The 57,671-nt window shown below is 56.6% G+C and carries 48 protein-coding genes, 1 tRNA gene and 5 pseudogenes (1 of these 54 running past the window's edge); 38 read left to right on the forward strand and 16 right to left on the reverse strand.

The genetic code is table 11. The features are described 5' to 3' along the window. On the reverse strand, positions 1 to 354 hold the 5' portion of the coding sequence (locus ACZ1GM_RS05835; RefSeq protein WP_472678193.1) for an SspB family protein. It extends 147 nt beyond the left edge of the window; the window shows 354 of its 501 coding nt (coding positions 1-354); it begins with the start codon at positions 352 to 354; its stop codon lies off the left edge, out of view. Between the two features lie 98 nt (positions 355 to 452). Here ACZ1GM_RS05835 and hisB point away from each other — a divergent pair, with 98 nt between their 5' ends. The 12 genes and pseudogenes from hisB to pal all read left to right on the forward strand — a co-directional run bounded on the left by hisB (position 453) and on the right by pal (position 8,750). Continuing rightward, complete coding sequence (hisB, locus tag ACZ1GM_RS05840) at positions 453 to 1,046, forward strand: imidazoleglycerol-phosphate dehydratase HisB (protein WP_472678194.1); 594 nt, start codon at positions 453 to 455, stop codon at positions 1,044 to 1,046. Continuing rightward, a complete protein-coding gene (gene hisH / locus ACZ1GM_RS05845; RefSeq protein ID WP_472678195.1) occupies positions 1,039 to 1,665 on the forward strand; it encodes an imidazole glycerol phosphate synthase subunit HisH in 627 nt (208 codons plus the stop codon). Before hisB ends, hisH begins: the two co-directional genes overlap by 8 nt. Continuing rightward, entirely contained in the window at positions 1,662 to 2,393 is a 732-nt protein-coding gene (gene hisA, locus ACZ1GM_RS05850; RefSeq protein ID WP_472678196.1) for a 1-(5-phosphoribosyl)-5-[(5-phosphoribosylamino)methylideneamino]imidazole-4-carboxamide isomerase, read from the forward strand. The genes hisH and hisA overlap by 4 nt, the downstream gene beginning before the upstream one ends. Positions 2,394 to 2,502: 109 nt before the next feature. Further along, a pseudogene (gene hisF / locus ACZ1GM_RS05855) lies at positions 2,503 to 3,286 on the forward strand (imidazole glycerol phosphate synthase subunit HisF). 14 nt (positions 3,287 to 3,300) lie between these two features. Further along, the gene (locus ACZ1GM_RS05860) at positions 3,301 to 3,615 is read left to right on the forward strand and encodes a phosphoribosyl-ATP diphosphatase (protein WP_472678197.1); all 315 of its coding nucleotides are present in this window, start codon (positions 3,301 to 3,303) and stop codon (positions 3,613 to 3,615) included. Then, positions 3,616 to 3,990 carry a histidine triad nucleotide-binding protein gene (locus ACZ1GM_RS05865; protein WP_472678198.1) on the forward strand — a complete coding sequence of 125 codons (375 nt, stop codon included), beginning with the start codon at positions 3,616 to 3,618 and terminating at the stop codon, positions 3,988 to 3,990. A gap of 237 nt (positions 3,991 to 4,227) precedes the next feature. Continuing rightward, a pseudogene (locus tag ACZ1GM_RS05870) lies at positions 4,228 to 4,697 on the forward strand (YbgC/FadM family acyl-CoA thioesterase). Next, positions 4,694 to 5,395, forward strand: a complete 702-nt coding sequence (gene tolQ / locus ACZ1GM_RS05875; protein WP_472678199.1) for a protein TolQ — start codon at positions 4,694 to 4,696, stop codon at positions 5,393 to 5,395. The pseudogene ACZ1GM_RS05870 and the gene tolQ overlap by 4 nt, the downstream one beginning before the upstream one ends. Positions 5,396 to 5,513: 118 nt before the next feature. Further along, positions 5,514 to 5,963 carry an ExbD/TolR family protein gene (locus tag ACZ1GM_RS05880; protein WP_472678200.1) on the forward strand — a complete coding sequence of 150 codons (450 nt, stop codon included), beginning with the start codon at positions 5,514 to 5,516 and terminating at the stop codon, positions 5,961 to 5,963. Positions 5,964 to 5,984: 21 nt separating this feature from the next. Then, entirely contained in the window at positions 5,985 to 6,755 is a 771-nt protein-coding gene (locus tag ACZ1GM_RS05885) for an energy transducer TonB (RefSeq protein WP_472678201.1), read from the forward strand. Next, positions 6,752 to 8,146 (forward strand): Tol-Pal system beta propeller repeat protein TolB, encoded by a 1,395-nt coding sequence (gene tolB / locus ACZ1GM_RS05890; protein WP_472678202.1) that lies wholly within the window; start codon positions 6,752 to 6,754, stop codon positions 8,144 to 8,146. The genes ACZ1GM_RS05885 and tolB overlap by 4 nt, the downstream gene beginning before the upstream one ends. Positions 8,147 to 8,228: 82 nt before the next feature. Beyond that, positions 8,229 to 8,750: a peptidoglycan-associated lipoprotein Pal gene (gene pal, locus ACZ1GM_RS05895; RefSeq protein WP_472678203.1), complete on the forward strand. Its 522-nt coding sequence runs from the start codon at positions 8,229 to 8,231 to the stop codon at positions 8,748 to 8,750. Positions 8,751 to 8,810: 60 nt separating this feature from the next. On the opposite strand, the gene ACZ1GM_RS05900 is transcribed toward pal, so the two are convergent. Next, on the reverse strand, positions 8,811 to 8,954 hold the full coding sequence (locus tag ACZ1GM_RS05900; protein ID WP_472678204.1) for a hypothetical protein: 144 nt from the start codon (positions 8,952 to 8,954) through the stop codon (positions 8,811 to 8,813). A 191-nt stretch (positions 8,955 to 9,145) separates the two neighbouring features. Between ACZ1GM_RS05900 and ACZ1GM_RS05905 the strand changes: the two genes are divergently transcribed. Beyond that, positions 9,146 to 9,679, forward strand: a complete 534-nt coding sequence (locus ACZ1GM_RS05905; RefSeq protein ID WP_472678205.1) for a J domain-containing protein — start codon at positions 9,146 to 9,148, stop codon at positions 9,677 to 9,679. A gap of 226 nt (positions 9,680 to 9,905) precedes the next feature. Here the strand turns inward: ACZ1GM_RS05905 and ACZ1GM_RS05910 are convergent, their stop codons facing one another. The 4 genes from ACZ1GM_RS05910 to ACZ1GM_RS05925 form a co-directional block, all read right to left on the reverse strand. Beyond that, positions 9,906 to 10,361 carry a hypothetical protein gene (locus ACZ1GM_RS05910; RefSeq protein WP_472678206.1) on the reverse strand — a complete coding sequence of 152 codons (456 nt, stop codon included), beginning with the start codon at positions 10,359 to 10,361 and terminating at the stop codon, positions 9,906 to 9,908. Between the two features lie 330 nt (positions 10,362 to 10,691). Then, positions 10,692 to 11,342 (reverse strand): SDR family NAD(P)-dependent oxidoreductase, encoded by a 651-nt coding sequence (locus ACZ1GM_RS05915; protein ID WP_472678207.1) that lies wholly within the window; start codon positions 11,340 to 11,342, stop codon positions 10,692 to 10,694. A 15-nt stretch (positions 11,343 to 11,357) separates the two neighbouring features. Continuing rightward, positions 11,358 to 12,263: an ATP-grasp domain-containing protein gene (locus ACZ1GM_RS05920; RefSeq protein WP_472678208.1), complete on the reverse strand. Its 906-nt coding sequence runs from the start codon at positions 12,261 to 12,263 to the stop codon at positions 11,358 to 11,360. Positions 12,264 to 12,272: 9 nt separating this feature from the next. After that, positions 12,273 to 13,592, reverse strand: a complete 1,320-nt coding sequence (locus ACZ1GM_RS05925) for a cystathionine gamma-synthase family protein (protein ID WP_472678209.1) — start codon at positions 13,590 to 13,592, stop codon at positions 12,273 to 12,275. A 177-nt stretch (positions 13,593 to 13,769) separates the two neighbouring features. Here ACZ1GM_RS05925 and ACZ1GM_RS05930 point away from each other — a divergent pair, with 177 nt between their 5' ends. Next, positions 13,770 to 14,606 (forward strand): DNA/RNA non-specific endonuclease, encoded by an 837-nt coding sequence (locus tag ACZ1GM_RS05930; protein ID WP_472678210.1) that lies wholly within the window; start codon positions 13,770 to 13,772, stop codon positions 14,604 to 14,606. A 25-nt stretch (positions 14,607 to 14,631) separates the two neighbouring features. Here ACZ1GM_RS05930 and ACZ1GM_RS05935 read toward each other — a convergent pair whose 3' ends face one another. From ACZ1GM_RS05935 to pdeM, 4 genes and pseudogenes are all read right to left on the reverse strand, one after another. After that, positions 14,632 to 16,089, reverse strand: a complete 1,458-nt coding sequence (locus tag ACZ1GM_RS05935) for an SLC13 family permease (RefSeq protein ID WP_472678211.1) — start codon at positions 16,087 to 16,089, stop codon at positions 14,632 to 14,634. A 48-nt stretch (positions 16,090 to 16,137) separates the two neighbouring features. Beyond that, positions 16,138 to 17,301: a DUF547 domain-containing protein gene (locus ACZ1GM_RS05940; RefSeq protein WP_472678212.1), complete on the reverse strand. Its 1,164-nt coding sequence runs from the start codon at positions 17,299 to 17,301 to the stop codon at positions 16,138 to 16,140. A gap of 123 nt (positions 17,302 to 17,424) precedes the next feature. Continuing rightward, positions 17,425 to 17,943, reverse strand: coding sequence for a translation initiation factor IF-3 (infC, locus tag ACZ1GM_RS05945; RefSeq protein WP_472678213.1), 519 nt, complete (start codon positions 17,941 to 17,943; stop codon positions 17,425 to 17,427). 134 nt (positions 17,944 to 18,077) lie between these two features. Then, positions 18,078 to 18,771 (reverse strand): annotated as a pseudogene (gene pdeM, locus ACZ1GM_RS05950) (ligase-associated DNA damage response endonuclease PdeM). A gap of 44 nt (positions 18,772 to 18,815) precedes the next feature. On the opposite strand from pdeM, the gene hemF reads away from it, so the two are divergent. Both hemF and ACZ1GM_RS05960 read left to right on the forward strand, forming a co-directional pair. Next, the gene (gene hemF, locus ACZ1GM_RS05955) at positions 18,816 to 19,673 is read left to right on the forward strand and encodes an oxygen-dependent coproporphyrinogen oxidase (RefSeq protein ID WP_472678214.1); all 858 of its coding nucleotides are present in this window, start codon (positions 18,816 to 18,818) and stop codon (positions 19,671 to 19,673) included. Beyond that, positions 19,664 to 20,533: a Rieske (2Fe-2S) protein gene (locus ACZ1GM_RS05960; RefSeq protein ID WP_472678215.1), complete on the forward strand. Its 870-nt coding sequence runs from the start codon at positions 19,664 to 19,666 to the stop codon at positions 20,531 to 20,533. Before hemF ends, ACZ1GM_RS05960 begins: the two co-directional genes overlap by 10 nt. On the opposite strand, the gene ACZ1GM_RS05965 is transcribed toward ACZ1GM_RS05960, so the two are convergent. Together ACZ1GM_RS05965 and ACZ1GM_RS05970 are read right to left on the reverse strand one after the other, a co-directional pair. Then, entirely contained in the window at positions 20,530 to 21,252 is a 723-nt protein-coding gene (locus tag ACZ1GM_RS05965; protein ID WP_472678216.1) for a hypothetical protein, read from the reverse strand. The two genes, ACZ1GM_RS05960 and ACZ1GM_RS05965, sit on opposite strands and share 4 nt — an antisense overlap. Continuing rightward, a complete protein-coding gene (locus tag ACZ1GM_RS05970; protein ID WP_472678217.1) occupies positions 21,201 to 21,920 on the reverse strand; it encodes a patatin-like phospholipase family protein in 720 nt (239 codons plus the stop codon). Before ACZ1GM_RS05970 ends, ACZ1GM_RS05965 begins: the two co-directional genes overlap by 52 nt. A gap of 123 nt (positions 21,921 to 22,043) precedes the next feature. On the opposite strand from ACZ1GM_RS05970, the gene ACZ1GM_RS05975 reads away from it, so the two are divergent. Together ACZ1GM_RS05975 and ACZ1GM_RS05980 are read left to right on the forward strand one after the other, a co-directional pair. After that, positions 22,044 to 24,134 (forward strand): RelA/SpoT family protein, encoded by a 2,091-nt coding sequence (locus ACZ1GM_RS05975; protein ID WP_472678218.1) that lies wholly within the window; start codon positions 22,044 to 22,046, stop codon positions 24,132 to 24,134. 8 nt (positions 24,135 to 24,142) lie between these two features. Then, the gene (locus ACZ1GM_RS05980) at positions 24,143 to 24,499 is read left to right on the forward strand and encodes a VOC family protein (protein ID WP_472678219.1); all 357 of its coding nucleotides are present in this window, start codon (positions 24,143 to 24,145) and stop codon (positions 24,497 to 24,499) included. Here the strand turns inward: ACZ1GM_RS05980 and ACZ1GM_RS05985 are convergent. After that, entirely contained in the window at positions 24,496 to 24,924 is a 429-nt protein-coding gene (locus tag ACZ1GM_RS05985) for a DUF1905 domain-containing protein (protein WP_472678220.1), read from the reverse strand. The two genes, ACZ1GM_RS05980 and ACZ1GM_RS05985, sit on opposite strands and share 4 nt — an antisense overlap. Positions 24,925 to 25,012: 88 nt before the next feature. Further along, a complete protein-coding gene (locus tag ACZ1GM_RS05990) occupies positions 25,013 to 26,062 on the reverse strand; it encodes a peptidylprolyl isomerase (protein ID WP_472678221.1) in 1,050 nt (349 codons plus the stop codon). A gap of 336 nt (positions 26,063 to 26,398) precedes the next feature. Here ACZ1GM_RS05990 and ACZ1GM_RS05995 point away from each other — a divergent pair. The 6 genes from ACZ1GM_RS05995 (at position 26,399) to ACZ1GM_RS06020 (ending at position 32,486) form a co-directional block, all read left to right on the forward strand. Next, a tRNA-Ser gene (locus tag ACZ1GM_RS05995) sits at positions 26,399 to 26,489 on the forward strand. A 161-nt stretch (positions 26,490 to 26,650) separates the two neighbouring features. After that, positions 26,651 to 27,820 (forward strand): isovaleryl-CoA dehydrogenase, encoded by a 1,170-nt coding sequence (locus ACZ1GM_RS06000; RefSeq protein ID WP_472678222.1) that lies wholly within the window; start codon positions 26,651 to 26,653, stop codon positions 27,818 to 27,820. Positions 27,821 to 27,849: 29 nt separating this feature from the next. Further along, positions 27,850 to 28,353, forward strand: a complete 504-nt coding sequence (locus tag ACZ1GM_RS06005) for a hypothetical protein (protein WP_472678223.1) — start codon at positions 27,850 to 27,852, stop codon at positions 28,351 to 28,353. Continuing rightward, on the forward strand, positions 28,350 to 30,002 hold the full coding sequence (locus ACZ1GM_RS06010) for a carboxyl transferase domain-containing protein (RefSeq protein ID WP_472678224.1): 1,653 nt from the start codon (positions 28,350 to 28,352) through the stop codon (positions 30,000 to 30,002). The genes ACZ1GM_RS06005 and ACZ1GM_RS06010 overlap by 4 nt, the downstream gene beginning before the upstream one ends. Positions 30,003 to 30,006: 4 nt before the next feature. Then, positions 30,007 to 30,546, forward strand: coding sequence for a hypothetical protein (locus ACZ1GM_RS06015; protein ID WP_472678225.1), 540 nt, complete (start codon positions 30,007 to 30,009; stop codon positions 30,544 to 30,546). After that, positions 30,543 to 32,486: an acetyl/propionyl/methylcrotonyl-CoA carboxylase subunit alpha gene (locus ACZ1GM_RS06020; protein ID WP_472678226.1), complete on the forward strand. Its 1,944-nt coding sequence runs from the start codon at positions 30,543 to 30,545 to the stop codon at positions 32,484 to 32,486. Before ACZ1GM_RS06015 ends, ACZ1GM_RS06020 begins: the two co-directional genes overlap by 4 nt. A 124-nt stretch (positions 32,487 to 32,610) precedes the next feature. On the opposite strand, the gene ACZ1GM_RS06025 is transcribed toward ACZ1GM_RS06020, so the two are convergent. Beyond that, a complete protein-coding gene (locus ACZ1GM_RS06025) occupies positions 32,611 to 35,127 on the reverse strand; it encodes a TonB-dependent receptor (RefSeq protein ID WP_472678227.1) in 2,517 nt (838 codons plus the stop codon). 130 nt (positions 35,128 to 35,257) lie between these two features. On the opposite strand from ACZ1GM_RS06025, the gene ACZ1GM_RS06030 reads away from it, so the two are divergent. The 14 genes and pseudogenes from ACZ1GM_RS06030 (at position 35,258) to ACZ1GM_RS06095 (ending at position 56,906) form a co-directional block, all read left to right on the forward strand. Beyond that, positions 35,258 to 35,938: a GntR family transcriptional regulator gene (locus tag ACZ1GM_RS06030; RefSeq protein WP_472678228.1), complete on the forward strand. Its 681-nt coding sequence runs from the start codon at positions 35,258 to 35,260 to the stop codon at positions 35,936 to 35,938. After that, positions 35,938 to 36,879 (forward strand): hydroxymethylglutaryl-CoA lyase, encoded by a 942-nt coding sequence (locus ACZ1GM_RS06035; protein WP_472678229.1) that lies wholly within the window; start codon positions 35,938 to 35,940, stop codon positions 36,877 to 36,879. The genes ACZ1GM_RS06030 and ACZ1GM_RS06035 overlap by 1 nt, the downstream gene beginning before the upstream one ends. Further along, positions 36,879 to 38,937 (forward strand): annotated as a pseudogene (locus tag ACZ1GM_RS06040) (hydantoinase/oxoprolinase family protein). Before ACZ1GM_RS06035 ends, ACZ1GM_RS06040 begins: the two are co-directional and overlap by 1 nt. 3 nt (positions 38,938 to 38,940) lie before the next feature. Continuing rightward, positions 38,941 to 40,851, forward strand: a pseudogene (locus ACZ1GM_RS06045) (hydantoinase B/oxoprolinase family protein). Next, positions 40,848 to 42,047: a CaiB/BaiF CoA transferase family protein gene (locus ACZ1GM_RS06050; protein ID WP_472678230.1), complete on the forward strand. Its 1,200-nt coding sequence runs from the start codon at positions 40,848 to 40,850 to the stop codon at positions 42,045 to 42,047. Before ACZ1GM_RS06045 ends, ACZ1GM_RS06050 begins: the two are co-directional and overlap by 4 nt. After that, positions 42,047 to 42,670 carry an isochorismatase family protein gene (locus ACZ1GM_RS06055; protein ID WP_472678231.1) on the forward strand — a complete coding sequence of 208 codons (624 nt, stop codon included), beginning with the start codon at positions 42,047 to 42,049 and terminating at the stop codon, positions 42,668 to 42,670. Before ACZ1GM_RS06050 ends, ACZ1GM_RS06055 begins: the two co-directional genes overlap by 1 nt. Positions 42,671 to 42,778: 108 nt before the next feature. Beyond that, entirely contained in the window at positions 42,779 to 43,288 is a 510-nt protein-coding gene (locus tag ACZ1GM_RS06060; protein WP_472678232.1) for a c-type cytochrome, read from the forward strand. Positions 43,289 to 43,436: 148 nt separating this feature from the next. After that, entirely contained in the window at positions 43,437 to 44,864 is a 1,428-nt protein-coding gene (gene xylB / locus ACZ1GM_RS06065; protein ID WP_472678233.1) for a xylulokinase, read from the forward strand. Continuing rightward, complete coding sequence (gene xylA / locus ACZ1GM_RS06070) at positions 44,858 to 46,177, forward strand: xylose isomerase (protein WP_472678510.1); 1,320 nt, start codon at positions 44,858 to 44,860, stop codon at positions 46,175 to 46,177. The genes xylB and xylA overlap by 7 nt, the downstream gene beginning before the upstream one ends. Before the next feature lie 156 nt (positions 46,178 to 46,333). Next, on the forward strand, positions 46,334 to 49,153 hold the full coding sequence (locus ACZ1GM_RS06075) for an RHS repeat domain-containing protein (protein WP_472678234.1): 2,820 nt from the start codon (positions 46,334 to 46,336) through the stop codon (positions 49,151 to 49,153). Further along, positions 49,077 to 51,890 carry a hypothetical protein gene (locus ACZ1GM_RS06080; protein ID WP_472678235.1) on the forward strand — a complete coding sequence of 938 codons (2,814 nt, stop codon included), beginning with the start codon at positions 49,077 to 49,079 and terminating at the stop codon, positions 51,888 to 51,890. The genes ACZ1GM_RS06075 and ACZ1GM_RS06080 overlap by 77 nt, the downstream gene beginning before the upstream one ends. Further along, on the forward strand, positions 51,877 to 54,570 hold the full coding sequence (locus tag ACZ1GM_RS06085; RefSeq protein ID WP_472678236.1) for a hypothetical protein: 2,694 nt from the start codon (positions 51,877 to 51,879) through the stop codon (positions 54,568 to 54,570). Before ACZ1GM_RS06080 ends, ACZ1GM_RS06085 begins: the two co-directional genes overlap by 14 nt. Next, a complete protein-coding gene (locus ACZ1GM_RS06090; RefSeq protein ID WP_472678237.1) occupies positions 54,536 to 56,245 on the forward strand; it encodes a LysM peptidoglycan-binding domain-containing protein in 1,710 nt (569 codons plus the stop codon). Before ACZ1GM_RS06085 ends, ACZ1GM_RS06090 begins: the two co-directional genes overlap by 35 nt. 124 nt (positions 56,246 to 56,369) lie before the next feature. Next, on the forward strand, positions 56,370 to 56,906 hold the full coding sequence (locus ACZ1GM_RS06095; RefSeq protein WP_472678238.1) for a hypothetical protein: 537 nt from the start codon (positions 56,370 to 56,372) through the stop codon (positions 56,904 to 56,906). A 412-nt stretch (positions 56,907 to 57,318) separates the two neighbouring features. Here ACZ1GM_RS06095 and ACZ1GM_RS06100 read toward each other — a convergent pair whose 3' ends face one another. Continuing rightward, a complete protein-coding gene (locus ACZ1GM_RS06100) occupies positions 57,319 to 57,576 on the reverse strand; it encodes a hypothetical protein (RefSeq protein WP_472678239.1) in 258 nt (85 codons plus the stop codon). Positions 57,577 to 57,671: the final 95 nt, after the last annotated feature.

The raw sequence follows: 57,671 nt of genomic DNA on the forward strand, positions 1-57,671 counted from the left end.
GCCGAAATCGACAGCTGGATCAACAAATTGCGTAATCGCGGAATAGGGCACAACGAGTTCAGCGGGGATCTGATTGAAGCTCAGACCGACGCTGAATTGCTCATCCTCGACCTTCAAATCCCAGAACTTGTTTTGCAAAACGATGGTCATTTCGTCGGGAAACCGTTCACGCAGCGATGGAGGGACAGATACACCCGGAGCATGAGTTTTGAAGGTGATGTAGAAATGGTGATTGCCCGGCAGCTCACTGCCAGAAGCCACAATCTCGCCGAGGACACGGCCAACGACGGCGCGCAGCGCCTCCTGCACGATGGAATCGTAAGGAATCAGGCTATCGGGGGTTTCTTCGCTCATAGCGTGACACTAGGTGGCGTGCCCATGCGCAGTGGTCAACCGCCTTCATCTCTTTGGTGCGTCTTGCGCACCTCGCAGCAATGCGTATAGCCGCGCGCATGAGACAAGCCCGGATAGAGCGAAAAACTACCGAAACCGCGATTGAGATTGCTGTGAATCTCGACGGTTCAGGTAACTATGACATATCCACAGGGATCGGTTTTCTCGATCACATGGTTGAACAGTTCGCCAAGCACTCGCTGATCGATGTGACCATGAAGATCGACGGAGATTTGCATGTAGATCAACACCATACGACCGAAGATAGCGCACTCGCACTTGGACAGGCATTGGCAGAGGCTCTTGGCGACAAAGGTGGCATTACCCGATATGGCGCCGCCTATTCGCCGATGGACGAAACACTTGCGCGCGTGTCGCTCGACCTGTCAGGTCTACCGTATCTGGTTTGGAAAGCTGGTTTCACGCAGGAAAAGCTGGGTGAATGGGATACCGAGCTGATCGAGCACTGGTTCCATTCGGTCGCACAGACTGCCGGTATCACGCTGCATTGCGAACTGCTCTATGGCAGTAACAATCACCACATTTGCGAAGCTCTGTATAAGGGTTTTGCGCGGGCTATGCGTCAGGCGGTGGAAATAGATCCGCGTAAAGGTGGCGCGATCCCCTCTACCAAGGGGCAGCTCAGTGGGTGAAACTGTTGCCCTGGTCGATTACGGCGCGGGCAATCTGCACTCAGTCGAGAATGCGCTGAAAGCAATCGGTGCAAATGTGCAGGTGACCGCTGATCCTGATGTGCTGCGCGCGGCGGATCGCATTGTCTTGCCCGGTGTTGGTTCGTTCAAGGCCTGCGCGGAGGGTCTGCGGGCGATCGATGGCGCTATCGAGGCGATGACGGAGCGTGTACATGTTGGCGGCGCGCCGTTTCTCGGAATTTGCGTTGGTATGCAGCTACTTGCGACGCGCGGGCTTGAGCACGGAACGACGCCCGGATTGGGCTGGATCGATGGTGAAGTTCGCCTGATCGAGCCCGCAGACAGCAGCGTTAAAGTGCCGCATATGGGTTGGAACGATGTTGCGCTGCTGCCGCATGCGCGCGACTGCGAGGTTATTGAAGAGGGAGAGGCATATTTCCTGCACTCTTACCACTTTCATGCTGAAAACCCGCAGGATGTTCTGGCGATGACTGATCACGGTGGAGGGCTGGTGGCTGCTGTGGGTAACGATAATGTTCTTGGCATGCAGTTTCACCCAGAGAAAAGTCAGGAGTATGGCCTAGGGCTGCTCAAGCGGTTTTTGGAGTGGAAGCCTTGATTATTTTCCCGGCAATTGACCTGAAAAACGGCGAAGTTGTCCGTCTGGCAGAGGGCGATATGGATCGCGCGACGGTTTACGGCAATGATCCTGCCGCTCAGGCGCAGCTATTTGCGCAGGCCGGTGCGCAGCATCTTCATGTTGTCGATCTTGATGGCAGTTTCGCGGGGGAAGGCCGCAATATTGAAGCAGTTAAGGCCATCATTGAATCATTCGATGGTCATATTCAGCTGGGTGGCGGTATTCGTGATGCGAAAGGTGTTGAGGGATGGTTCAACCTTGGTGTGTCACGTGTGGTGATGGGATCGGCTGCGCTGAAAAACCCCGAGTTTGTTAAGGAAATGGCCCGCGAGTGGGAAAATGGCATCGTCGTTGCGGTGGATGCGAAGGACGGCATGGTCGCGACCGAAGGCTGGGCTGAAGTTTCCGATGTTCCGGTTGCCGATCTGGCGCGCCGGTTTGAGGATGCCGGGGTTGCTAGCCTGCTGTTCACCGATATTGGACGGGATGGAATGCTGAAGGGCTGCAATATCGATGCTACGCTCGACCTCGCGCGGCGAGTTGATATTCCGGTGATTGCCAGTGGCGGTGTCAAAGGTCTCGATGATATTCACGTGCTTAGCTTGCATGCGAATGGAGGAATCGAGGGTGTAATTACAGGCCGTGCGCTTTACGAAGGGCGACTGGATCTGGCCGCCGCGATCGCGATGGGGGAGCGTTCTCAATGATGGTCCACGCCCTCCGCACCCTCTACCCTTCCACCCGGAGGATAACCGGGCACGCTCCGGGTGGAAGGGTAGAGGGTGCGGAGGGCGTTGGCTCACGGACAAGAGCGTCATGACGGTCCGCATTCGCGTCATACCCTGCCTCGACGTGGCTGATGGTCGCGTTGTCAAAGGCGTCAATTTCGTCGACCTGAAGGATGCCGGCGACCCGGTTGAACAAGCGCAGGCTTACGACGCGGCGGGAGCGGATGAGCTGTGTTTTCTCGACATCTCGGCAAGTCATGAGGGGCGCGGTACGTTGCTCGATATCGTGAGCCGAACAGCGGCGGTGTGCTTTATGCCGCTGACCGTTGGTGGCGGTGTGCGCAGCGTAGAGGACGCGCGTGCGCTCCTGCTTGCAGGGGCTGACAAGGTCGCGATCAACAGTGCCGCAGTAAAACGACCGGAGCTCGTCGCAGAGATCGCTGCAAAGTTCGGCAGCCAGTGCGTTGTTGCCAGCATTGATGCACGGCGTGTGGTTCCGGAGCTGGGTGACGAACCGGTCAAGTGGGGAATCTTCACGCATGGCGGTACGTACGCCAACGGGCATCGATGCCGTGGAGTATGCCCGCAAGGTCGCTGAACTGGGCGCCGGAGAATTGCTGGTCACGTCGATGGACGGCGATGGAACCCAGGCCGGTTACGACCTCGAATTGACGCGTACGATTGCTGACGCAGTTAGCATTCCCGTTGTCGCGAGCGGCGGAGTGGGAACACTCGATCACTTGGTCGAGGGTGTGATCGAGGGGCACGCAAGCGCGGTTCTTGCCGCGTCAATCTTCCACTTTGGTCAGCACACCATTTCTGAGGCTCACGAAGCACTTCGCGCCGCTGGCTTGCCTGCGCGCGGGGTTTGACCCAAAAGAGAATTATGGAAACACTCGCCCGCCTGGAACAGACCATCAAAGAACGACGCAAAGCGTCACCGGATGACAGCTATGTCGCGCTGCTCAATGCCAAGGGGATTGAGGTGGTCGCGCAGAAACTGGGTGAAGAGGCAACCGAGGCCGTCATCGCAGCAGTAACGAACGACCGTGACAATTTGATTGGCGAAAGCGCCGATGTATTGTTTCATCTGCTTGTTTTGCTTGATGCGAGTGACGTAACACTGGGCGATGTCATGGCGGAGCTGGACCGGCGCGAAGGGGTTTCTGGGATCGCCGAAAAGGCCAGCAGGGGCAAATAGATGCCAATCGACGCAACGCAGCCTTACGACGATCAAAACATCTTTGCGAAGATACTGCGCGGCGAAATTCCTTCGACGAAAGTCTATGAAGATGATTGGGCGTACGCATTTGAGGACATCAACCCTCAGGCCGATATTCACACGCTTGTGATCCCCAAGGGCGCGTATGTTAGCTGGGATGATTTTTCAGCCAAGGCCAGCGATGCCGAAATTGGCGGATTTGTGCGAGCAGTCGGCGAAGTCGCCCGTATGAAAGGCCTCGTAGAGCCGGGCTATCGCTTGCTCGCGAATATCGGACAGCATGGCGGGCAGGAAGTCCCACATCTGCATGTGCATCTCTTTGGCGGTCAACCGCTGGGGCCGATGATTGTATGATAGCTTGGCGCGCCACAGACTGTTTCGCGCTGGTTTCGAACCCGCAAGGGGGTTCGCAAGGGCGACTGCCTGCCCGCAGCGGCGCGATCTTTGATCGCATGAGCGAGGATATCGCACGCCGGATGGCGTGCGGAAACGAGGGTTCCAACTCCATTCGTCGATGGTGGGATTCATTCCGTCTATAGGCCGGGATGAGTGGCTAGGCAGGCCGATTCCGCTGGGCTAAGTCAGCATTCAATGAACCGACCAGCATTTCCAGATGGTGTGATTGATGGCACGCGGCACCTTTATGCCGTGCGCGTTTATTACGAAGATACTGATCTTTCAGGCATAACCTATCACGCCAATTATCTGCGCTGGTTTGAGAGGGCGCGATCCGATTTGTTGCGACGGCTGGAAATTGATCAGCGCGCGGCAATTGAGGCGGGCGTCGGTGCTTATGCAGTCTCGGAAATGAACATTAAATATCTGCGCCCGGCAAAGCTGGATGACGATGTGATCATAGAAACGCGCTGCACTCAAATGCGCGCCGCCAGCTGCCGGATGCATCAGACCGCCCGGCGCGGGGATGATGTGCTGGCTGAAGCAGACTTGCGAGTAGGCTTCGTTGCGCCTGACGGTACCGCCCGACACGTCAACCAGAAAAATGGCGTAACGCATTTGCTCCAGTGATCGAACCCCCTGAGGCCACAACGGAAAATACATGAACACTCTGTCCCTTCTTGCTGCTGCCGCGCCAACCAGACTCGATCCCGTCGAGCTATTTCTGGACGCAGATATCGTTGTGCAGCTGGTTATGGCTGGCCTGATCATCGCCAGTATCTGGGTCTGGATGATCATCGTGGCGTTTTCGCTGCGTATGCGCGGACTGACCAGCAAAACTCAGGAGTATGAGGCCGAATTCTGGCAAGCGGACAGCTTTGATCGCTTTATGTCAGAACGCGGCCGCAAAGACTTGCCGCCTGCGCGCGTGGCTAGTGCCGGGGTGAGTGAATGGCGTCGCTCGACGAAGGCTGGCGTCAAGGATGCTGACGGAGTGCGCCAACGCATCGCGAGCGCGATGGATGGACAGGTCGCGTCAGAAGCGGACGAGCTGGCCAATCGCCTCAATTTTCTCGCGACCGTCGGTTCAGTTGCTCCGTTTGTCGGCCTGTTCGGCACGGTTTGGGGTATCATGAACAGCTTTTTCCAGATTGGCGCGCAGGAAAGCTCTTCGCTTGCCGTAGTTGCGCCCGGTATCTCAGAGGCATTGTTCGCTACGGCGATCGGCCTTTTTGCCGCTATTCCTGCTGTGATCGCTTACAACCGTTTCAGCCACTCGGTGAACCGCTATGAAGCCCGGCTGCACCGTTTCGCGGATAAACTGCATGCGAGCTTTAGTCGGCAATTGGAGGCGGGTTCGTGAGTTTTGCCGTGACTACCCGCGCCCTCCGCCTTTCCACCCGGACCAGTCTCCGGACCCTTCCGGGTGGAAAGGCGGAGGGCGCGGGTAGTGCGCCTCCAACTCAAGAGGAAGCCCAATAATGGCTATGGCGATTGGATCTGGCAAAGGAACCGGGCGTAGCCGCCGCAGCGGCAGACGCGCGCCGATGGCGGAAATCAACGTTACACCCTTTGTCGACGTAATGTTGGTGCTGTTGATCATCTTTATGGTCACGGCACCGTTACTCACTGCTGGCGTGCCGATTGACCTGCCCGATAGCCGCGCCAATGCGGTTGAAAACCCTCAGCAATCGGTCACGATCAGCGTTGATTCCGCCGGCAATGTTTTCATCGATGACGCACCGGTTGACGCGGGCGGATTTGCCGCTGCGCTTGAGGCCCTGCCACGCGGTGGGGAGGGGCCGGATATCACTTTGCGGGCGGATCGCTCGCTCGATTATGGCCGCGTCATGGCCGTTATGGGCGAACTCAACAGGGCTGGCCTGAACCGCATTTCGTTGCTCACCAACGGTTCATCTGTCGAGCCATAGCCCGATGAGCAAGAGAGGATAATGGAAACAGCTCTACCAAGACGTGAGGATCGGATCGGCCTGTTGGTCGCATTGGTGCTGCACGTCTTGTTGGTTCTGGTCCTGATATTCCAGCCCGGTGACCGCGATCCGATCGAACGACCGGAGCGTATGACCGTCAATCTGGCGGAAGAGATTGGCATGGAGGCCACCGCACCTGTGCCCGTGGCCGAAAGCCGCGCCGCTGTAGCGCCTGAAATTGCGAATGATCCCAATCCGACGCCCGCAGCCGAAGCACCCCAACAACAGCCACAAACCCAGGACAGGGCGCCCGTTCGCGATAACAGCGCCCGCCGCCGCCCTGATCAACAAGAACGTACGCCGCCAAAAGAGACTGAGCGTCGTGGCGGCTCGCGCGTTGGCGATAACTTTCTGACTGGGGCGGGTGGAAGCACCAGCACTACCGAAACCCGTATCCCAGCCTCGCAAATCGGTGCGAGCGCGAAGGCCTCGCTGGTTCAAGGCATCGCGCGCAAGATCAAACCGCATTGGACCCCGCCAAGCGGGCCTGAAGTCGATCAGATCACGACTTTCCTGCGCTGGCGTTTGAATCCTGACGGGTCTCTCGCGGGGCGCCCTGAAGTGGTGCGGCAAACCGGAATTAATGATACCAATCGCGCTCAGGCTGCCCGTCATGCAGAACAGGCTGTCCGTGCGGTGCAACTGGCTGCCCCGTTCGACTTGCCGGAGCAGTATTACGAGGCTTGGAAACGGGTTGGCCCGTTCAGTTTTGACTGGAAATTAGCGCAATGAGATTATCGCTTACACTCGCTTTCGCCCTCATCGCGTCGCCACTGGCGGCGCAAGATCAGAACGTCGATCTTGGCGCGGCACTGCCCAATGGCGGTGAACTGGAAACGGTTGAGGAAGATGAAGGCGGCTTAACCGGCTCCGTCAGTTTTGAAGGCAATCTCGACGATCTAGGCATCGCGATCCCGGCATTTGCGACCAACCGAAATGCGCAGACCCTGGCCAATCGCAGCGGAACGTCGGCACTGGGTATTGAGCTGGCGCGGGTCATCACTAACAATCTGCGCAATAACGGGCTGTTCAAGCCGTCTGGCCCTGACTCTCTACCGCGCCCGGAACTGTCGCAAATTCAGTCGCCGGCATGGTCCACATGGTCCAATCGCGGGGCTGAGATGCTGGTTCAGGGGTATGTCAATGCGAATAGCGACGGCAGACTGACCGTCGGCTGCTTCTTGTACGACACGGCGTTGCAGCAGCGGCTTGAGGCCGGTGGCTGGAAAGTGCAGCCGAGCGAATGGCGTCGCGCTGCGCATAAATGTTCTGATATGGTCTATTCGCGCCTGACTGGCGAAAGCCCGTTCTTCGACAGCCGGATCGCCTATATTGCCGAGACCGGCCCCAAGGATAACCGGGTCAAGCGGCTCGCCATTATGGACAGCGACGGTGCAAACCATCGCTTTATCACAACGGGCCGCGCGACCGCGCTAACCCCGCGCTATTCGCCTGATTACAAGAAGCTGGTTTACCTCAGCTATGTCGACGGCAATCCGCGCATCTATGTCTATGACATCGGCACGGGCCGACAGACGCTGGTGACGGAAAGCTCCAACCCGACCTTCGCGCCGCGCTGGAGCCCCGATGGCAGCAGCATTCTTTATTCTATGGCGGTCGGAGGTAATACCGACATTTATCGCGTCTCTGCACGCGGTGGGCGCAGCACGCGGCTGACCGATACGCCGGGGATCGATATTGGCGGGTCATATTCGCCCGATGGCAGCCGGATTGTCTTCGAAAGCGACCGCTCTGGCAGCCAGCAATGCTATGTCATGAACGCGGATGGCTCCGGCCAACGCCGGATCAGTTTTGCGGGCGGACGCTGCGCAACGCCGGAATGGAGCCCGCGCGGCGACCAGATCGCTTTCACTCGCATTGCCGGGGATTTCAATGTCGCAGTGATGACGCCAACAGGCCGCAATGTCCGTACACTTACCCGCGGATGGCAGGATGAGGCACCGACATGGGCGCCCAATGGCCGGATCATTCAATTCTTCCGTACGCAGCGCAATTCGGGTAAGTCCACGCTGTGGCAAGTCGATCTGACGGGCGATAATGAGCGTCAGCTTAAAACGCCGGTTGATGCATCGGATCCCGCCTGGGGCCCGATAATCGAATAGTGACTGTTTCAATCGCCTTTGGGGGGCGTTCGAGGGCTTTATGGGTCTTGACCCTAATGTTTCTGAGAAAGGAACTTGATCAATGAATACACGTTTTGCCACCTCCGCCATTCTGGCCAGTGCACTGACTCTCGGCGCTTGTCAGAAGAAGCCGCCTGAAGAGCTGCCACCGCCGCCTCAGCCGACTACTCAGACACCGACTGCCGTACCTGATACAGCGCCAACCGCACCAGGCGTTGGCACCCAGGCGCACTTTACTGATGCCGTTGGTATTCAAAATACAGTCGTCTACTTCGATACTGACCGCTTCAATATCGATAGCGAAGACGCCGCGAAGCTTCAGACACAGGCGCAGTATTTTAGCCAGTATGCGAACCTCAATTTCACAATTGAAGGGCATACAGATGAGCGCGGGACCCGCGATTATAACCTTGCTCTGGGCGAACGTCGGGCAAACGCCGCGAAAAACTATCTCGTCTCTATTGGTATTCCCGCCAACCGCATTCGGACCGTGAGCCTTGGTAAGGAGCAACCCGTCGCCTTGGCATCAACGCCAGAGGCATGGGCGCAGAACCGCCGCGCCGCGACGATTGTTATCAACTGATCTTTTTGGAAAAATTGATTACCCGTTCCTGCTTATTGCGGGGACGGGTTTTCTAATGGATTAGTGATCTACTGAGATGATTGGCGCAGAAAAGCTGGGCGTGCGCGAGAGGTCGGCGCTCTGTCCGCCAATATGGGCGGACATCGCAAACGCGCTCATCGCCAAAATTGCGAAGGTTGCTGAAAGTGATACCTGTCTGCTCATTCGATCTTCCCTGGCGGGGCCATTAGCCGCCATTTATGAACCAATAGTTGCAATGCAACATTTCAAACTGAAACTTGTTCCATGCCGCGCTGGCTTTTGATTGGCTTTATGCGCAACCATCCCTAGATTGAGAGCTATGCCGACCCGACTAACAACATGGACGTTCGATCCGACCTCAAATGTAGCTCGCGATGCCTAAGGCGCGTCGTTCCAATGATTGGGGTTTTCCGCGCTGGCGGGGGTATGAGGAATCGCGGGAGGCCGCGACTGTGCGGCTGTGCGACCGCCATGGGTGCGAGGAAAAGGGCGATTGCCCCGCGCCCAAATCGCCTAACAATCCGGACCGCTGGTATTTTTGTCAGAAGCATGCGGCGGAATACAATCAGAAGTGGGACTATTTCGAGGGACTCGACAAGGCCGAGAAGGAGAAGCGCGCCAAGGATGAGCGACGCGATAATTCCGGCTATGCCGAGGCATCACATTATGGCTGGTCTGGCAGCGGCGATGGTTCGCGCAGCGCCGATGAGATGCGCGCGCTAGAAGCACTAGGATTGGATGCCGACGCAGACTTCACTGCGATCAAGAAGGCATGGCGCGAGAAGGCAAAGACGGTACACCCCGATGTGAAGCCCGGCGATGTTGAAGCCGCCGCTGAGTTTCAAAAACTTCAGGTTGCTTATGAAGTGCTGAAAATGGCGGAAGAACGCAGAGAGTGGAAGGGATAGTCTTTGGAAAAACGGGGTGCTTTTACCGTAAGTGCCCCGTCTTTCCTGTATTTCCTAAGGAACCAGATCATTCTCTACGATAGCTTTGCCATCAATGGAGTATTTGATAGCGCCACTCTCTAGAATCTCGTTGCTTTTAAGGCGGCCAGACATGCGGAGAGTAATAAGATGGGTGTCACTAAAGGGGTCTGGTTCTTCCAGAACAACAGACTTCCAGGCATAGCTGCTATACACAGCGTCCAACTTTTTTCTGTTCGTCCAACCTGGCGGTGGCCTCAGTCATTTTCACATCTGACAACGGGATCAGGAATTCATCGAGATTAAAGTCCGCCGCGTCGCCGCTAAACGAAATTTCAACCTTGGAAGGGTCACCGAATTCCCCGGTTCTCATATCCATCTGGATATTCAGCAGCCGCTTTGGGTTTTCTGGATCCTGATAGGAGGCCGCGCAGCTCATTAACGCTCCCGGTTCGAAGTTTGCGTTACCGTCTAACTCCTCACCAGCGTTGAAATACGCGTCTACCTCGGTGACTTTTGTGTCTGCGCCGAGTTGCTCGACAACTTTGTTAAAGCACACATCGTAGCCATCACTGATATTGAAAGCTGCGCCTGTACCCACAGCGCCTTCTGCGATATCTCCGATTGCTTCTCCGGTGTCACCACAAGCCGAAAGCATCGCCATGCTAGACATCACGAGTGTATGTGATGCAAAATTCGATCTAAACTTCATAAACACAATCCCTAATTAAGTCCAAGTTATCCAACCCGTCACAAACATACACCGATGTGTATGCAGGGGGTCGGTATGATCGTCTACCTCTTGTTTCCGATATCCGTCGAATTATCGGCGAAAATCACAGCCCTGGTCTATGTGCGATCAATCGCCGCGATTGGATTGTCGTTCCACCACGCGACATCGCTCCACGGTACCGCGCATCCAGTTCATGCGTCCAGCAATTCCTTGGCTGTTGTGACAGGTGCCAATAGGTATCGGCGAGAACGCCTGGATCGATCACGCCTTCCTCGCCCTTTGACGCTTTATAGGCCTCAAATTTTTCACCGAGCAGCTTGCCGAGCGTGTCAGGCGCGTCGACCGATCCATCAACCACCACATGCGCGACATGAATACCTTGTGGGCCAAATTCTGCATTGAGCGTCTGGCACAGCATGCGGCGTCCGCCCATTGCGGCGGCGTGACTGTGCTGACCTGCATTGCCTCGCACTGCGGTACCGTTGCTGAGGTTACGAGCAACGACCCTCGGCCACGCTCAACCATGGCTGGAAACATCGCGTGGGCGAGACGGAACAGGCCAAAGCATCCCAAGCGCCAGCCCAGCTCGAATGTGCGATGCGGCGTGTTGTGCAACGTGCGGTTACCAATTTGCGCGCCCAGATTGTAGAGCGCTGTGTCTATCGGGCCGATGTCAGTCTCGATCCGCTCAATCAGTTCCTCAATCGATCCGTCTTCGCTGGCATTGAGCAAAGTGCCGCTGGCCGAACCACCCGCATCCTTGATCTGCGTGACCAATCGTTCAAGCCCTGCCTTATCACTCCGCCGCGCCAGTACCGCGTGATAGCCTTCAGCGGCAAACCGGGCGACCGCATGACCGCCAATACCGGCGCCCGCGCCAATAACCAGAAACACCTTTTCGCGCTCAGCCATGTGACACTCTCCCGCCTAGATACGGCGCAAGATAGCACGGGCGAGGCGCTCGCCAAGCTCTGGCCCTTGCTCTGGGTACAAATACGGCTCGATCATCTCCGCCTCCATCACGGCCAGCGCGCCGGATGGGAGGCGGATCATGTCGATCCTTGCGTAAAGAGGTCGCTCGAAGGGCAGGGCGGCCATGGCTACTTTCGCGCTAGCTAAGTCTTCTGGACCCGGCTCATAATCGTGCTCCGTCCCGCCATATAGCGACTGAATCCGGTACTCTCCCTCTGCGGTGCGTTTTTGCACTGCGTGAGAATACTCCCCGTCGATGAAGAGCAACGTAAACTCACCCTCCTCAAGAATGGAGGGCAGGAAAGGCTGGATCATGACCGGACGGTCCATACGCCAATCGTCGGACGGTGGAGCGTCGCGCGAAAAGCTGTGCTGGCCCATGCCGCCTGCGCCGACCTGTCGCTTTACCACGACCCTGTCCGTTGTGAGAGTATCGAATGCGGTTTGGACGATTGCCGGGTCTGCGCGATTGCACCACATGGTTGGGATTGTCGGTATTCCCGCCCCCGCCAGAACCTTCAGATATTGTTTGTCCAGATTCCATCGGACGATTTCTGATGAGTTGCAAACAATTGGGCCATTTGCCTCAATCGCCTCTAGCTTGGCAGCAAAGGCGTGGGCATCATCCTGATAGTCCCACGCGCTACCCAGAAGCACGAGTCGAAACTCCTCGAAATGTTCGAGTGGTGCACGCCAGTCTACCTCGATCAGTTCTAGGCCAGCCTGAATGAAAGCCGGGCGCAGCGCGGCAACCTCCAAGTCGTGCTCAAAGGCATCGCCGCGCCGCTCCGTCGCGCCGCCCAATTCGGCGGGCAGCGTTTCAGCGCAGGCGAGAAAGCCGATTTTGCGCGTTGACGTCAAACTGCCTCCTCAAACAGATTCAAGGGCTTGCTCAAAGTCGGCGATCAGATCATCGGCATCCTCAATACCGATACTGATCCGCACCAGATTGTCGCTGATGCCCAGCGCTGCACGGCGTTCGTCAGGCACAGAAAGGTGCGTCATGCTGGCTGGATGGCTGGCGAGGGTCTCTGTACCGCCCAGGCTAACGGCCAGCTTTGCAATCGTCAGGTTATCGAGAAAACGGAAGCATTCAGCTTCTCCGCCCTTGATAAAGACCGAGAAAGTCGAGCCTGCGCCCTTGCAATGGCGATCATAGATGTCCTGTTGCCGCGGATCGGTGATCATGCCGAGATAGCCGAGACCTTCGACCTTGGGGTGTTTGGCAAGAAACTCGCAGACCTTTGCAGCATTCAGCCCGGCACGGTCCATGCGCAGTTCCACAGTTTCCAGACTGCGCAACAGCATCCAGGCCGTGTTCGGGTCGGCGATGCCGCCCATCGTGTTGCGCAGCGCACGAACGGGGTCCATCCATTTCTTGGCACCCGATACTGAACCAGCGACGAGATCAGAATGCCCGCCGACATATTTGGTCAGTGAGTAACAGACGATATCTGCCCCCTGATCGAGCGGGCGTTGCCAAAGCGGGCCGAGGAAGGTGTTGTCGATTGCGATTGGCGGTCCATCGTCGCCAAAGGCAGCGTTGCGGGCATCGCGGACAGCTTCAATATCGACGAGCGCGTTGGTCGGATTGCCCGGGCTTTCGAGATAGACCATGCAGACCTTGCCGCCTTGCTCGCTGGCCATGATTTTGGCCTTTTCCATCACCGCGTCAAGTTCTTCGCGCGTAGCCCCTGCAGGGAAGTCCACATACGTGACGCCGAATTTACTGAGCACTTTTGCGACAAACCCTTCGCTGGCGGCATACAGAGGGCCGGAGTGAATAATCACATCACCTCGCGAAGCGTAAGCCAGCATCAATACGGTGATTGCCGTCATTCCGCTGCTGAAAGAGAGCGCATCTTCTGCACCATCCCAGACCGCGAGGCGGTCCTCCAGAATTTCCTGATTGGGGCCGTTGAAACGCGAATAGACAAGGCCTTCGGCGCCGCCAGGCCGCTTGCCCGTTATCCCTTCAAAGTGGCGCTTGCCCGCTGCGGCATTTTCAAACGCAAAAGTAGATGTGAGGAAGATGGGGGCTTTGAGGCTTCCTTCGGAAAGGGCAGGGTCAAAGCCGTGCCCCATCATAAGCGTGCTGGGCTTCAGCTCGCGTCCGGCGATGGTGGTTTTTTCTGGCTTTGGTTTACGGCGCGGAGTTGGCTTGTCGGTTGAATCAATAGCATCGGACATCGAATTGGTCCCTTCCTAAACACGCTCCTAGGAAGGCAGGAGCCGACAATCCGTGCCGCTGGCCCCCGTTCCTAACCTCCGCAAGAACGCCTCTCCAACGACAGAATATTCGTTACTGGCGTAACTAACTTTCTAGCGGTGGCAGTGCAAGACGCCGCTTGCAGAAATGCTGGGTAAATGAAGCTGTGTGATCCCGAACCTTCGCAAAGGTACAATCCGGCAGCTAGTGGGACAGATATTGAGCAGCCTGGAGAGCTTGAAGGGGCAAGGGCAATGATCGATGATCCATTTCAGATGCAGCGCGAGCTTCGCTATGGCGCGCCGGTATGCGATCAGGTGCTGACCGGGCGGCATTTTTCCATCGGTTATTCGTGGTATTTTCGGCAGGCGAAGTGGACCCTTGAGATCATCAATCGCGACCGCGAATTGGTAAACAGTATGGAAGGTGTTCAGCGGCTCAACAATTTCCGTGCCGACACACGCATTCCGAAGCGATTTAGAGCGGGTTTGAAAGCCTATAAGGGAAGCGGGTTTGATCGCGGGCATCTGGTTGGCAGCGCCAATCAGGACCTCCAGGATATCCAGAATAGCGAGACCTTCCTCCTTTCAAACATGTCGCCCCAGCATCCCCGTTTCAATCGCGGGATCATGCGCGAGCTGGAGGAGGCCATTCGCGAGCTAGACGAGCGTCCAAGCACCCTGGAGACCTATGTACTCACCTGCCCGGTTTTTTACTTCGGAGAGAAGGTGGAACGGATCGGCAAGGAGCAGGAGGATTATGGGATCAGCGTCCCGGTACCCCATGCGTTTATCAAAAGCGTTCTCACCGAGAATAAGCGGGGGCGTTTCCGGCTCTGGACTTTTGAAATGGCGAACAAAAAGCTTGATGGCGAGCTCGGCGAGTATCTTGTGAACACATATAATGCTGAGCAGATTGTCGGTGGCCGGTTTTGGGATCGGATTGCGCGCGAGGATCTGGATAGCCAGAAACGCAGGGTGCCAAATATGTGGTGAGGGCGCGGGTGGCTAGGCGTGGTTGTCAGACGAAATTCGCAATCGCCCACACCATTCCGACGATCAGGAAAACCCCGATCAGATCGAGGATCACGCCCGCCCTCACAAGGCGCCCGATTTTCAGGCGCCCGGTTGACCATGCAATCGCGTTAGGGCCGGTGCCCGCTGGCAGAACAAATCCCCAGCTCGCCGCGAGCGCTGCAGGCATAGCGAGCAAGATCGCTTGTTCGCCCAGCCCCAGCGCCGCTGCTAAGCTAGCGACGGCCGGAATGATGGCCGTTGCCGTGGCTACGTTGCTGGCAAACTCTGTGATCAAGATCACCATGGCGACGATGGTCAACGCGATCACTACCAAGGCAAACACTTCAAGAGGCAAGAGCGCATTGCCGAGCCATTCTGCAAGTCCGCTCGCGCTCATACCCGCAGCCAATGCCAATCCGCCACCAAACATCATGATGACGCCCCAAGGTGCGCGATCAGCCTCCTGCCAAATGAGCAATGGCCTGCCTTTACCATCCGGTAGCAGGAACAACGCAAGACTTGCGATGATGGCAATGGTGCCATCGGTCCAGCTTCCCTCGGGCAGATAAGGCGCGAGCCACAAACGGCTCATCCATGCAAGAAATGTCAAAGCAACTACAATCATCAGCCGTTTTTCGGCGCTGCCCATAGGCGCGGGATTGTCGATAGCGGTTCGCGCTGCGGCAACATTGAACGGATCAGACGAGATCGACTGTACGCGCGCGATGATAAAAGCTGCGACTGGGATGCCGATGATAACAATGGGCAGGCCGAATATCATCCATCTGGCAAAGCTGATTTCCAGCCCGATCATCGTGTCGAGCAGACCCACAGCTATCGCGTTTGTGGGGGAGCCGACCAGCGTTCCAAGCCCTCCAATGCTGGCAGCAAAGGCTATTCCCATGGGCAATGCGCCGGAGAGGCCTTCTTGTTGGCCTACCGCTTCGCTACTTGAGGCCGATCGGGTTTCACTGCCTGCCAGCACAGCCAACGCCATCGGCATCATGATCAGCGCCGTCGACGTATTGGAAATGAGCATGGACAGGATCGCTGCGCTGACCATGAAGGCGAGCAGCAAACCCATAGAGTTTGCGTTACGGCCCAATATATTGAGAATTGTCAGTGCGAGCCTGCGGTGTAGCCCGGTGCGCTCGATGGCCAGCGCTATAAACGCGCCGCCTAACAGCAGGAACAGTATCGGTGAGTAATATGCGCTTGCGGTCTCTCTCGCGTTCATTACGCCAGCGAATGGCAGCACGATAAAGGGCATCAGGGCTGTGGCGGTTAGCGGCAGCGCTTCGGTCATCCACCAGGCCGCCATCAACACGACCAGCCCAGCGACGATCATACCTTCGCGAGATAGCTCAGTTGGGAGCGGGAGAACGGTCGAAAGCGCCAAAGCTACTGCCCCGACGATCAAACCGATCAATTTCACCAATGAGTTATTGCTATCCCCGCTCACCAGGCGAAGCCTAGCGACGTTTAGAAGCGGTCACAATGGAGGTGACAGCTATTCCACTTCTGTGTCGGGTGCTTCTTCGCCGGGAAGCGTGACGGGAATGATGGTAACGGTACCTGTGCGGTTTTCCTTGAGGATCCGGCCCATTTTCGTGTCACGTTCGCGCAGCAGGCGCGCTACCCCTTGCGGGATACGGAACGATGCCGACCGCTCAATACCATCGCGGCCCGTGGTCGTCACATTGGAATAGCTTGGTTCGCGCATGCCGCCCGCCAAATCAGCGATATCTTTTTCATATATGGAAGCTTCCACGCTGCTCGTTTTCGCAAGCAGTTCTTTGACGTCGTCTTCTGCATATTGCGCAACGTGGGCGCGAACGTCGTCTTCCCAATTGCTGAAATAGAATGGGCGCGCTTCTTCGTAGATTTCCGATACTAGGAGGCGGTCGCCGCGCTTTTCGGTGCCGCGCAGCGAATTGATGAATTCACCCGCACTACGCTCAAGCAAACGGCTGACATTTTCGCCGGTGTAGGGATCGCGCTGGATCGACGGCCCACCGATATCACCGCGCCAGAAGCCATACATGACCTTTGGGTCTTTCCAGTTAGGGTAGACAATCTGCGTGCGAATGTCGCGCGGGCTCATGGCTACGCCATTGACGGTAATGAACTTTGCTTCGTCCAGAGGGGTGCCATTGAGATCAATGGTACTTGGCTGGCGCACCGGCCATGACTGGCTGATCTTTTCAATCAGTGCGACATTGTGGAGGTTGATCCAATAGGCGAGCTGCTCATTACGATCGAGTTTGGCCAACTCAACCACATCAGCGGTTTGTTCAAGATCGCGGCGATAATCCGCCACCAGTTCCTTAAGCTCTGGCGTGAAGAAGGAAAACATGACGCGGTTGCCTTCGAGGCGATAGCGCGAATTGTGCCCGAATATACGCCTGCTGCCGATACCGGCCTCAGCTGAACCGGGCGTTTGTCGCAAGGAACGCCCCATTGACAGGATAATGAAGTCCGTCGCCTCATCCCATGCGGTGTAGTCGATCTGACGCATGTCGGTTTGCTCGGTCGGAACGAACTGAGCAAAACCAGCGGCACTGACAGCGACCGTTGGCGCGGAGGCACCATCACTGTTTTGTGTCTGTGCTTGAGCAGTTGTAGTGGCGGCAATTGCAGCGGCCAAGGCGAGCAATGAGGCAGTCTTATTCATTGAGCACTCCCGGGGATCAAAGTGTACTCTTCACTAATGTGGTCAGATTTGCGAACCACTGGTGTTCTACCAAGCTACTACAGCTGCCGACTAATTGCAGCAGTTTATAACTGAGAATCAGCCCTATCTGGGCGCCAACACCATCAGCATCTGGCGACCTTCGAGCCTTGGAAACGCCTCAACCTTTGCGATCTCTTCGACATCGTCGCGCACGCGGTTGAGCAAATCCATTCCCAGCTGCTGGTGCGCCATCTCACGTCCACGGAAACGCAAAGTGACCTTCACCTTGTCGCCGTTTTCGATGAACTTGTTCACATTGCGCATCTTCACGTCATAATCATGCGTGTCGATGTTCGGGCGCATTTTGACTTCTTTGATGTCCTGAGTTTTCTGAGTCTTGCGCGCGAGATTGGCCTTTTTCTGAGCCTCATAGCGATACTTGCCGACATCCAGAAACTTGCACACTGGCGGGTCCGCATTGGGGGATACCTCAACCAGGTTCAGGCCAATACCATTGGCCTGCTCCGCGGCTTCGTTTGTGAACATGACGCCAAGATTTTCCCCGTTCTCGTCAATGACGCGGACTTTTGGGGATTCGATAAACTGGTCGTAGCGTGGACCGCTCTTGCGCGGCGGTTGCATTGAACGACGTGGTGGACGAGCTATGGGGCTTTCTCCTGAAGTTTCGCTATAATCTGGAGGTGCAAATAGGCGCAGTTTGTCAGAAACGGAAGGGGGTTCGGGGGGAAGCCAAAGAAACTGTGTTGGCGTTGCGCCTATGCCGCGTCTTGCAACAGGGGAAAGCGCGCAATTTTATGTCCAGCAGGCACGATTGCCTCTACGGTGTTTGCAGGGCTTAACGCTTTAAAAATTGCGGCGTCGCCGGCATCCATCCCGCCTGTATAAGCGCCAAATGCGGGGAGGATCATGCGGTCACCATGGCCGTGATTGCGCGCCATAACTGCGCAAGGGCGGCTGATGTAACGGTTGCGGACCCTCATGCGAGATCTTCGGGTGAAAATGCCCCGAAAGCTCCGGCCGCGTCTCGCCCGCCCTGGCAATGTGGCGCAGGACAATCCCACTCACTTCCATTTCTTCACACAACTCGCCACCAAAACTACGGTGCATATTTTCGTCGTGATTTCCGGTGATCCAGACCCATTCGAGCGAACGGGTGAGCGATTCCAGCATGCCGGCAGCATAGCTTTCCAACCGAATCGTACCGTCATCATCATGAAAATTGTCGCCTAGGGTGATGACCCGCCGCGCCCCGGTTTGTTTGATTGCATCGGCAACACGTTCCAGCGTTTCGCGGCTATCATAGGGGGGCAGCATCTGACCGTGCTGGGCATAAAAGCTTCCCTTTTCCAGATGGAGGTCAGCCACCAGTAACGTCTGCTCGCGCGGCCAATAAAGCGCACGGCCAGCCGTCATCAGCCATTCTTGATCTGCGAACGAAACGGGAACCATGGCCAGCTATTGCCCCAATGATTTTCCGATGGCAAGACCTGCGCATGACCGAACTCACACGCCACACCGAAGCCGCTAAAACCTGGTTTGAAGCCTTGCGCGACCGCATCTGCGCCGAATTCGAAGCGATTGAGCGCGAGGCTGGGTCTGATGCATCTTTCGCCTATACCCCTTGGCAACGTGAGGAGGAGGGCAATGATGACCCTGGCGGCGGCGTTCAGGGGCTGATGAAGGGCAAGGTGTTTGAGAAGGTTGGGGTGAATGTCTCAACCGTGAAGGGCAGCTTCTCGCCGGAATTCGCATCTCAGGTAAACGGAGCAGATGCGGACAATCCGGGGTTTACTGCAACCGGCATCAGTCTGGTCGCGCATATGGCGAACCCTCATGTTCCGGCGGTGCATATGAACACGCGGTTCCTGACAACGGGTAAGGCCTGGTTTGGGGGCGGGGCCGACCTCAACCCGCCAATCCCTTATGAAGAGGATACTGCTGACTTTCACGCACGCTTCCGCGCAGCATGCTCAGCGCATAACCCGACATATTATGACCGGTTCAAGCAATGGGCCGACGAGTACTTTTATATCCCGCATCGCGGCGTGCATCGCGGTGTGGGCGGGATTTTCTACGATCATCTGGAATGCGATGACGACCCATCCTTTGACCGGAATTTCGCCTTTACGCAGGATGTGGGTGAGGCATTTCTCGATATCTATCCCCAACTTGTGCGGCGGCGAATGGACAGCGACTTCAGTTCTGAAGATAAACAGACGCAGCTCGAATGGCGCGGGCGCTATGCCGAATTCAATCTGGTTTATGACCGTGGCACTTTGTTTGGCCTCAAAACCGGCGGCAACATTGACGCGATTTTGATGAGCCTACCGCCCGAGGCGACATGGAGCTGAGCACGAACGACAAAGCAGCTTTTGATGGGCGCTCCAATGAAGTGGACTACGAACGCCTTACCAGCCTTCACTATCTTGGTAATTATGTACGGCAATTACCTGTCACGCTGACACGGATGATTGAGAACGCCTATGATTGGGAGCATCTGCCATATGTACACCCAAGCGCGTTCGAAGATATTGCCCTGATTGATGAAGGCGGATGGGGATGGCGTTGCAAGACCAACTTACCATCCAATGCGGGCCATCAATTGCTTGAACTGCTGGTTGATCGACAGCGCAGCTATTGGGCCACATCGGTTATTGAGGGCAGTGGACAGGGCATCGAGATTCACACGCAAGCCTCGTCCGTTGAGGCAGGTGGGATCGAGGTGGATGTACGGTTTTACGCGCCCATAGAACCAGCAACTCCAGAACAATCCATAATGATACTTGCGGTTTTGAAATCGCAATATGAACGGCTCTATGACGAGGATCAGGAGCTGATGCTGGGGCGCCAAGCGGCGATCGATGCGAAACGCGAACGGCAGGGTTCCAGGGAAACTTCAACCGACCTGGGACTCGTTAGGGAACTTGACGAGGCCAAGACTTACGAGGCTGATCTCGCTTCTGGACGATTTGCTGTGCGGTTCTGGCGCGATCAATGGCGCGCCTATTCCGCCACGTGCCCGCATCTACTGGGCCCAATCGGCGATGCCGAGATTGATGACGATGGCCACGTCACCTGCCCTTGGCATGGCTATCGATTTGATGTCACCGATGGTTTTGAAGAACAGGCGCGCTGCGGAGCAATGCCATTGGCCGATTGCGCTGTTGATGACCGCGGGCATCTCATAATAACCAGCAAAGGTACGGGTTAGCTTTCCGAAATACCCCAGCCGGCTTGTTCCACCTTCAACTGACCGTAAGCAATCAGGCAGCGCATATAGCGTTTGTGGAACTCAATCGGGTCGTCGACTTCATTATCGATCTGCTGCCATTGCGGGCATGTCGCGGGCATAAGAACGCCGGTATCTGGCGCGGGCAGGATATACTCAAAGTCGGCAACATCGGGTTCGATGCGCAGGAAATTGAAGCACCCCGCTTGCTCACAGGCGTCGGCTTCCACCGACAATGCCGAGAACCTGTAAACCTCATTGACCAGAATATGCTCAGTGTTGAGCGCGAGATCGAGCAGGTTCCAATCCTTATGTGCGCCGTCCTTGGGGCCAAGCGGCTGCTCTGGCGTACAAAGCGACTGGTCTTTCTTTGGACAATGGCGTGCGGGCAGCTCCAGCGTGCCATCAATCACGGCGTAGACTACGGGCGCAAGCGAGGCGATCGGCTCTAGACCACTGCTTTCATCTTCGAGAATACCGTACGCATCGGTGAGACCCTGTTGGCGGCGGAAAAATGCTTCAAGCACGGAATCGCCAAACAGACCAAACCGCGTGCCGCCATCGATATACATCGTGTTGTCGATAAAGGCTGGCGGTGCAGCAATAGGTGAGGAAGAGCTCGCGATAATTGCGCTGATATAGCAGTCCTTCAGCAACGCCCTTTCATCGGCGTCGCTCGCCGCACCATAGCGTGTTGCCATATCGCCCAGGTCAAACGCAACTGCATCGCCGCTATCTGCATCGGTTGCCCCGACATAGAGCCGGGCGCCGGTACCGCGTAACGCGCAGCGACGGTAGCGAGCACATCGTCGCTGATAAATGTGTGCAGGCGCCCGCGCAGCGGCTCAAGGTTCCCAAAGGAGCCATGCTCCAACAGGCTCGCATAGTTGGCTAGGTCTGGCTTGCCATCCTTGGGCTTGGCATAGACGTTGATCAGATCGCTTTCGCTGTTGATCGTGTAGCCCGCCACCGCTGCCTCGGCATCGCCCACAAAGGCAAAGGTAGCAAGGATCGACCCGGTGCTGATCCCGGTAACGATCTGAAATTCTGGCAGCTGGCCTGTGCCGCCCCATCCGGCCAGGATGCCAGCCCCGTATGCGCCATGCTCGCTGCCGCCAGATAGAGCCAGCAGTCGGGGCGGGGCGTTAGTCTGCATCTTGTCATGCGCGCGCAGGCTCCGCTCATATTCCACTGCGAGCGGACTGGCGGTGCGTTCCCGCAGGTCAGCGATGCGCGAAATCGGTACAGATACGCCTATGCGCACCGTTTTGAAATCGCACATTTTGTTGTCTGGTGTGATGGGCGCCGTTTGACATCCGGCGAGCCCAACGGCCACTAAACCGACCAGTGCTTTGACAATGTTTTGCATACCTACCCCACCGTCTCTTCCTGCAAGACAGCGTGGTGCCCTAGCGGCCAATTCTTGAGATTTGCTTGGCAACACTTTTTTGCGTTGCAATAAACAGCGCGCAGCCGCACATTGCTTTGCGCGATGCTGAGGCAATACGAACTGGTTGAACGGGTTAAGGAATACGACCCGGACGCTGATGAGGCGATGCTTAACCGCGCCTATGTCTATACGGTGCAGAAACATGGTACCCAAACGCGTGCGAGCGGCGATCCCTATTTCAGTCACCCGGTAGAAGTTGCGGGTCTGATGACGGACCTGAAGCTGGATCAGGAAACGATTGCGACCGCGCTGCTCCATGACACCGTCGAAGATACGCTCGCGACGATTGACGACATTGAGCACAATTTCGGCGGGGACGTTGCACGCCTGGTCGATGGCGTAACCAAGCTGTCGAAGATTGAGCAGATGCCCGAGAATGAACGGGCGGCGGAGAATTTGCGCAAGTTCCTGCTTGCAATGAGCGAAGATATTCGCGTGTTGCTGGTCAAACTGGGCGACCGGTTGCACAATATGCGCACGCTGCACTTTATCAAGAAGCCGGAAAAGCGCCAGCGGATTGCCCGCGAAACAATGGATATCTATGCGCCGCTGGCCGAGCGTGTGGGTATGTATGAGTATATGCGCGAGATGCAGCTGCTGGCGTTCGAACAGTTAGAGCCGGAAGCGTTCAGAACGATCTCTCAGCGGCTTTCTGATCTGCGCGATCAGGGGGGCGGTCAAGTCGATGCGATTGCGCTGAAAATAAAGCAGGCACTCGCTGAAGCTGGCCTAAAAGTCGAAGTATCCGGGCGCGAAAAACATCCCTATTCCATCTGGAAAAAGATGGCGGAGCGGCATGTCAGCTTTGAGCAGGTTACTGATATCATGGCGTTTCGGGTGATCTGCGAGGATGAGACGGATTGCTATCGTGCGATGGGTATTTTGCACACGACGTGGCAATTCCTGCCGGGACGTTTCAAGGATTACATCTCAACGCCGAAGACCAATGGTTATCGGTCGCTTCATACGGCGCTGATGTATGAAAATTCCATGCGGGTTGAGGTGCAAATCCGCACGCGTGAAATGCACCGCCTAAACGAGTTTGGTTTGGCGGCGCATTGGTCTTACAAACAGCATGATCGCGCCGATGGGCAGGTGGGCTGGTTGCGTGACCTGATTGAGATCGTCGATGCCAGCCATGATCCGGAAGAGCTGCTCGAAAACACGCGTATGGCGATTTATCAGGATCGCATTTTTGCGTTCACGCCCAAGGGAGCTCTTTTTCAGTTGCCAAAGGGTTCCACCGCAGTGGATTTCGCGTTCGCAGTGCATACCAATATCGGTGAGCAAACCGTTGGGGCAAAGATCAACGGCCGGCATATGCCGCTGCGTACGCAATTGCAGAACGGCGATGTTGTCGAGATCATCAAAGGCAAGGATGCGGAGCCTCAGCTGGCCTGGCTGGGCTTTGTAGTGACGGGCAAGGCACGCGCTGCGATACGCCGGGCGGTCCGCCTTAAAGAACGAGCGGAGATCGCCGCCATAGGCCAGAAGCTGTTCGATCAGATTGCGACGCGGGTTCCGGCCAAGATCGGCAAAAAGGCGATGCGTGACGCGCTCAAACGGCTGGAGATGGAGGAAGACGAAGACCTCTATTACGCTATTGGTGCAGCCGAGCTTAGCGATCAGGAAGTGATGGAAGCGTTGCTGCCGGGGTGCACAGAGGAAATGCCTAACCCACCGGAATGGGCGGGGGCGGGCAAGCGCCTGTCAATCCGAGGATTGACGCCGGGCGTCGGCTTTACGCTGGCCGAATGTTGTCATCCGGTTCCGGGTGACAAGATTGTTGGTACGCGTCGCTCAGGCGAAAAGGTCGAGGTGCACGCGGTGGATTGCCACGAGCTGGCAAGCGGGATCGATAGCGACTGGATTGACCTGTCGTGGGGCAGGCAGGCCGCCGGTGCGGTCGGTCGGCTGCGCGTCACATTGTATGACCGCCCGGGCACGTTGGCTGAGGCGACGAGCATTTTTGCGCAAAACAACGCCAATGTTCGCGAGCTTGCGAGGGCGAATTACGATCCGCCCTTCCAGAGTTATGACGCCAATCTTGAGGTGAAGGACTTGCCGCACCTCAACAGGATTGTCAGCGCGCTTCGCGCGAGTGACGCGATTGCAAGCGCAGAACGGATATAGAGCGGGTTATGCTTGTCGGATTAGATCATGTGCAACTTGCCATTCCGAAAGGAGGGCTTGAGCAGGCGCGACGATTTTTCTGCGACCTGTTCGAAATGCAAGAGGTCCCACGACCTGCGAATATGACATTTGAGGGATGCTGGCTGGTAGCACCCGGGGTGAGCCTACATATCGGCATGGATCCCGAATTTGTGCCGGCGAACAAAGCGCATCCCGCATTTCTGGTGCGTGACCTGGATCAGCTGCAAAGCCGGCTGGAACAGGCGGGCGTTTCGACTGACAATGGTTCGCCGGTTCCAGGCTACAAGCGGCTCTTCACGAAAGATCCCTTTGGCAACCGGATTGAGCTGATGGAAAAGCTCTAGAGTAGCTCAAGGCTGAGTTCGACTGGATCGCCCGCAACAATATCTTCCGCGCGCATCACTTTTTTGCTGACCAGCAGTGTCCATTGTTTGTGAGGCTTCGCCGCGCCACCCGCTCCCTCCGCCCTTCCACCCGGATTATCACACCGGGCTACGATCCGGGTGGAAGGGCGGAGGGAGCGGGTGGCCTGCTTATCATACGAAGGCGCATTCATCGGAAAGACTGATGTTTTCCAGCGCGTCGTACCGATCAGAGCATAGCACTTTACTGACCCAAACCCGCGTTGCTTGCCAAACTCCATACGATGAAGCACCGCATGCGTTGTAATCGCCTCAGCCTGATCGCCAGTGATATTGACGAGGTGATATGTACCGCGATCGCCATTCCAGCGTTGCAGGGGCAGGGTGGCTGTCACAGTCTCGGTCATTGCGAGAAGCATCGTGACGAGGCAATCCGGTCCTGTCGGATTCTGGATTGCCGCGCACCTTTCAGGTGCTCGCAATGACGATGAGTGATCATTCTACGCCTATTCTCCGTACTGGCACTGGAATATTACAGATGTCTGCGCCGCCTGCGGGGACGATAAAGAACGGGTCGCGGCGATTGGCGCGGGCCTCTGCATATTTGGCGAAAGTTTCGCTTTCTGTTGAGAGGTATTCGAAAGAAGGCTGGTTTTGCAACGGCAGGTCCGCTGCAACGCGCACCGATACAATAGGCGTGCGTTTGCCGTATTCTTCTTCGGTATAGAAGCCGAGCGCGCCAGACCCGCGCGGCAGGCTGGAGAGGTGCTCCATCCCTTCAATGATGCGGCCCACCAGCGCGATGTTGCGATCGAGATGACGCGGCGCATGGCCGATGACTGTGTAAAGCTCTGCGCCTGATCCAGTGTCCGGTGAGTAGCTGCGCCCGACACCAACCATCCCGTAGCAATGGACGGGCCACGTTTGCTCCGGCTGGGAGATCAGAGGCGACGATCTTGGTCGATTCAAGTTTACAGCGATCGGAAAGCCAGCTGCGTACGAAAATGCCGGGGCATATAGATCGATATTCAGCATAGAGGGGCCTGTTCTTGGCGGTCCGGGAGTGATCTCCAAGACCGCCGGGCGTTTCCCACGATACCAGATTGACTTGAAGAGGGCGGCGTTGAACTCAACCTCGTATTCATCCTCCCCCATCACATTCAGCCCATCGGGCAGCGGCTTTGCCTCGCCGTCCGCCTCTGGATTATCGTGATTGGGATCGCCCCATTGCACCACGTAATTGTCCTGAACGCGGTTGATTGTGATCCCGTCATACCACTTGGCGCGAGCTAAGGTTCGGATGTTCTCCACCCATCCTTGGCTGAATGGCGGTGGCATCAACTGTATGATGACCTCTCGCGAGTTGCCTTGTGCATCTGGCGCGAGCGTCATCACCAGCAAATCTTCCGCCGGGATCGTCACCCACTCGCTCTCGGGCGCGCTCTCTACGATTTGATTGGGCGATGGCGCAGGTTCGTCACCATCTTGAGCTGAGACGGGAAAGGTGATGGCGGCGAGTGCCGCTGCAGTTATGATTTTTCTCATAATCTCGAACCTGCCATCAAGCTGCGACTTGCGAAACCCCCAAGGTGACGCTGTCCGCGCCGCTTCGCTCAGAACAACATGACCAGTTGGGCGGTAAACCCTGTCCTCAAGCAGCGAAGCGGTAGGACTGACAGACTTGTCCTCAAGCAGCGAAGCGGTAGGACTGACAGACTTGTCCTCAAGCAGCGAAGCGATGGGACGGACAAGAACGCGGAGACGTGGCCGAGTGGTCGGAGTCGAAGCGAAGCGCAGACGGATGCGATAGCATCCAACGCGCACGCCTTGCGAAGCAAATTTTTCGGCGCTAGGGCGCTGCCAGCTCGAAAGTGAGCATGCGGAGACGTGGCCGAGTGGTCGAAGGCGCACGCCTGGAAAGTGTGTATACGGTAACCCCGTATCGTGGGTTCGAATCCCACCGTCTCCGCCATCCTTTTCTGGACTACCGCTTCGCTACTTGAGACCGGCTTTGAGCTCGAGATATGTATCGAACGCTCCGCCATTATCTTTCAGTATTCAATTCTCCAAATTGAGGTTCTCTGATCACGATTTTCTCCGTATGGGGTGAGAGGAGAGAATAGAGGAGTGCTCATGCGCGCGACGCCTGATTTTGATTTCCAGCTTGGTGAGAGTGCGGAGATGATCCGCGAGAGCGTGGGCCGTTTTGCTGATGAGCAAATTGCGCCTCTGGCCGAGAAGATCGACCGAGAAGACTATTTTCCCAAGGCGGAGCTGTGGAGCCAGATGGGCGAATTAGGTCTGCACGGCATCACCGTTGATGAGGCGGATGGCGGGCTGGGGTTGGGCTATCTGGAGCATGTGATCGCGGTTGAAGAGGTTAGCCGCGCGAGTGCTTCGCTGGGCCTTAGCTACGGAGCGCATTCCAACCTCTGCATCAATCAGATTCGCCGCTGGGGCAATGAGGAGCAAAAGGCCAAATACCTTCCCGGCCTGATTTCGGGTGAGCATGTCGGATCGCTGGCGATGAGCGAGGCGAGCGCTGGCTCTGACGTCGTTTCCATGAAGCTGAAAGCCGATGCGGTTCAGGGCGGCTATGTGCTGAATGGCACCAAATTCTGGATCACCAATGCGCCGCACGCTGATACGCTGGTCGTCTATGCCAAGACCGATGGCAGCGCCGGATCGCGCGGGATCACCGCCTTCCTGATTGAGAAGGACATGCCCGGTTTCTCCATCGGCCAGAAGATCGAAAAGGTCGGCATGCGTGGCTCCCCCACCGCAGAGCTGGTGTTTGACGATTGCGAAGTGCCAGAGGAAAACATCATGGGACCGCTCAATGGCGGCGTTGGTGTGTTGATGAGCGGGCTGGATTATGAGCGCGTTGTGCTCGCCGGATTGCAACTCGGTATCATGCAGGCCTGCCTAGACACGGTGATCCCCTATCTTCGCGAGCGTAAGCAGTTCGGTAAACCCATCGGCAGCTTCCAGCTGATGCAGGCCAAGGTCGCGGACATGTATGTCGCGTTGCAATCTGCGCGGGCCTATACTTACGCTGTGGCAAAAGCGTGTGACGCAGGCCAGACAACGCGCTTCGATGCGGCGGGCGTGATATTGCTGTCGAGCGAAAACGCATTCCGCGTGGCCGCCGAAAGCGTGCAGGCTCTGGGCGGCGCGGGCTATACGCTCGACTGGCCGGTGGAGCGATACATGCGCGATGCAAAACTGCTCGATATCGGTGCGGGCACGAATGAGATTCGGCGGATGCTGATCGGGCGCGAATTGATCGGAGCGGCGGGTTGAGGTTTTCTCTGGCCCTTTGTGCGATCGGAATGGGCGCATCAGGTGCTTTGGGAACCGCCAACCCAGAGGTACCTGTTTACGAAGGTAGCCACCCCCCAGCTTCCTGCTTGGAAGTGGTCAAAGCGATCAAGTGGGCTGCGGATTGCCAGGACACGCTCGTTTACAGGGACATGTTCTGGGAAGACGCATATAGGGTCTTGCCCGACGATACTCGGGGAGACCCGCACGACGCGCAATTGAATGGTCCGTGTCCGAAGTATCGCACTTATCTTCGAGAGTTATCTGTTGCCGCCATCGCCGGGACGCGCCAGTCGGTGAAGCTCAAGTCGATCACAACAAGAGTGGCATTCGATGGCCGATATTCAGGCGACTATGGTGTCGCAAAGAAGACTTACCTCTGCGAAAAACGCGATGACGAATGGCGAATTCTGCGTGAGACAGTGCATTCGCGGCGCTGGTTCGTGAATGAGGATGCTGCAAAGGCTTTCAAGAAAAGCGGCGGCTGGGATGGCAAAATAGAGACCAAGAAATGACCGCACCTGTTCTGACATCAAAGCTCGACCGGGAGACGCCGGAGGCCAAGGCGCGCGCGGCGCATAACCAGGCGCTTGCAACTGATCTGCGCGCGACGGTCGCGGAAGCGGCTCTTGGCGGGCCAGAACGCTCGCGTGAGCGCCATGTTTCGCGCGGAAAGCTCCTCCCTCGTGAACGAGTGGAACGCTTGCTGGATCCCGGCTCGCCTTTCCTTGAAGTCGGCCAACTCGCCGCCAACGGTATGTATGAAGGCGACATCAACGGAGCCTCGCTGATTTGCGGGATCGGGCGGGTGTCGGGTCGGCAGGTGATGATCGTGTGCAACGACGCCACGGTGAAGGGCGGCACTTATTACCCGATGACGGTCAAGAAGCACCTTCGCGCGCAGGAAATCGCGCAGGAAAACCGTCTGCCATGCATCTATCTGGTCGATAGCGGCGGGGCGAACCTGCCGCATCAGGCCGAGGTCTTTCCCGACCGCGATCACTTTGGCCGTATCTTCTTCAACCAGGCGAATATGAGCGCGCTGGGCATTCCGCAGATCGCCTGCGTGATGGGCAGCTGCACCGCGGGAGGGGCTTATGTGCCCGCCATGTCAGACGAGACGGTGATCGTTCGTAACCAGGGCACAATTTTCCTTGCCGGGCCGCCACTGGTGAAGGCTGCGACAGGCGAGGAAATCAGCGCCGAGGATCTGGGCGGCGGCGATCTGCATGCCAAGAAGTCGGGCGTGGTTGATCACTTGGCCGAGAATGACGAACACGCGCTTACCATCGTGCGCGATATCGTCAGCCATCTTTCTGGACCGTTCGCCCTGAGCTTGTCGAAGGGCGAAGCGAGCGCAGGTTCATGCTTCGACACGCTCAGCACGAACGGAATGCGTGACCCGCGCCCGCCCAAATTCGACGCCGACGATCTCTATGCCATCGTTCCCGACGATGTGCGTGCACCCTACGACGTCAAGGAAGTGATCGCGCGTCTGGTCGACGGCAGCGAATTTCACGAGTTCAAACAGCATTACGGCTCCACTCTCGTGTGCGGCTTTGCGCATATCTGGGGGATGCCTGTCGCGATCCTCGCCAATAACGGCGTGCTGTTTTCCGAAAGCGCACAGAAAGGCGCGCATTTCATCGAGCTTGCCTGTCAACGGCGTATTCCATTGCTATTCCTGCAGAATATCAGCGGCTTCATGGTCGGCGGGAAATATGAGGCAGAGGGAATTGCCAAGCATGGCGCGAAGCTCGTCACCGCCGTCGCCACCGCCACTGTCCCCAAAATCACCGTGGTAATCGGCGGCAGCTTTGGCGCGGGCAATTACGGCATGGCCGGGCGCGCCTATTCGCCGCGCTTTCTGTTCACCTGGCCCAATGCGCGGATCAGCGTGATGGGCGGCGAACAGGCTGCGAGCGTCCTCGCGACGGTCCACCGCGATGCTGACACGTGGAGCGAGGACGAAGCTGAGGCTTTCAAGGCCCCGATCCGCCAGAAATACGAAGACGAAGGCAACCCTTATTATGCGACCGCGCGGCTATGGGATGACGGTGTGATCGACCCGGTCCAGACCCGTGACGTGCTGGGGCTAGCCTTTGCGGCGACGCTGGAGGCTCCGATACCTGAGCGGCCCCAGTTTGGCGTATTCAGGATGTGATGCGATGATCGAATTGCTTACGTCCCCTACGACCATCGCGGTTATTAATATCCTATTTCTGTTGAGCATTATTTTTGCGACTGCCAGAGCACTGCGAAGTTGGTGGTCCGGTTTTCAGGAAAGATGGAAATCACGTTCCCTAAAAGTACAACGAAAAATGATTCTTGATGATTTGTCTCAATTGCGCTCTTTTCAGCGCGATAACCGGCTTCTTGCGGCGCATATTGCAACAAATCTCGTCACTGAAATTCGTGGGTATGCGTTCTTCATCGTATTTGTGATCGGGTTTGCGATGTACCTCACCATATTTGATTCGAGATATGAACGATCGCATCCAGACTATGAGATTTGGCAGGTTGTAATTCGCGATCCGCTTTATTGGGCTGAAATGGGCTTCGTGACGTTCTCCTTTGCGGCGCTTGTAACAATTCTTTGGACCCTTGGGCTGAGCTATGCGGTCAGAGACATAAAAAGGACTGCGGACTTCGAGAATGAACGCCGGAAAGTGCTAACCAAGTACGCAAACAAGAGGTGGAGCTCATGATCACCTCTCTCCTCATAGCCAATCGTGGCGAGATCGCCTGCCGTATCATCCGAACAGCTCGCGCGATGGGCGTGGCGACGGTCGCGGTCTACTCCGATGCCGATGCCAAGGCGCTGCATGTGCGCCAGGCCGATGAGGCGGTGCATATCGGCCCATCGCCTGCCGCCGAAAGCTATCTGGTCGGTGAGAAGATCATCGCGGCCGCCAAAGAAACGGGCGCTGATGCGATCCACCCCGGCTATGGCTTTCTGTCTGAGAATGCCGACTTCGCGCAGTCGGTGATTGATGCCGGGTTGATCTGGGTCGGGCCCAAGCCGGACAGTATCCGCGCAATGGGCCTGAAAGATGCCGCCAAACAGCTGATGATGGATGCGGGCGTGCCAGTTACGCCCGGCTATTTGCCAAGTGATGAAGACGGGGATCAGTCGGTGGAGCGATTGGCCAAAGAGGCCGAAGCCATCGGCTATCCCGTTCTGATCAAGGCGGTCGCGGGCGGCGGCGGCAAAGGCATGCGTAAGGTTGATGCGGTCGAGAACTTCGCGGCGGACCTCGAAAGCTGCCGACGCGAGGCCAAGGCAAGCTTCGGCAATGATGAGGTGCTGCTGGAAAAATGGATCACCTCGCCGCGCCATATCGAAGTGCAAGTGTTTGGCGACAGTCACGGCAATGTCGTCCACCTGTTCGAACGCGACTGCTCGCTCCAACGCCGCCACCAAAAGGTGATCGAGGAAGCCCCCGCGCCGGGCATGGACGCGGCGACCCGCGAAGACATCTGCGCCGCCGCCGTGCGCGCCGCCAAAGCGGTCGATTATGAGGGTGCAGGCACGATCGAATTTATCGCCGATGCCAGCGAAGGGCTGCGCGCCGACCGCATCTTCTTTATGGAGATGAACACGCGGCTTCAGGTTGAGCATCCGGTGACCGAAGAGATCACCGGGGTTGATCTGGTGGAATGGCAGCTGCGCGTCGCCAGCGGCGAGCCGATCCCGCTGAAGCAGGAGGAATTGTCGATCAACGGCCACGCGATCGAGGCTCGGCTTTACGCGGAGGATCCGGCCACGGGATTCCTGCCGAGTACGGGGCGGTTGGAGGAATTCTACGTCTCGAGAACCAATCAGCGAGAGGGAAAGAGCCGCGTGGATACCGGCGTCGAAAGAGGTTCGGAGGTGTCTCCGTTCTACGACCCGATGATCGCAAAGCTTATCGTTCACCGCGAGACTCGAAATGACGCAATCACCGCATTAGCAAACAAGCTAGGCCATTCGCACTGCTATCCGGTTAAATGGAACGTGGGTTTCCTGCGAAATCTCGTCTTGGCTGACGAATTTGCTTCTGGCGATTTGGAAACTGGCCTTATTGAGCGAAATCTTAATGAACTGCTTCCAACAACCACCCCGCCTAAGGATGTGCTCGAGGCGGCTGCACTCTTGATTGCCGCCCGCCGCGCTGGCTCGCAAGCAACCGAAACGCTAGATCTCGCAGATGATTGGGAGCGTGTGCGTCCAGGGTTTCGCCTAAACTCGACGAGCAAACCGGCCACGGTGCGACTTACGCACAACGCTGACATCTACGAAGTGGAACTCTCCGGTCGTTCGATCTGGGATATCCCAATCGCGCGGCTCAAAACAGAAGGCATCTTCGCTTACGATTACGAAGGTTGGTCCGGCTTATTCACTGAAGCTCGCTTCGAAGAAGGCCACGCCTCCGCCGCCGACGGCGCCATCCTCGCACCGATGCCCGGCAAGGTCATCGCGGTTGATGTTGTTAAGGGAGATACAGTCACCGCAGGACAGCGCCTCATGGTGCTCGAAGCGATGAAGATGGAGCACGCGCTCACCGCGCCCTTTGACGGCACTGTCACTGAACTCGCCGCTTCCGAAGGCGGGCAGGTTCAGGTCGAGGCGGTGCTGTGTGTGGTGGAGCCTTTATCTGAAGATTGACCCTAGCCACCCGCGCCCTCCACCCTTCCACCCGGAGCCTACCGGAGTACTATCCGGGTGGAAGGGTGGAGGGCGCGGGTGGCTAGGTCCTAAGCAAACAGCTTACAGCAGGCTCGAGCACTCCCTAAAACCGATAGCCAAGCTCCACGCCAAATCGACGCAGCGTGCCCGGCGAGATGAATGACCCGCCAAACTCAATCGCCGGGATCACCTCGTTGAGATACTCCTCATCGGTCAGATTGTCGGCAAATGCCGTGATCGACCAGCTGTCAGTCTCGATCCCGACCCGCACATCCAGGATGGAGAAGGTGTCGCGCTGCGTGATCGAGTAGTCCGCATCGCCCACAAAGGCGGGCAACATCAGCGCCGAACCGGGTAGCAAGCCGCTAAACAGTGTAGGCGAGGTGTTGTTCTGCACCGTGTGGAACCATGTCGGGCCAGTGATGCGGTAATCGGCCCGCGCAACGAAATCGATGGTGTTCGTGACTGGCAAATCAAGCTGAGTGCCAAGGTTGATCGTGTAATCGGCGGTATAGGGGGACTCGTTGCCGACTGTCACCGGACGGGAGGAATTGGCCTTGATCTCACTCTCGGTGACATTGACCGAACCGAAAATGTCCCAGCCATCGACGATCTCGGCGTTCAGATTGAACTCTGCGCCATAGACCTCGATCTCATCAATGTTTGACACCACCCGCAGCAGGCCAAAACCGCCGACGAAGAATTCGAAGAACTGCATGTCGTCGATGTTGGTGTAATATCCTGCCAAGTCGAAAGTGATGCGGTCGTTCAGCAGCGAGCCTTTCAGGCCTGCCTCGAACGCGTTTGAAACCTCTTTGTCGAACACATCATTGATTAGAACATTGGTGCCGATAAACTGGTTAAATGACTGATCGATGAGGGCAGATGAACCCTGATTGTTGAAGCCGCCAGATTTAAAACCGATGCCCCAGTTCGCGTAGAAATTGAGGTCATCGCTGAGCGAATATCGAAGCGATAATTTCGGTTGCAGCTGCGAGAATGTCTCTTCTTGATCAGGGATGGCGCCATTGGTCTGGCCGGGGTTGATCGGTGTGCCAGTGAACGGGTCAGTCGCTAGTGGAACAAGGCTTGTGACGCGGCGCTTCTCCGTATCGTGGCGCAGTGCAAAGCCGATGGTCAGGTCATCGCTGGCCTCCCATTCAGCCGAACCGAATAACGCGTAAACATCGGTCGAAAAATCATCATTGTAGAGCAGAGTGGTGGGGTTGTCGGACCCGGCGGGGTTGAACAGCTCGCGGCTCACACCATTGCCCAGATCAGCGCCCAGACTTACGCCAGTTTCACGATCGATATGGAGGAAATACGCGCCCAGCTGCCACTCAATCGGGTTGCCTGTATTGGAGGCGATGCGCAGCTCTGCGCTAAAGTCGCTTTGCTTGCGGATTTGCAGCTGTGTCCCGTCGCAAGTGGTCGGGCTGTATGGGCCGAAGGTCGAACCATTCACAGGGTCAAAGATAAACGGCACCGGTGTCGCGCCAATAAAGCCCGGAGCGTTGAGCGGAAAACCAGTCAGTTGCGCCGTTGTGGCAAAACACGAATTGGAGGCAGCGACCGAATCCGGCGTTGCGCCCGGGAAGGTGAAGCGGGCAAAATCGCCGGAGGTGCCATCCGCTGTCAGCAATTGGTCAACATCGCTGTAGAGCACCCAACCGGTCAGTGTGAGGGTGTCGAATTCGTGCTCAATTTTCGCTGACGCTTCAAAGGTGGTCTGTTCGTTGGTCGGGCGAATGTTCGAATAGAAATTAAACGGATGGTCATTCACATCTTCAAAGAATGCCGGGTTGGCGCCGGCAAAGTTCGGGAGGTGAAACGCCGCGTTAAAATTGATGGATGCGCCCGAAAGGTCGGCATAACGTGCCTTCACGTCTAGCTCTGTCGTGTCGCTGAGTTGCGCGACAAATCGTCCATCAACTGACCAGACTTCCTGATCATCAATGGTGTTCGAATTGAGGAAGTCATTGCGATAAAAGCCGTCGGTCGTCGAGTAGTTGCCAGACAGAACGATGCCCGCATTGTCGCCAACAGGGGTCGAGATGTATGCGCTGCCCGAATAGGTTTCGTCTTCAGCGGCGGTAACGCGAACGCCGCCTTCTAGGATGTCGCTCGGCTTGAGAGTCTGGATAACGATCGCACCGGCTGCGGCGTTGCGGCCATAGAGCGCACCTTGTGGCCCCTTGAGGATCTCGATTTGGCGCAGCGTGCCTTGATCCTGATTTAACTGAGCGGTGTTCGTCTTGAGAATGCCATCAACCACCAGCGCGACGGAGCTTTCCGCATCGCGGGCGCCGTTGATACCGCGAATGTTAATCTGCGTATCGCCCGCCTCGGCAGTGCCAGTTACGATAGTGACGCCGGGGGTTAGCTGAACGAACTCATCGGCGCGCTCTATACCGGTTTTGGCAATGACATCAGCGGAAAGAACCGTCACTGATGCAGGAACTTCGGCCAGTGTTTCGTTCTGCCGCCGTGCGGTCACGATGATCGTATTGTCGTCCTCCTCCACACCTTGATTGGGCTCGCTTGCATCCTGCGCAAAGGCAGGGGCGGCGAAAGGCAGGGCAGCGATAGAGGCCAGCAGCCATGTTTTGGACGAACGCATATTCAAAGTTCTCCCCGAACTGATGTTCCCGCAACTTTTCGCGTAGCGGATAAACACGTCTTGCGACTCATTCTCTTTATTGTATACAATTTGGCGCAGTCAAGTTTTCTAAGGAAGTCCAGAGAGATCAATGTCCCGCGCATCTGACAAGGCTTATGACATGATCCGTTCAATGATCGTTTCGGGCGAGCTCGCCTCTGGCGATGCACTTGGCGAGGAGGCGTTGGCGGAGATGTGCGGCGTCTCGCGCACGCCAATCCGGGAGGCGTTGCGGCGGCTCGAATCCGACATGCTCATTCGCAAGACCGAATCGCAGCGTAGCTTCGTTGCGGATTGGTCGCTGGATGACATTGAGGATGTTTTTGAACTTCGTGCGATGTTGGAAGGGCATGCGGCGCGCCGGGCGGCGACCCGGATGACTGACGAAGTTTTGCAGCGCCTGCGCGGCTACAATGCGGTTATTGCTAAGGCGGTAAATCAGGCAAAGCCGGACGTGGCCGTATTTCTCGAGCAGAACAGGGAGTTTCACGCGCTGATCCTCAAGACGGCGGGTTCTCGCAAGCTGGAGATGTTGCTTCAGGCGTTGATTGAGCAGCCTGTTATCTGGCGCACTGCGCATCATTATGGCGACGATGAGTTGCGCAGATCTCATCAGGAGCATGATGAGGTGATTGCCGCCTTCGTTCGCCAGGATGCGGCGTGGGCGGAAACGATCATGTCGGGCCATATTCGCCGCGCCTTTCATGCCTATTCCGATGCACATCAGGGCTTGACGGCAATGAATATCGGACAGTCGAAGAAACGAGCGTAATGACTAAATTGTATACAGAAGAGGTTGAGATCGTCGAGGTTAGCCCGCGCGATGGACTTCAGAACGAAAAGCTTGCCGTCAGCACCTCGGACAAGCTTGCGCTGATAAGCGACGCGATTGATTGCGGTGCGCGGCGTATTGAGGTGACGAGCTTTGTAAACCCAAAGGCAGTGCCGCAAATGGCCGACGCGGATGATGTTTGCGCGGGCCTGCCACAGCGCGGTGATGTGACTTACATTGGTCTCGTCATGAATGCTCGCGGAGCTGAGCGTGCCATTGCGACCGGTCGCATCAATCAAATCGGCGCGGTGGCCGTTAGTACCGATACTTTTGCAATGCGTAATCAGGGGCAGACCAGCGATGGTTCGGTTGAGGCATGCAAAGATATCATAGCCCGCGCCAAGGATGCCGGGCTGACCGCTCAAGCGACCATTGCCGCAAGCTTCGGCTGCCCGTTTGAAGACGAAGTTTCCGAGGATCGCGTGGTCGCAATGGCCAGCGTCATCGCAGAGGCTGGCCCGGTGGAGATTGCGCTCGCTGACACAATCGGGGTCGGCAACCCTGCACATGTTGACCGACTGGTGAGCCAAGTGCGCGCGGCGGTCGATCCGCTGCCCATCCGCGTCCACTTCCACAATACGCGGGGCACCGGCCTTGCCAATGTCTGGGCGGCGATAGGAGCAGGAGCGAAGACAATCGATGCCTCAATTGGCGGTCTGGGCGGGTGCCCTTTTGCGCCGGGCGCGGCGGGCAATGTCGCGACCGAAGACGTTGTTTACATGCTGGAGCGTGCGGGCATCGCAACCGGTCTCAATCTTGACCAACTAATCGAAACCAATCGCTGGCTGAGCAGAGTGATGGAAAAAGACATGCCGGCGATGGTCGGAAAGGCGGGCGGATTTCCCCGTCCTGACAAAACAGAGAAAAGGACTGCTGCCTGATGGGATATAGGTTAGGTGTCGACGTCGGGGGTACATTTACCGACCTGCTGTTGTTCGACGATGAAACAGGCCAGTTCTGGCGTCACAAAACGCCATCAACGCCGCATGATAGTTCCGAAGGAATCCTGAACGGTGTCGAGGCGATCACAAGCGAGGCCAATGTCAGCGCGAGCGAGATCGAGTTCTTCCTTCACGGAACCACCGTGGCAACCAATGCGGTGCTTGAGGGGAAGGGCGCGAAAGTCGGCCTGATAGTGACCGAGGGCTATCGTGACGTCATGCAGATTGCGCGCAGCTTCGTACCCGGTGGTCTTGCTGCCTGGATTGTGTGGCCTAAACCCCAACCACTCGCGCATTTGGAGGACACCATTGATGTGCCCGACCGCATGGGCGCAGATGGCGAAGAAGTGCGACCGTTAGACGAAGATGCGGTGCGCAGTGCGCTGCGCAAGCTAAAGGCGCAGAACGTCGAGGCGCTGACCGTCAGCCTGATCAATGCCTATGTGAATGGCGCGCATGAAAAGCGGATTGGTGAGATTGCGGCTGAAGAGCTTCCCGGAATCCCGGTTTCGCTGAGCCATGAAGTTCTGCCTGAAATGCAGGAATATGAGCGGACGTTGTCAACTGTCGCAAATGCTGCGGTGCGGCCCGTTGTTGGCAATTATGTGTCGAACCTGCGCAACCGGTTGGAAGAAGAGGGACTGAAAGGTCGGCTCTCATTGCTGCGGTCAGACGGCGGACTGATGAGCAGCCAGAAGGCTGAGGAGCATCCGGTCAATATCCTGATGTCCGGCCCAGCAGGGGGCGTGACCGGCGCTTTGTGGGTCGCGAAGAATGCGGGGCTGAACAACATTCTGACTCTGGATGTTGGTGGTACGTCCACAGACGTTGCGCTGATCGAAGGGCTTGAGCCAAGGCGTCAGCGAACCACTGAAGTCGGGCACTTGTCCGTCCGTGCTTCTGCGCTCGATGTGAAGACCGTCGGGGCGGGCGGCGGCTCGATTGCTCACGTGCCAGAGCTGACCAAGGCATTGCGGGTTGGCCCGGAAAGCGCGGGCGCTGTGCCGGGCCCCGTTGCCTATAATAAAGGCGGCGAACTGCCCACCGTCACCGATGCCAACGTGGTGCTCGGCTATCTGCCAGAGGATTTGCTTGGCGGTAGCTTCCAGCTTGATCGTGAAGGCGCCAAGAAGGCCGTGCAAACGATTGCTGATGCGCTTGGTGTGTCGCTGATGGAGGCGGCGCGTGGTATCATCGATATCGTCAATGAGAATATGTTTGGTGCGCTGCGCATGATTAGCGTTCAGCAAGGCTACGACCCGCGTGAATTCGCGGTGATGGGCTTTGGCGGGGCAGGGCCTCTGCATGTCAATGCGGTGGCGAAACTGATGGGCAGTTGGCCAGCCGTGTCGCCAGTTTCACCGGGTGTGTTGTGCGCGCTTGGTGATGCAACCACCCGTATGCGTACCGAAACCGCGCGCAGTTTTAGCAAGTTGGCGCAGGATACGACTATTGCCGATTTGATTGCCGTTCTTGACGAGATGGAGGGGCAAACGCGTGCTGAACTGCTCGCTGATAGTGTGCCAGAAGAACAGATCACCAGCGAGTTTGAAGTCGATATTCGCTATGCTGGGCAAGCGTTTGAGGTCCCGCTGACCATTTCCAAGGCGATTTTGGAAGATAGCGGGATCGACGGAATTCTCGCGCGGTTCGATGACGAGCACCGACGTTTGTTCACCTTCAATATGGATACCCCGCACGAGATCGTGAACCTTCGCGCAGTTGCATTGGGCGAAGCGCCGGCGCTGCCCGCAGCCGAACTGCCCAAAGGGGATGGAGATCCATCGGCGGCCAAGGTGCGCGATCACACGCTGTGGATGGATGGCGAGGAGCGCGAAGCGGCAATCTATGACCGTGCTAAACTGAAACAGGGTGACGTCATTCCCGGCCCCGCCATTATCACGGAAATGGATCTCGACCACGCTTGTTGAGAATGGCTGCACGGCCACGGTCGATCCGGTCGGCAACATCCTGATCAATCCAAATGAGGAGGGCTGAGCGATGCCTGCACAAATCATTCAGTCAAACACCACACCTTTCGAGAAAATCGACATTGATCCGGTCACGCTCGACATTATCGAGAACGCGCTGCGCAATGCGCGGATCGAGATGGACGCAACGCTGGTGCGCACAGCGATGTCCCCCGGCATTCGCGAACAGGGCGATGCGTTCCCATTGATCGCAGCACCCACTGGCGAGATGATTGTCGGCCAGTTTGGCAGCTATATCGGCCCGTTCCTTGATGGATATGATGGCACGGTGGAGGAAGGCGACATGATCTTCCTTTCCGACCCCTATTCGGTCGGCGGCGCCATCAGCCACTCAAACGATTGGCTGGTGCTGTTGCCGGTGTTCAAGGACGGTACCGCTTGGTCGCCTACACGTCGATGTTTGGTCACCAATCGGACATTGGCGGCATGGTGCCGGGTTCAATGCCAATCAATGCGACCTCGATCTTCCAAGAGGGTGTTCGGATCCCGCCCGTAAAGATCTGGAAGAATGGCGAATACAACGAAGACCTGATGAAGCTGGTCATGCACCAGACGCGTAAGCCGGATTGGTGCCAGGCCGATTTGAACGCGCTGATCGCAAGTTGCCGCGTCGCTTCTAACCGTGTGATTGAGATGTGCGAGCGTTTTGGTGACGACGTATACTACTCTGCCACGCAGGAGCTGCTGGCGCGTAACCACCGCGCTATGAAGGCGCTGATAGGTCAGGCGATACCGACCGACAAAGCCAGCTTTGAGGATTACATCTGCGACGATGGAAAGGGCTATGGCCCTTACAAGATCAAGTGCACGATGTGGCGCGAGGGCGACAAGGTCATTCTCGATTTTGATGGCACGGACCCGCAATCGGTCGCGTCGATCAATTTCTATCTGAACGAGAACATGTTCAAGATGTTCTTCGGCATTTACATGATCATGGTTTTTGACCCGCAGATACTGTTCAATGACGGGTTCTACGATTTGATCGAAGTCCGCATTCCCGAAGGATCATTGCTCAAGCCGGAATTCCCGGCGGCCTTGTCAGGTCGCACCCACGCTCTGGGGCGGATATTCGACATTCTCGGCGGTCTGTTGGGGCAGGGCACGCCAGAATTTCTCAATGCGGCTAGGGTTTAGCTCTTCACCCCACCTATTCTATTCCGGTTGGGATCAACGCGCCAAAAAGGACGGGGGGAAATCGCGCGAATGGTTTCAATTGTTCCAGATCGGATTTGGCGGAATTCCGGGACGCCCAATGGGCGATGGCCCGGATGGTCACTCGCTCTGGCCGGGGTTTACCAACGTGCCTAATGAGTTTCTCGAGCGGTATTTCCCCTTGCGGATTGAGCGTTACTCAACCGAGCCCGATAGTGGCGGAGCGGGGCTCCACCGCGGCGGCAATGGTATCCACATGACCTACCGTTTTCTGTCAGATGGCGAGATCGCGATTCATGATGACCGTTGGTTCGTACCGCCTTGGGGCGTGAATGGCGGCCATCCGGGAATGCGAGCGAAGAAGATCCTTGAGAAAGCTGATGGCACTCAGACAATCATTGGCAATAAGGTCGAGGATGTGCCCGTCGAGGCTGGTGATCTGTTGCACTTCATCACATGGGGCGGCGGCGGATGGGGTGACCCGCTGGAACGTGATCCTGAGCTGGTTGGTCTCGAAATTCGCCAAGGTCTCGTTAGCCCCGAGGGTGCCAAGGATTACGGCGTCATTGCAGATGTTGATGGTGTCATTGACGAAGTTGCGACGGAAAAGCTGCGCTCAAAGATGAAGAGCGAGCGCGGCGAATTGTCATTGTTCGATTACGGTCCAGGCATCGATGAACTTCGCGCAAGCTGCGAAGAAGAAACGGGCCTCGCTGCGCCAATTCAACCCGTGTGGCACGCTGACGAAATTTCCGAGGCTGCTGAATGACTGACGCTACCAACACAGGCGCACTAGCTGGCCTGCGCGTAGTCGAGATGGGGCAGTTGTTGGCTGGTCCATTTTGCGGCCAACTGCTCGGCGATATGGGCGCAGACGTCATCAAGATTGAGCCACCGGGCAAGGGCGATCCTATGCGCGTGTGGGGGCAGGGTGATGAGAAGGTGCAATGGGAAGTCATTGCCCGCAATAAGCGCTCCGTGACCTGCAATTTGCGTGTCCCAGAAGGGCAAGAGATCGCGCGTAAGTTGATCGCGAGCGCCGATGTGCTGGTCGAGAATTTCAAGCCCGGTACGCTTGAAAAATGGGGTATGGCACCTGAGCAGCTTCACAAGCTTAATCCGGGCCTGATCATCGCGCGTATGTCAGGCTATGGCCAGACGGGTCCGTACTCGACCCGTGCCGGTTTTGGCGGCATTGGCGAGGCGATGGGCGGGTGGCGCTACATCGTCGGCGATCCTGACCGTCCACCAGCGCGCATGGGTATTTCTATCGGCGACACGCTATGTGCGACATATGGTTGTATGGGCGTGCTGGCCGCGCTGCATCACCGCGAGAAAACGGGCGAGGGCCAAGTGATCGACACCGCGCTGTATGAGGCTGTGCTGCAGGTGATGGAGGGCCTCGTTCCCGAATATGACCAGAATGGCTTCATTCGCGAGCGATCCGGATCGATCCTGCCCGGTATCGCGCCGAGCAATGTCTACAGCTGCAAGGATGGCCCGTTTATGATCGGGGCCAACAATGATGCGATTTTTGCGCGCTTGGCCCAGGCGATGGGTCAGCCTGAACTCGCGGAAAGCCCGAAATACTCGACGCATTTGGCGCGCGGTGAAAATCAGACTGAGCTCGACAATATGATCAATGAGTGGACGGGCAAACTGACCATTGATGAGGTCGATGCGTTGATGATCAAGCACTCAATCCCGGCGGGCCGGGTCTACACGGCGAAGGATATGCTCAACGATCCGCACTTCAAGGCACGCGAGGCGATTATTGAGGTTGAAACCGAAGGGCACGGCAAGCTGAAGATGCAGAATGCCTTCCCGCGTTTCTCAAAGACTCAGTCTGGCTATCGCAGACCTGCGCCGACGACGCCGGGTCAACACAACGCAGAGATTTTCGCCGAGATGCTGGGGTGGGATGAAGCCGCGCTGGCGAAACATGCGGAGCAAGGCCACATCTGATGTCAGGCGCGGATCTGGAACAGAGTTACGTCGGCGCGTTTGGCGGTCATTTGCGTCCGGGCAAGGCCCCTGCGCTGCTGCTGATCGATATGGTCGAGGCCTATTTGCAGCCTGATAGTCCGCTGTTTTGCGAAACTGCGCAAGCGGCGGCTGAGGTGGCGGCGCAATTGCTGGTCGCTGCACGCGCAAACAGTCGCCCGGTCATTTTTACCAATGTTACTTATCAAACCGGTGGTGCAGATGGTGGCCTCTTCTATCGCAAGGTGCCAGCGCTGAAGTGCTTCGAGGTGGGCTCGCCGCTTGGTGAATTCCCAGCGGAGCTGATGCCGCATGAAAGCGAGCGCGTCATTTCCAAGCAATATCCGTCGGCTTTCTTTGGAACTTGTCTCAACGAAACCCTGAAAAACCTCGGCGTGGATACGCTGGTGATCGGCGGTTATTCCACTTCCGGTTGTGTGCGGGCATCAGTGCTCGACGCGCTGCAATATGGCTTTGCACCTTTCGTGGTGAAAGAGGCCTGCGCAGACCGCCATGAGGCCCCGCACGAAAGCAATTTGTTCGATATGCAGGCGAAGTATGCCGAGGTGGTGAGCAGTGTACAGGCCCAGAACATTCTGAATTGAGGAGGCAGCAGGTTTTCCTGATCACCTGATAACCCTTTCTTGACGCTGTCTGATTGTGTTACCGCACTGACCGACATTTAGTTCGGCAAGTTCACATAAGGATGCAGAATGAAGAACATGCGAAACACTTTTGCTGCGGGGTTGCTTGCTTGCTTGTCGGCGTCATGCAGCAGCGGCGCGGACGATTCAGCAGCAGATCCTGCGAACGGTACCGATACAACACGTGTCACCGAGGAAGTGGGTAGCGCAAACGAGGCGCCGGCGGCTGACGACGTCGCCACGGTTGATGGCACTGTTTTGGCTGACTTTAGCGGCAATGCCCAGGATGGTGCGCGAGTATTTCTCCGGTGCCAATCTTGCCATGCAGTCACGCCGGGCGAGAACCGGGTTGGTCCGTCACTCGCGGGGGTTATGGGAAGTACAGCAGGTGCCGTCGAAGGGTACAATTACACACCGGCAAACGCCAATGCAGGCATTACATGGACGCCTGAAAAGATGTTTCAGTATCTTGAGAATCCGCGCCGGGTGATTCCCGGTACGAAGATGGCTTTTCCCGGGCTTGCTGATGGGCAGGACCGGGCTGACGTGATCGCTTATCTCACCGCGCCTACGCAATAGCGGCTTTATCGGCTTACGCTGATCGAAATAAGGAACGTCGCGTGAAGCGGCGCTGTCTTATGTGGATTTGACAACGTTATCACATACGTTGATGTGAATGCGAGGCGCGGATTTGATCGATACGATCTGATGCGGAGGGGATGAGGTAATGTGGCTCGGGATTGATCTTGGTACATCAGGGGTGAAGTCGGTCATCATTGACGATGCTGGGACGGTCGTCGCGCAACATACAACGCCACTGGATGTCCAGCGACCACACCCCCTTTGGTCGGAACAGCATCCTTCCAATTGGTGGGAAGCGACAAAAACATCAATTGGCGCGTTACCCGCCGATCTGAGGCGCGCGGTTCGCGGGATAGGCCTGTCTGGGCAGATGCATGGCGCTGTGCTGCTTGGAGCCTCGGACAATGTCTTGCGCCCCGCAATTTTGTGGAATGACGGGCGTAGCGCATCGCAGTGTGAGAAATTGGATGGGCTGGCTCAAAAGCACACCGGAAACCTCGCCATGCCAGGCTTCACGGCGCCAAAGCTGGCTTGGGTTCGCGACAATGAGCCGGAAATTTTCACGGCGATGCGCACTGTTCTGTTACCGAAGGACTTTCTGCGGCTGCTGCTGACCGGCGACAAGGTTAGTGAAATGTCTGATGCATCTGGCACGCTATGGCTGGATGTAGCGGGGCGTCGCTGGTCGCCTGAGATGCTGTCCGCAACGGGAATGGACGAAACGCACATGCCGAGGCTTGTTGAGGGGGCCGAGCAATCGGGCATGCTTCGCCAAGATATAGCTGATGAGCTTGGCATTCCGGTAGTTCCCGTTGCTGGCGGCGCGGGCGATCAGGCAGCAGGCGCGATTGGCGCTGGGGTGGTCGAACCGGGTCAAGCGTTCTTGAGCCTTGGCACGTCAGGCGTAGTGTTCGCTGCGGGCGGCGGTTTTGAACCGGCACCAGAAAATGGCCTTCACGCCTTTTGCCATGCGTTGCCGGGGCGATGGCACACAATGTCAGTGATGCTCTGCGCCGCCGCGTGTCTTGATTGGGCGGCGAAGCTGGTCGGGTTTGCGGATGTTCGAAGCGCGCTTGAGGCCGCTGAAGCAAGCGATGCGGCCCAAACAAGCCTGCCGATCTTTCTGCCATATCTGTCGGGCGAGCGGACGCCGCATAATGACCCGCATGCGAAGGGTGTGTTCTTTGCCCTCACACATGACACGGGTCCGGCGGAGATTGTTCGCGCCACGTTGGAGGGGGTGGCTTTTGGCCTAAGAGATGGACTGGACGCGATGGTCACACCACCATCAGAATTGTCAGTCATCGGCGGCGGTTCGCGGTCTGAATATTGGGCTCAGATCCTCGCCAATAATCTCGCGATACCTCTGATCTATCGCGACGGGTCCAGTGTCGGCCCGGCCAATGGGGCTGCGCGTCTCGCTCGTCTCGCAGTGACGGATGATCCGATCGCCGATGTTTGCGTCCCACCGCATGGACAGGCGCGCTATGTCCCGGAAGAGACTGACGGGCACCGCCTCGAACAATTTCGCTCGCTTTACGCGGCACTTAAACCCCGTTTCGGAGAATTCTGATGAGCTATTTCGCTGACATTCCTGCTATTGCGTTCGAAGGCGAAGAAACCACTAACCCGCTGGCCTATCGGTATTACGAGGCGGATCGGGTGGTGCTGGGCAAGTCAATGCGCGATCACCTGCGCTGGGCGGTGTGTTATTGGCATAGTTTCGCATGGCCAGGTCACGACATATTCGGTGCGGGTACGTTTGACCGGCCATGGAAGCCGGGTGAACCGGTCACTCCAGAGCTGGCTCAGATCAAGCTCGATGCCGCGTTTGACCTGTTTAGCAAACTGGGTGCGCCATATTACTGTTTTCACGATGTTGACGCGATGGCCGATCACGATGATCCAGCCAGCTACACGCGCGAACTCGATGCGATTGTTGCGAAGATGGAGGGCAAGATCGCTGAGACCGGCGTAAACCTGCTGTGGGGCACGGCCAATCTGTTCAGTCACCCGCGCTACGCAGCTGGTGCGGCAACCAATCCCGATCCAGACGTGTTCGCATGGGGTGCGCATCAGGTTCGTTCCATGCTCGACGCAACTCATCATCTGGGCGGTGCGAACTATGTTATGTGGGGTGGCCGGGAAGGCTACGACACGATCCTCAACACCGACCTGGCGCAAGAGCTGGATCAGCTGGGCCGGTTTGTATCCATGGTGGTCGAGCATAAGCACAAAATCGGTTTTGACGGCACTATCCTGATTGAGCCAAAGCCGCACGAGCCGACCAAGCATCAATACGATCGCGACACTGCGACTGTGTATGGTTTCCTCAAGCGATATGGCCTGGAAAATGAGGTAAAGGTCAATATCGAGGCGAACCACGCGACGCTGGCCGGGAACAGTTTTGAGCATGAAGTCGCTACGGCAAATGCGCTGGGCATTATGGGGTCAATCGACATCAATCGCGGCGACCCACAGAATGGCTGGGATACCGATCAATTCCCCAATAATGTGCCGGATTTGACACCGGTCCTCTATTACATTCTGCAAGGCGGTGGCTTCGGGACTGGTGGGTTCAATTTTGACGCGAAAATCCGCCGACAGTCAGTTGATGCCGAGGATTTGTTCCATGCACATATTGGCGGCGTTGATGTATTGGCCCGGGCACTGCTTGCCGCAGCATCACTGATCGAAGACGGCGCACTGCCTGATTTTGTCGCTGACCGATATGCCGGATGGAATGACGAATTTGGCCAGAAAGTTCTGGCTGGCGAGATGACGCTGGAGCAGGTCGCAGCGCATGCTGCCGCGCAGGGGTTGATCCCAACACCGAAATCGGGTCGGCAGGAGTATCTTGAGAATCTGATCAATCGCGCATCTTAGGATGATCTGAGGCATTGTTTGAAAGCGCTGTGTGCTGGCGCCTCATATCCACAACGAGCCTTTCTCAAAAAAACCCCTAAACTCCGCTAACATCCCTCGGATCATTGGTGTGACCGAAGCGCAAAAGCGTTTCTGCATTCCAGTGAGGGATTTCAAATGACCGCGATTTTCACCGGCTTGGGTTCTGGTTTTGCGAAAAGTTCGGCGACGGCCTTAGGCTCCGCGGGAACGCTAGGCAGCTCGGCTACGGGTCGAGCAGGTGAAGGTCTGTCCGTCAACGCGGCGACGGGTAACCTCATCATATCGCGCCGGGACGAGTTCCTTGTCGGGCGCAGTCTCGATGTCGGCGTTTCGCGCACATATAACTCTCAGGCCGAAGTGCATGACGGCGACAATGGCGACAAATGGCAACTATCAACCGCGCGGCGAATTTTTGGCCTCACAGGAACGGCCAATACCGCCGGTTCAACTATCAAGCGGGTTTCTGGTGATGGTTCTGTTGTAACTTATAGCTATGGCCAACGTGGCGGCACATGGGGCTATTGGACAACCGATGGTTCCGGCTCCCATGATCGGATTTACAAGCAGAACAGCACCAATTGGGTGTGGGTCGATGGCGATACTTGGACCGCCGAAACATACACGGTCGACCCATATAATAGCGGTGAATACCGGATCATAAGTCAAGCTGATGGTACCAATCAGAAAATAACCTTTGGGTACTCGGGAAGCAAACTTTCATACGTCAGGACGAACAACAACGAATATGTCCGCTATACTTGGTCGGGCAACAATCTCACTTCGATCAAGACTGAATTTGTCGACCCCAAAACTGGCGTGCGCCGCACCGAAACAGGCACTTATTACAGCTATAATGGCGCCGGTCAGCTAGCGACTGTCACCGTCGACCTGTCGCCTGACAAAGCTGGCACGAGCGATGGCCATAAGTATACGATCAGCTATCTCTATGATGTCCACGGAAGAGTTACGCGAGTAACGCAGAGCGACGGATCGCGCACCGATATTGGTTATTCGAACAATCGCGTTTCTAGTCTAATTGAGCATGTTGGAGATGGTACGACCAGAACCACAGGCTTCGCTTATGGTGCGAACTACACCAATGTGACCGCGCCCAATGGCCAGGTCACGCGGCTCGATTATAACGCATCGACCAAGCTGCTGACGAAGATTACTGCGCCTTCGGCATATTCGGGTGCGGTAAAGCAGGTTCAAACCTTTGCATATGATACTGAAGAGAATCTCGTTACTTCGACCGCACCGGATGGGCGGATCACCCGATACACCTACGATGACCGCGGTAACGTCACCAAGATTGACCGCCCAATCGGCACTGATGTCACGCGCTGGTACGATGCCAAGAACAACGTTACGAAAGAGCTGAGCTACGGCTCTAACGAAGCGTCTGCAAACACGGGTAGCTATACCCGATATGCTTACGATTCATACGGGCGCTTGCGGTACAAGGTCACGCCTGAGGGTCATGTTAGCGAGTACCGCTATGATGCTTACAATCGGCTTCAGCATGAGATTACCTATACTAAAGATACCTACGCGCATGGTTCAGGGGACATCTCTGTAACGTCTATGAATGCCTGGCGTGATAGCCAGTCGGACAAAACTCAGCGTAACTTTTTCTACTACGCTTACGACGCGCGTGGAAATTTGACGCAGACCATCAATTACGGCGCCTCCACATCATCTGGTGGTCCGACTTCATCGGTTGATGGCTATAGCCGCACCTATTACGTCTACGATCAGGAAGGGCGACTGCTTACCCGTTATGGGCAGAGCGAGTCTGGCAAAGAGCAATTCGTCTATGACGGCATGGGACGCCTGATCAGCTCATCGGATCAATCCGGCGCGACCACGACTGTCTATTTCGACGACGCCAACACCCGCACCGTGATGCAGATGGCGAGCGGCCTGACGCGGACCATGGTCTATAACAAAGCCGGTGATCTGCTCAGCGAAACCGAGAGCGCGGTAGGGCCGCGGAGCGCCAATCTGAAGGGTGATCTGGCCGCTTGGGGTCTGTGGCCGAATCTCACGAGATCAAGCGCCGGCACAATCGCCGGTAAACCGGCATATCTGTACAACATACCTAGTGCGGGGACGTATCGTGCAACCTCGACAGGTTTTAATGTCGCTGCTGGCGAGACAGTCACTTATCGGATCACAGTCAAAGGCAGCGGCACGCACACAAAGCATCGTATCGGGATTTACAGCAATGTCGAAGGTTGGGGAACTGACCAATCGACAAAATCAAGCGCGACGATTCTCAATGGTCCTGGCCAGTTGACGCAGAATGTTGGTGGCTTGTGGTGGATCGACGGAGTCTCGACAACCGAGGCAACCACAATCGAAGTAACGCGGACGTTCGATACCGCGCAATCGGTAGGCATTTATTTCTACGTTGGTGGCGCTGGCAACGTGGCCGCTGGCACATCGGCCATACTTACAGATCCCATCGTCACCAAAACGATTACGGACGCCTCGCTCGATTTCACCGCGAAGACGGAGAACAAGTATGACAAGCTTGGCCGGTTGCGCGTCACACAGGACATGTTTGATGGTCGCGGCGTCAACTACATCATCTATGACAAGGCAGGTCGTAAGGTCGGTTCGGTGGACCCGGCGCGGCGCCTGACCGAGTATTTCTACGACAAAAGCAACCGCCTGATCGGCACGACCACGTATCACAAAGCGATTAGCACGACGCGGTTCAACCAGCTTGCGGATCCGAACAATACGCTCGAAATGAGCGCCATACGACCAGCGTTCGACAACACATATGATGTGCGCGAGCTGACGACCTACGATGCCAATGGCCGCGTTGCGCAGACAATCAACGGCGAAGGCGAGATCATATCATACAAATATGACGGGTCCGGTACGCCTGATCGAAGCGCGCAACCATTTCAACAAGGTGACCATTGCGAGCGGCTGGCGCACTAATCCGCCCGTCAATCCAGTGAGCATCGCCAACAACGCCAAGGATGCGGTGACACGAACCTTCTACGACCGTGACGGCAATGTCCGCGGCGTTCTGGATGGTGAAGGCTATCTCACTGAGCACACCTATGACCAGTCTGGCCAAAAAACGGTTGATACCGCCTATGCGGGCAGAGTTGCTTCGAACCTTTGGGCAGCCGGTACCTTCAATCAATTACGCAGCAGCGCTGGCACCACCAACGCCAGCAATCGCCATGTCCGATATGTCTATGATGGCCGGGACGAGCTGCGCTTCACAATCGACAACTCCAACTACGTTACACAGTACAAATACAACGCTGCGGGCAAGTTGACGACGACAACACAGCATATCAATCCGCTTGCTGGTAACCACTCGAACTGGACGATTGCAGGTGTGAAGGCGGCGTTGTCGACCAACGGAAACGACCGGACCGCCACAAATTATTATGACTTTGCCGGGAGGGTTTGGCGGACTGTCGGTCCAAACGGGCTCGACAGTCGCATGTATTATGACGGTGCGGGCAATGTCGTCAAAACGACCGCTGGCAATCGCACATCACGCGCGTGGTATGATGCCCGTGGCAATGTTCGGTTCGCCCTAGATGCCGAAGGGTATCTGACCAGCTATCTTTATAATGAGGGCGGGCAGGTTACGCATGAGCGCCGCTATGATGCGAAAAAGTCAGCCAGCGACAGCACAACCATCGCACAAATCGCGGCGCAGGCGACGGGTGGCTATGCAGAGAACCGTTCGAGCTACGATTCCCATGGGCGCGTCGCCTACACCTATGACGGTGTGGGAAATCGTACTCGGTATGCCTATCGCACCAATGGTCAGCTCGCATATGTCAATACCGGCGACAATTCCTCGGCAAATCGTGCGCAGACCTACTATTATTATGACAATGCCGGGCGCCTGGTCCGGCAGGACAATGCCAATGGCGAGTCCGAGGAGTCGATCACCTATTTCACCTATGATGGGCTGGGCAATCAAACGCAGGTGAAAGACGGCAATGGCCGTATTTCATACTTCACCTATGACAAGCGCGGACTGATGCTGACCGAGAAAAACGGTGCAGGTAATCAGATACGCTACGAGCACAACGCCTTTGGTGATGTGGTCAAAACCTGGGATGCGAAGAACGTGCTCGCTAGCGAGCATGTCTATAACAAGCTGGGTCAGGTCACGCGCACCTATGATGCGCTGCGCAACCAGACAAATTACACCTACACGCAGTTTGGCGAGGTGAAGACAGTCAAGGATGCGCGCAACGCGACCACGACCTTCACCTATGACAAGCTGGGCCGCGTCAAAACCGTCAAGGACGCGAATAACAAGACCGAAACCTATGGCTATGACGCCTATGGAAACCGCACGAGCATGGTCAACAAGCTGGGTGGCAGCACGACTTACGCGTTTGATAGGCTTGGCCGGATGACGTCGATGAACGATGCCAATGGCATCGTCACATCCTATACCTATGACGCGCGCGGCAACCGTCTGACGATGATTGAAGCGTCAAACAAGGCCGAGAAGCGCACGACGACGTATACGTATGACAAGGCGAACCGTCTGGCGACCACAAGCGTTGAAGGGCATAGCCGGTCGTACACGACCTCCTATGCATACGATAAGCGTGGCAATCTGATCCGCGAAACTGCGCCTGATGGTGGCCGGACGATCTATTACTATGATGACCTTGATCGGGTGACCACCGAGGTCAACGCCCTTGGCACGCTCACTAACTATACATACGATAAGAACGGTAATGTGAAGACGGTGAAAGTCTATGCGACGACCGTCTCTGTGCCGTCGATCGGCGGCGCTGAAGAGGCCACGCACAAACCCGCTGTCCCCGGCGGCGCAGTTCGTGAAACGCGGTTCGAATATGATGCGGCGAACCGCATGACTTTGAGTGCCGTGAAAGGCGTTCACAACGGCACGTATAACGGCTCTGCCTGGGTCGCGAATGCCAGCGAGTTCATCACTCGCTACGAATATGATGCGAATGGCAATGTCGTCAAAACGATTGATCCGGAAGGCAACACGACCTGGGCCTATTATGATAATGTCGGACGCAAAACCTCTCAGGTGGATGGAGAGAATTATCGCACGGTTTGGGTCTACGACGCGGTCGGTAATGTCATTCGCGAGAAGCGTTATGCAACTAGAACTGCGACCCCGACCAGCACTATTACCGCGCCCAGCGTCGCCGCAAATAATGCGCTCGATCGGCGAACCGATTATACCTATGATTTGGTGGGTAACCGCCTGTCAGAACAACGCTTTTACGTGAAATACCATAATGGCAGTGGTGCACACGCTACTGGCCACCCGAAGATCACATATCAATATAATGGCCTCGGCCAGGTGACCAAAAAGACCGAGGCAATCAGCGGCAATGCTACCGATTACGCCTATGATGTCGGCGGTCGCCTGACGACTGAGACCCGTGCCGCGTTCACTGACTATAACGGAAATACCGTTCGTCCTACAGTGGATTACTACTACGATGGCTTGGGCAACCTGACGCGCACAAAGCAACGCGGAGCAACAGGTGCGTCAGAACGTAACACCTATTACTGGTACAAGAAGGGGCAACTTGACCGGACTCAGGATGCAGGCGGCCTGATAACGTATTTCCGCTATGACACCGCCGACCGCGAGGCGAGAGACGTATTACACCCGGAAGAACTACTCGAATGTGTCGCGCACTGAAGGCACCAAGCGGACTTATGACAAGCTGGGCCGAGTTGTGTCCGAATTCCAAGGCACGCGAGCCTCGAACGGTGTGTGGACTGCCGTCAGCCCGACAGTAACGACCACTTATAACGCCTATGGCGAAGTTGCGACGGTCAAGGCGGGTACGGGCGCAACCCAGATCAACAAATATGATGATGCGGGACGCCTCTGGGCGACCAATAGCGGCGATGGCGTGTGGAAGTTCTTCGGCTATGACAAGAACGGCAATCAGACGATTGCTATCACCAGCGCTGGCGCAGCATTTAGCAACTCGACCACGTTCCAGGCTGCGTACAACCAGCGGAACAATGCGAATGTCAACGCTACTTACACGCAATATGACAAGCGCGGGTCAGCCACCAAGGTCTATGAGACAGATCGCGACATCTCAGCGACCGCATCAAACCAGACACTGGTAACCGAGCGCCGCTACAACGCCTTTGGCGAGGTCTATTACGAGAAAGACGCCGCTGGCGCCGACATCTATTACGACTACACCACTATGGGTAAGGTGTGGCGTGTCCGCAATCCATCCGTGTCCATTCAAAACGAAAATGGCACGACGCAAACTGTTCGCCCCACCGAATATTACTACCATGATCTCGGCGGTCGTCTGGTCGCGAGCAGAGATGCCAATGGCAATCTGACGCGGATGGATCTGCTTAACGGCACTGGCTTTGCCGGCAGCGAGGCGCTGGTGACCGCAGAGCGCTATGCTGATGGCGGCGTGAAGACGACCAAATACGACATCCATGGCGATGCGCGGAAAATCATCGCTGTCGCCGATGGCCGTTCAGAACTTCACCGGACAATCGACCAAACCTTCGATGCGATGGGGCGCGTCACCCAAACTTGGAACCGCGGTAGCAATCTGCAAGATAATTACACCTATGATGTTGCTGGCCAGCAGCTGAGCCATTGGAACAACCAATATGGCTCCGGCAATCGCGAGATCATGGATTACGACGCGATGGGCCGTGTCATATCCAGCCGCGCCTTTGGCGGCGATACGACCACCACGACCTACACTTGGGAAGTCAGCGGCAATACCAACGCCGTGGGCAACTTTGGCGGTTGGAAAGAAGTCACGAAGACCCTGACCAATAATCGCACCAGCACGGTGTGGACCGATCTGTTCGACCGGACTACGCGCAAGAATGACTTTGGCGGTCACGACTACACCTATGCCTACGATGCCGCTGGTCGCCTGAGTGGCCTCACCGGCGCGGGCGGCAATCAGCAATACACCTATTACAACACTGGCAAGCTGAAGAGCATTTCCAACGTCACCGGTGTGCTCAACAGTCAGAATTTCCAGGAGCTGAAAACCACTTACGGCTATGACAAGGTCGGCAATCTGACATCGCAGAAGACGACTGATCGTGGCTCGGTTTTCTATGAATTTTACTGGAACCCGTACGAGCCGGATTTCTACGTAAATACGTGGAACCGCACCACGCAGAATATGACCGCGACTTATGACAAGCTGGGTCGGATCAACACCTGGAATGAAGCAGGTGGGGGCGATCTGCCCGCTGCGTCAATGACTTGGACATACGACGCAAATGGTAACATCCGTCGGGCCAAAGCGACCTATCGCAATATCTACTCCGACCAATCGGTTGCCAGCACCAGCTCGACACAGGATCTCTGGTACCGCTACGACAATATGAACCGCGTGGTCACATCGCGCGGGGTCCTTGAGAACGGCCAGATCGTTCGTGGTCAGGACGGGCGCGACATTGTGTATAACAAGGCGGGGCAACGGGTTCAGGTATGGACGACCGGCTTTGGCACGCATCGCTATTATGATCACCGTTTTGCTGACGAGTTTGGTCTCGGAGATCCAGAGCCCGGTTTTGATGACTTTGGCTTCGATCCCGTCATTCCACCGATGGATGCGTGGCAAACGCTCAGCTACAAGGCTGATGTCCGTGAGGACTACACATACGATAGCGCCGGTCGACTTAAGAATGTGAAGATCGCCAAGAGCGGCTTTGATGGTGCCGGCTTCGATCAGGCTTTCCTTAGCGATCCGTTCTTCGATCTCTTGGGCGGCGTGGAGCAGTTTGTCCTCGCACCCGGTACGGGCACGCGCCGCGCCGAGTACACCTATGACACGCTGGGCCGGGTGAAGACGCAGAAGGACTACGACCTTAACGGATCGACGATCGTTTTCAGCCGCGCGGTCACTTACGACGCAGAGGGCCTCGTCACGATTGACGACAGCACGACGCGCAAATCCAATGGTGATCTGTTCCGGGCGTATCAGCGTAATTACTATCTCGCTGACAATTCGCTCAACTATTCGACCACCACCAATTACAAAGGCGGCAGCAGCTCCGCAGCACCCAACACCCGAACCACCAATTCCTATGCGTGGTACGATGGCGCGGTGCAAAGCAGCGTCAGCTTTGACAGCAACACCGGCAGCTCGTCTGACCGGGTCTTCACCTCGACCTACAGCTATAACAGCTTCGGCGTTCTGCAATCGGCGCAGATCAATGATGGCCGTAGCCGCTCGGTCACCTTCATCAACAATGCCGAAGGGCAGGTGATCAGCCGCAAAGAGAAAGACAATAAGCACGATCAGGGCGATCCTTCCGAAATCTACTATCGTTTTGGCGGCAAAGAGATCGAGTCGGGTTGGCAATAACGGCACCGAAAATGTCGAATATGCGGAATCGATCAGACGGCGCGGTCAGGGCACGCAGCAAGGCGTGCAAGGCGCCTTCCGCAACAACGGCATCTACGGCTCGAGCTATGCCGACTTTGGCGGCGATTACGACGCGATAAACTCATACGCTCAGGGCGCTGGCGGTGGCAGCTACACCGTGCGTGGCGGCGAGAGCCTGCAGGCGATCGCGCTGCAACTCTGGGGCGATAGCAGCCTTTGGTACAAGCTGGCCGAGGCGAATGGCCTGACCGGGCGTGAGCCGCTGATCGAAGGGCGCTCGCTCGTCGTGCCCAGCGGCGTTCAGCGGGTGACCAATAATTCCACCACGCTGAAGCCATATGACCCGGCAGAGGCGATTGGCGACACCTCACCAACTACACCCGATGCTCCGAAGAAAAAGGGCAAGAAATGCGGTGTCTTTGGAGCGATCCTGCTGGCGGTTGTGGCGATTGCTGTGACTGCATTGACACAAGGTGCTTTTGCAGGCTTCGCTGGTAGCCTGCTAGGTGCCAGTAGCTCATCGATTGGCGCAACGATTGTTGGGGGCGCGTTGGCAGGCGCCGCTGGCTCGATTGCAAGCCAGGCTGTTGGTGTAGCTAGTGGAATTCAAGACAAGTTTAGCTTCAAAGGCGTAGCATTGGCTGCGCTCGGTGGAGCAGTGGGCGGTGCTCTCAAGGGAGTTCAAGCCTTCGGCAAGGTTGCGGAAGGCGCCGAGGGGTCACTTCGCGCCATTGGTAACGCCGCCGTCCGTGGGACTTTGGGAAGCGCTTTGTCTCAAGGCGTGGCAACTGCAACTGGCCTTCAGAGCAAGTTTAGCTTCGTAGGGGTCGCGGTGGCCGCGGTTGGCGCTGGCGTGGCACAGGAAGTTGGTGGTGGCCTTGATACGCTCAAAGAGAACAACAGACTTAGCAATCACCTGAGCCACATCGGCACAAATGCTGCGTCGTCGATTGCGAAGGCGGCAACGCGGAGTGCGCTTGAGGGTTCGAGCTTCGGACGTAACCTAGTCAATGAGATCCCGAATGTCGTAGGGCAAGCGATCTTTGATTTGGCTAGCCATGGCATTAGCTTACCAACATCATTGCTTGCAGCAGAACCGGTTGCAGTACCGCCAAGGCCACCAGTTCGCATAGTTGAGCTCGGGGAGGGCAGATACGAGCTGAAGCTACCAAATCAGACAGTTTATACTGGCACATTCCAAGAGATCATGACTGACCTGTCGAGCGTTATTCGTGAAAACGGGCAGAGGGTCGCTCCACAGACAACTGGCAGCGAGCAATCCGAAAGCGCGGCGCTTTCAAATGCAGATGGTGCCGCCAGCAACACTGCCGGAGAGCCGATATCGGGTGAAGTTGGATACGGTGACGCAGTCATACCTTACGTCGAAGGAGGTAACGGTATTCTCGCGTGGTCCGTTATTGATCAGGCGTTTTTGCACGGTCTAGATGCGTTTGGCGCATTGGGCGTCTGGGCAGATACATTCCACGGCGGTGCCGCGACCGGTTCTCGCTTGTCGAACGATTTCGCCGATATTGGATCTGAATATCAAGACTATTTTGTAGCCATGGCTTCGCTTGCAGGATTTGTAATTCCAGAGCATCGCGACTCTTTGTGGACAATCGCAAATGTCATGGCGCCGATCGTTGCAGTCTAGCCGACGAACCACCAGTAGTCCAGCGAGAACAACGTTTGATTATCAGAGGTATGAAGGTCCAAGTGTTGCGCAATTTAGAAGAGCAGAGCCGTTTGATCCGAACCGATGGGTTGGACCGAATGGCGTGGCCTATGTCAGCCAGGCTGCCTATGACGCAAATGTTCAGCAGTTTAGAGCACCTCCGACGATGGACGAGCTCAGGCAGGCAGCAATCCGAAACACAATAAACAAGCCGGGCGGATGGACTAATGGAGACTTAGCTTACGTAACCGCACTCAACAACGGGGCTAGTTTTGAGCGTGCGGAGGCATGGCGGAACGTTGGCGGGATTGTAGATAATTTTGGCAACGCACGCCGTGGACCAGGTCGGCGCAGTTTCGGCGCTGGCGAAAGGCCGATCACAAATCCATTCAATTTCACCCCTGGGCGCCCTTTGCCTCAGGGCACCACTGACAGAGGGCAGATCATTTCTCGGCCCGATACTAGAAGCCATAACTACTATGGCCCGGTGGACGTTGTTGTGCGACCTGGACCAAATGGCGGCTCTTATTATGGCACTTCCGCTCATGGTACGGTCAATCATCCTACCGGACAGGTGGTTGTGACCGTTACTGGGAGGAGAGCAGCGTCAGATTTAGCTGACACGCTCAACGGAAACTAGTATGCCTTCTGAAGCTACCGCGATTTGGTGAAGCGATATGGATGACGATCTGAGTTCAGAGGGACCGTTTTACAAACCAATCCCCATAATCTGGTTCACTTCAGCTTTTTTCGTTCAAATAATTCTCTTGTTTCTTGTGTATCATTTATTCTCGGGCTTTAATGCTCCGATCAGTTGGATCGGTGCTGCCATCGTAACGCTCTGGGTATTTGTGAGGGTGTGGGACCGAGGGATGGGGAAGGCCAAACTCATCTGGAGGGTGGCGACAGTGATCATGCTGGTAGTCAATTTTCTCCTGATCTGCATTGGCGTAATGCATCGCGGCTTATGAACAAGTCTGCGCTGTTATGGGCGGCCCTTAGCCCTGCGGGCCACTGGCCGTGGCCCATGCCCCGTAGCCCGCAGTCAACCCTCAGCCCTCTTCACCCGCCTCTCGCGCTGCCTCAGCTTCTCGCTCGGCGCGCTCATACTTCAGGCAATCGAGGATCTTCCCGCCCGCCAGAAACACTGCGCCAGTTGTCGCGAGGAATAGCAGCTTGCCGCCCCATCCGGGATACTCGACCAGATATTGCGAGCCGCGTGCCGTCGCCCCCAAAGCCAGCGCATAAATGATCAGATACGCCTCAAATCGCGTCTTGATCACAAAAAGGCGGCCTATTTTGCGCAGCACGCATATCTCCAAAAAGTGTTAACCGGTTAGACTGCAAACCTTATGCCAATGGCGCAAAACTGCGGGTCTTGTTGGTTAATTGACGCGCGAGTGTA

The sequence above is a fragment of the Qipengyuania sp. JB2-7 genome (genome assembly GCF_055693485.1).

What these genes read in the sequence shown, in the direction of transcription:
- hisB (WP_472678194.1), top strand. Translation starts at nt 453, where the DNA reads ATGAGACAAGCCCGGATAGAGCGAAAAACTACCGAAACCGCGATTGAG.
- ACZ1GM_RS05860 (WP_472678197.1), top strand. Translation starts at nt 3,301, where the DNA reads ATGGAAACACTCGCCCGCCTGGAACAGACCATCAAAGAACGACGCAAA.
- ACZ1GM_RS05865 (WP_472678198.1), top strand. Translation starts at nt 3,616, where the DNA reads ATGCCAATCGACGCAACGCAGCCTTACGACGATCAAAACATCTTTGCG.
- tolQ (WP_472678199.1), top strand. Translation starts at nt 4,694, where the DNA reads ATGAACACTCTGTCCCTTCTTGCTGCTGCCGCGCCAACCAGACTCGAT.
- ACZ1GM_RS05880 (WP_472678200.1), top strand. Translation starts at nt 5,514, where the DNA reads ATGGCTATGGCGATTGGATCTGGCAAAGGAACCGGGCGTAGCCGCCGC.
- ACZ1GM_RS05885 (WP_472678201.1), top strand. Translation starts at nt 5,985, where the DNA reads ATGGAAACAGCTCTACCAAGACGTGAGGATCGGATCGGCCTGTTGGTC.
- tolB (WP_472678202.1), top strand. Translation starts at nt 6,752, where the DNA reads ATGAGATTATCGCTTACACTCGCTTTCGCCCTCATCGCGTCGCCACTG.
- pal (WP_472678203.1), top strand. Translation starts at nt 8,229, where the DNA reads ATGAATACACGTTTTGCCACCTCCGCCATTCTGGCCAGTGCACTGACT.
- ACZ1GM_RS05900 (WP_472678204.1), bottom strand. Translation starts at nt 8,954, where the DNA reads ATGAGCAGACAGGTATCACTTTCAGCAACCTTCGCAATTTTGGCGATG.
- ACZ1GM_RS05905 (WP_472678205.1), top strand. Translation starts at nt 9,146, where the DNA reads ATGCCTAAGGCGCGTCGTTCCAATGATTGGGGTTTTCCGCGCTGGCGG.
- ACZ1GM_RS05910 (WP_472678206.1), bottom strand. Translation starts at nt 10,361, where the DNA reads ATGGCGATGCTTTCGGCTTGTGGTGACACCGGAGAAGCAATCGGAGAT.
- ACZ1GM_RS05915 (WP_472678207.1), bottom strand. Translation starts at nt 11,342, where the DNA reads ATGGCTGAGCGCGAAAAGGTGTTTCTGGTTATTGGCGCGGGCGCCGGT.
- ACZ1GM_RS05925 (WP_472678209.1), bottom strand. Translation starts at nt 13,592, where the DNA reads ATGTCCGATGCTATTGATTCAACCGACAAGCCAACTCCGCGCCGTAAA.
- ACZ1GM_RS05930 (WP_472678210.1), top strand. Translation starts at nt 13,770, where the DNA reads ATGAAGCTGTGTGATCCCGAACCTTCGCAAAGGTACAATCCGGCAGCT.
- ACZ1GM_RS05940 (WP_472678212.1), bottom strand. Translation starts at nt 17,301, where the DNA reads ATGAATAAGACTGCCTCATTGCTCGCCTTGGCCGCTGCAATTGCCGCC.
- infC (WP_472678213.1), bottom strand. Translation starts at nt 17,943, where the DNA reads ATGCAACCGCCGCGCAAGAGCGGTCCACGCTACGACCAGTTTATCGAA.
- hemF (WP_472678214.1), top strand. Translation starts at nt 18,816, where the DNA reads ATGACCGAACTCACACGCCACACCGAAGCCGCTAAAACCTGGTTTGAA.
- ACZ1GM_RS05960 (WP_472678215.1), top strand. Translation starts at nt 19,664, where the DNA reads ATGGAGCTGAGCACGAACGACAAAGCAGCTTTTGATGGGCGCTCCAAT.
- ACZ1GM_RS05965 (WP_472678216.1), bottom strand. Translation starts at nt 21,252, where the DNA reads ATGGCAACACGCTATGGTGCGGCGAGCGACGCCGATGAAAGGGCGTTG.
- ACZ1GM_RS05970 (WP_472678217.1), bottom strand. Translation starts at nt 21,920, where the DNA reads ATGCAAAACATTGTCAAAGCACTGGTCGGTTTAGTGGCCGTTGGGCTC.
- ACZ1GM_RS05975 (WP_472678218.1), top strand. Translation starts at nt 22,044, where the DNA reads ATGCTGAGGCAATACGAACTGGTTGAACGGGTTAAGGAATACGACCCG.
- ACZ1GM_RS05980 (WP_472678219.1), top strand. Translation starts at nt 24,143, where the DNA reads ATGCTTGTCGGATTAGATCATGTGCAACTTGCCATTCCGAAAGGAGGG.
- ACZ1GM_RS05985 (WP_472678220.1), bottom strand. Translation starts at nt 24,924, where the DNA reads ATGACCGAGACTGTGACAGCCACCCTGCCCCTGCAACGCTGGAATGGC.
- ACZ1GM_RS05990 (WP_472678221.1), bottom strand. Translation starts at nt 26,062, where the DNA reads ATGAGAAAAATCATAACTGCAGCGGCACTCGCCGCCATCACCTTTCCC.
- ACZ1GM_RS06000 (WP_472678222.1), top strand. Translation starts at nt 26,651, where the DNA reads ATGCGCGCGACGCCTGATTTTGATTTCCAGCTTGGTGAGAGTGCGGAG.
- ACZ1GM_RS06005 (WP_472678223.1), top strand. Translation starts at nt 27,850, where the DNA reads ATGGGCGCATCAGGTGCTTTGGGAACCGCCAACCCAGAGGTACCTGTT.
- ACZ1GM_RS06010 (WP_472678224.1), top strand. Translation starts at nt 28,350, where the DNA reads ATGACCGCACCTGTTCTGACATCAAAGCTCGACCGGGAGACGCCGGAG.
- ACZ1GM_RS06015 (WP_472678225.1), top strand. Translation starts at nt 30,007, where the DNA reads ATGATCGAATTGCTTACGTCCCCTACGACCATCGCGGTTATTAATATC.
- ACZ1GM_RS06020 (WP_472678226.1), top strand. Translation starts at nt 30,543, where the DNA reads ATGATCACCTCTCTCCTCATAGCCAATCGTGGCGAGATCGCCTGCCGT.
- ACZ1GM_RS06025 (WP_472678227.1), bottom strand. Translation starts at nt 35,127, where the DNA reads ATGCGTTCGTCCAAAACATGGCTGCTGGCCTCTATCGCTGCCCTGCCT.
- ACZ1GM_RS06030 (WP_472678228.1), top strand. Translation starts at nt 35,258, where the DNA reads ATGTCCCGCGCATCTGACAAGGCTTATGACATGATCCGTTCAATGATC.
- ACZ1GM_RS06035 (WP_472678229.1), top strand. Translation starts at nt 35,938, where the DNA reads ATGACTAAATTGTATACAGAAGAGGTTGAGATCGTCGAGGTTAGCCCG.
- ACZ1GM_RS06050 (WP_472678230.1), top strand. Translation starts at nt 40,848, where the DNA reads ATGACTGACGCTACCAACACAGGCGCACTAGCTGGCCTGCGCGTAGTC.
- ACZ1GM_RS06055 (WP_472678231.1), top strand. Translation starts at nt 42,047, where the DNA reads ATGTCAGGCGCGGATCTGGAACAGAGTTACGTCGGCGCGTTTGGCGGT.
- ACZ1GM_RS06060 (WP_472678232.1), top strand. Translation starts at nt 42,779, where the DNA reads ATGAAGAACATGCGAAACACTTTTGCTGCGGGGTTGCTTGCTTGCTTG.
- xylB (WP_472678233.1), top strand. Translation starts at nt 43,437, where the DNA reads ATGTGGCTCGGGATTGATCTTGGTACATCAGGGGTGAAGTCGGTCATC.
- ACZ1GM_RS06075 (WP_472678234.1), top strand. Translation starts at nt 46,334, where the DNA reads ATGACCGCGATTTTCACCGGCTTGGGTTCTGGTTTTGCGAAAAGTTCG.
- ACZ1GM_RS06080 (WP_472678235.1), top strand. Translation starts at nt 49,077, where the DNA reads ATGACGGGTCCGGTACGCCTGATCGAAGCGCGCAACCATTTCAACAAG.